Here is a 54,964-nt window from a genome sequence, read left to right on the forward strand (position 1 = left end):
CCGGCGCCGGTGATGACCACCCGGCCCTGGTCGGCCCCGCCTCCGAACTGCAGGCCGAGCACGAACACCAGCAGCATCGGGAAGATCAGCATGAAGAAGATGTTCGACCGGTCCCGCACGAAGCGGCGCAGTTCGGTTCCGGCGATGGCCAGCACGGCCCTCACAGTTCCGCCCCCCGGTCCGGCAGTAGTCGCGAGGCAACCGCGGCGATCACGGCGAAGCCCACCATGGTGGCCAACGGCACGCCAAGATCAGAGAACTGCCCGCCGCCGGCGACGATCCCCAGCCCGCGCGTGAACGCCCCGATCGGGTTCAGTTCCAGCAATGTGCCGGCGATCCCGCCCGAGGCGATCTGGAAGAAGGCGCCGCCGAACATGCCGAGCACGACGGCGAGGATCGCCTGGGTGACGCCGGCTTGCTCTGCGGTGCGGGCCAGCCGGGCGACGACGAACATCAGCGACGTGGCCGCGGCCACCACCGCGAGCACCAATACGGCCACCAGCGGGACCGAGCCGAAGGAGACATCGAACATCCACCCGCCCACCGTGAGGAGCACCCCCGTGGCCCCGACGCCCAGCACGTACGCCGAGATCGCCTTGCCCGCCACGATCACTCCGGGCCGCATCGGCATAGACCGCAGCCGCACCAGGGTGCCCTGCTCGCGCTCGTTGATCAGTGACAGCACCCCGAAGCCCACCGTGAACAGCAGGAACAGCCCCGCCTGCCCCGCCACCATGGTGCCGCCACCGTCGAGTTGTTCACTGGCGGTGCGTCCCTCGATGGTGGTGACCGCTTCGGGCGCCTGGGCCACCGACTGGGCCACCATCGCCAACTCCTCATCCGACAGGCCCAGTTCGGCCCCGGCCCGGGTGGCCGTCGTCACCGAGGTGAACCGCTCGGCCACCGCCTGGGTCACCGAGATGACGATGTTGGTCTGCAGTCCGGCGGCCTCGCCCTCGATCACCTCCACAGTCGCCTGGTCGCCCTCGGCCACCGAGGCTGCGTCGCCGCCGTCGACGACGATGCCCAGGTCCGCGCTGCCATCGCGCACCAGCGGGCGTACCTGATCGGCACCGACCTCATCGACATTGATCTCGAAGGCGTCCACCCGCCCCAGGGTGGCGATCACCGCCCGGGCCAGGTCGTCGTCGGCGGCCGCCGTGATCGCCACGGCGGTCGGCTCGAACTCGATGTCCTCGGCGCCGGAGAAGACCAGGTTCATCACGAACATCAACGCGATCGGCACCACGAGGCCGAAGATGAGCACCGACTTGTCCCGGACGCGCTGGCGCAGATCCGCCGCCGCCAGAGTGAGCAGTTGGCTCATGTCAGTCCCGCAGCGCCTTGCCGGTCAGGTGCAGGAACACCGATTCCAGGTTCGGCCGGGAGATTCCCACATCGTCCAGTTCCATCCCGGCCCTGCCGGCGGCGGTGACCACCGAGGCCACCGCGGTGGGGGCATCGCGCACGTGCAGGACCAGGTCGCGACCGTCGGCCACCACCTGCTCCACGGCCGGTAATGAGAGCAACTGCTCAGCCGCGGCGGCCACCGCGCCGGTGCCGACCAACCGGATCTCGTCGAGTTCGCCGATGAGACGGATCAGTTCGCTTCGGGTGCCCTCGGCCTGGACCTTCCCGGCGTCGATGATGGCGATCCGGTCGCACAGCCGCTCGGCCTCCTCCATGTAGTGGGTGGTGTAGAGCACCGCCATGCCCTCGGTGGACAGCGCCTCCACCGATTCCAGGATCGCGTTGCGCGACTGCGGGTCCACCCCCACCGTCGGTTCGTCCAGGATCAACAACGAGGGCCGGTGCAGCAGACCGATGCCGATGTTCAGGCGGCGTTTCATCCCGCCGGAGAACTTCTTGGTGGCCTCTTTGGCGCGGTCGGCCAGCCCGATCAGGTCCAACACCTCATCGATCCGTCCACGCAGGTCCTTGCCGCCCATGCCCTGCAGACGGCCGAAGAAGGACAGGTTCTCCCGGGCGTTGAGTTCGGGGTAGATGGCCAGGTCCTGGGGCACCAGGCCCAGGTGGGCCTTGGGGGCCACCCGGTTCGGGCCCATCACCTTCCCGGCGATGCGCACCTGCCCGGCGTCGGCGCGGATCAGCCCGGCGGCCATCGAGATCGTAGTGGTCTTCCCGGCCCCGTTGGGCCCGAGCAGCCCGTAGGTCTCCCCGGGGTCGATGTGGAAACTCACCCCGTCCACGGCGGTGAGGTCGCCGAACCGGCGCACCAGGCCCTCGGCCTGCAACACCGGGCCTGCGATGGACGCGGCGCTACGCACGGCGGTGGTCTGAGTCATGACGGCTCCTCGTCCTGGCAACGTCCTGCGGTTCAGCTGGGACGGCCAATGCCCAGCCTGCCACGGGCGCGTCCCCGTATGGACGGGATTACCCTGGACAGTGCGCTGAACGCCCGTTTAGGCTACTGACCGTGCGATCAACCCGCTGGCGCGCTCTCGTCGCATCGCGCTTGCCTTGCACGGGGGCCAGCGCCCCGCCGCCTTCGTCCATCGATCCCGGGAGACCCCCGATGAACCCAGCCATCGAGATCCGCAACCTGGTCAAGACGTTCGGCCCGACCCGGGCCCTGGACGGGGTGGACCTGACCGTCCAACCCGGGCAGGTGCACGGCTTCCTCGGCCCCAACGGCGCCGGCAAATCCACCACCATCCGGGTCCTGCTGGGCCTGCTGCGCCCCGATTCCGGCACCGCCACGGTGCTGGGCGGGGACGCCTGGTCCGACGCGGTGACCCTGCATCACCGGTTGGCCTACGTGCCCGGCGATGTCTCGCTGTGGCCGAACCTGACCGGCGGAGAGGCGATCGACCTGTTCGCCCGCCTGCGCGGCACGGCCGACCGGCACCGCCGCGATGACCTGATCGAACGTTTCGACCTGGACCCCACCAAGAAGGGCCGCACCTACTCCAAGGGCAACCGGCAGAAGGTCGCGATCGTGGCCGCCCTGGCCGCCGACGTGGAACTGCTGGTGCTGGATGAGCCCACCTCCGGTCTGGACCCGCTGATGGAGGCCGTCTTCGCCGAGGTCATCGCCGAGGAGAACGCCAGGGGCCGGACCGTGCTGCTGTCCAGCCACACCCTGGCCCAGGTGGAGAAGCTCTGCGAGCACATCTCCATCATCCGCTCCGGGCGGATCGTGGAGTCCGGATCCCTGGCGCAGATGCGTCACCTGATGCGCACCACCGTTGATGTGGTCACCGCAGGCCCGGTGGACCTCAGCGGGGTGGCGGGCGTGCACGACCTGGCCGACGACGACGAGGGCGCGTTGCGTATGGACGTCGACACCGAGCACCTCGATGAGGTGATCGGACACCTGCACGCCGCCGGGATCCGGTCCCTGCAGGCGCACCCCCCGACTCTGGAGCAGTTGTTCATGCGCCACTACGGCAGCGCGGAGGCCGGCGTCGAGGGGGCCGCAGACGACGCCGCAACCGCACGCACCGGCGCGGGAACCGGCACCACCGGCGACCTCAAGGCTGCGGACCGATGAGCGCCGCGACCGCTACCCGTCCTGCCCCGTCCGCCCCGCCGACGCCGGCGCGCACCGGGGAACTGCGCGGCCTGGGAACCCTGGTGCGATTCGCGCTCCGCCGTGACCGAATGCGCCTTCCGATGTGGATCCTCGGCATCCTGCTGGCCACCGTGGGCACCGCCGTGAGTTTCCCGGCCTCCTACCCCGACGCCGAGGCCCGCGCCGGCGCGCTGCTGACCATCGACAATCCCGGCACCACCGCCCTGATCGGCGCAGTGTACGGCGACGGCGACTACACCTACGGCATCATCACCGGCCACAACCTGCTGGTGCTGATCTCCGCGATCGTGGCGCTGATGTCGATCTTCACCCTGGTACGACACACCCGCGCCGAGGAGGAGTCCGAACGGCTCGAACTGGTCCGCTCGGGCCCGGTGGGCCGCTTCGCTCCCGCCGCGGCGGCGATGATCGTGGTGATCGGGACGAACCTGATGCTGGCCCTGGCGCTCGCGCTCGGCCTGGGATCGCTGGGGATCGAGACGGTGACCTGGGCGGGCTCGTTCGTGTTCGGTGCCGCAGCGGGATCGGTGGGCCTGGTCTTCGCCGGGATCGCCGCCGTGACCGCGCAAGTGACGGAGAACGCCCGCACCGCGTCCTCGGCCGCGGGGCTGGTGCTGGCTGCGGCCTACGTGGTGCGGGCCCTGGGCGATGTGAGCAACGAGACGCTCTCCTGGTTCTCCCCGCTGGGCTGGGCCCAGGCCACCGAGCCCTACTACGCCGATGACTGGGCGCCGCTGCTCCTCCCGGTGGGAGCCGCCGTCGTCCTGCTCGTCATGGCGGTGGCGCTGAACCGCCGCCGTGACGTGGGCGCGGGCGTACTGGGAAGCCGTCCCGGGCCGGCGCGCGCCGGGGCCGGGCTGCGCGGTCCGTTCGGGCTGGCGTGGCGGTCCAACCGCGGCACCCTGATCGGCTGGACCGTGGGCCTGGGCGTCTTCGGACTGCTGTACGGCCCGGTGCTGTCGGAGGCCTCGACCTACCTCGATGACCTGCCGATCATGGCCGAGTTCATGCCGGACATCGACGCCTCGGGTGAGGAACTCTTCGCCGCGATGGTGCTCCTGGTGGGCGCGATCCTCTGCGCGGTCCCGCCGTTGCAGGTGGTGTTGCGGCTGCGCGGTGAGGAGACGGCCGGCCGGGTCGGGCCGTTGCTGACCACGCCACTGCCGCGGTGGCGCTGGCTCGGAGCCAACCTGATCCTGGCGGTGCTCGGCGGGGCGTGGCTGCTGGCGGTGCTGGGGTTCAGCATCGGCCTGGGTGCCGGGTACTCGATGGAGGACTACTCCTGGGTGGGCACCAGCACCATCGCGGCGGTCTCCTACCTGCCGGCGGTCGCCGTCGCCATCGGTCTTGGTGCGCTGCTGTTGGGGTGGGCGCCGCGGGCCGCGGCGTGGTCCTGGGCGCTGGTGGGCTTCGCGGTGGTGGTGGCCTACTTCGGTGGCATCCTTGACCTGCCGCAGTGGCTGATGAACGGCTCCCCGTTCGAGCACGTGCCCGAACAGCCCGCGTTCGACTTCGACGGCCGGCCGCTGGGCTGGCTCAGCCTGGTGGCGGTGGCGTTGTCGGGTGCGTCGCTGGTGGGCATCCGTCGCCGCGACGTCCAGGAAGCCTGACCCTCCCCGGCCCCCGGTGCCCGGTCGGTTACGCAACCGGTGTGGGGGTATCTGCCCGCTCACGCTTGGTATCGGCGCGGGCCTCGGGCGCCGTCCGGCACTCCTCGACGAACCGCAGGGCCCCACCGATCGCACCACCGAGTGCGCTCAACGCGATGAACAGGAGGGCGAGCGCCTCATCCGGTGTGAATCCGGCGTGACCCCAGTCGTCCGGGCCGATCAGCAGCGCGTTGACGAGGCCGGTGAGCGCATCCGTGAAGACCACAGCGGTGCCGACGAAACCCAGAGCCAGCCATCGGCGGCGCAGTCGGTCTCCACGGCTCAGTTCAGCCAGGGCCAGGCACGCACCGATCGCGAATGCACCCAACAGGGTGAGCATCACGCGCTGCCCGGTGGACGGGTCGGGGAACCTGCCACCACCGGTGACGGCCCACCCCCAGTTCAAGATGGCATAGCCCAGCCCGGCCGGGATGAAGATCCAGCCCAGCAGGTTCTGTAGCGGACGGGTGTGACCGGCGCCGTCGTGGGCGCGGCCACCGGAGAGCAGCATCTGCCAGCGCTCACGCGCGTAGAACACCAGGCCCGTGCCGAGCAGGACCGCTTGCAGGACGAAGCCGCCGTAGACCACGGCGAACACCCAAGGCTGCAGGACGTCATCGACCAACGGGCTACCTCCTCCTGAGAGCAGTTGGACGGCCGAGCCGAGGACGAAGCCCCCGGCGACCGGCGCGAGCAGGCCGGCTGCGATCCACAGCGGGAAGGCGATCAAGAACGCGGGGATGCGCCGGCCCACCGGATGGACCAGCAGGATCGCGATGGCGACGGCCACCATGTCCAGCAAGCCTGTGGCGGTGTTGGCCGCGATCGTGGTTCCAGCGAAGTCGGAGCTGTTCGCCCCGATCCCCCAGCCCGAGACCCAGGCGATCTTGAGCAGGATGTAGGGCAGGCAGGCAAGGATCGTCGCGAGGCAGATGCGCTTCCGGAACCGGGCGAGTCGCACCGGGTCGGTGGTCAGACGGGGCCGCGCAGTCGTAGTCGTGGTCATGTGACCCAGCGTGAGGGCAGGGAGGGTCCGCAGGCCTCCCCCGTCGTGGGGAGGCCGTTCCCCCGCACGGGTGGTTCTGGACCGGCAGCCCCGGGCATGACCAGAGCCGGACGGATGGGCTGGTGGGTCCCATCCGCCCGGCCTGGCGGGGTCTGGCTCGGGGGCGTCGCCGTGAGGTTCGACCCCGGGTCGTGGTGGGTTAGGCCGCCTGGGGCGTCTTGACCACGGGCTGCTTGGCGGCTGGAGCCGTCGGGCCGGCCGCGGCGCGGCGCTTCTTGCGCAGCAGCCGCATCGCGTTGACGATCACCACCAGCACCGAGGCCTCGTGGACCAGCATCCCGATCGCCATCGTCACACCGCCGGTGAAGACACCCACCATCAGCGCGGCCACCGTGGCCAGGGCGATCACAATGTTCTGACGCATCACCCGCACGGTGCTCTTGGCCAGGCCGATCGCCTCCGGCAGCCGGGACAGCCGGTCACCCATCAGGGCGATGTCGGCGGTCTCGATGGCGACGCCGGTTCCGGCCGCCCCCATCGCCACACCGATGTCGGCGGTGGCCAGGGCGGGAGCGTCGTTGACGCCGTCGCCCACCATCGCCACGGTGTAGCCCTGCTTCTGCAGGTCGGCCACCGCTTGGAGCTTCTGCTCCGGTAGCAACCCGGCGCGCACCTCATCGATCCCGGTGGCCTGACCGATGGCCTGGGCCACCAGCGGGGCGTCCCCGGTGAGCATCACCACCTTCTTCACACCGGCGGCGTGCAGGTCGGCCACCATCTGCGCGGCCTCGGCACGGACCGTGTCGGCCACCGCGACCACACCGAGAACGGCGTCGTCCACGGCCACGATCATCGGCGTGCGGCCCTGGGCGGCCAGGTCCTCGGCAGCGTCCTCGGCACCCACGGTGTCAGCCACGCCGTACTGGGTCAGCAGGGCGGCGTTACCGATGAGCACCCTGCGGCCGTGGGTGGTCGCGGTGATGCCCTTGCCGGGCACTGGCTCGGTGTGCTCGGGCAGGCCCGGGGTGGACAGTCCCTCGGCAGCGGCAGCCTCCAGGACCGGACGGGCCAGGGGGTGCTCGGAGCCGGCCTCGGCCCGAGCGGCCCAGGTCAGCACCTCGTCGCGGGTGGAACTCGGGTCGAGCACCACCACGTCGGTCAGTTCGGGGCGACCTTCGGTGAGGGTGCCGGTCTTGTCCAGCGCCACCGCGTCGATCTTGGCCGAGTTCTCCAGGTACTCCCCACCCTTGATGAGGACGCCGTCGCGGGCCCCGCGGCCGATGCCGGCCACGATCGTGACGGGGATGGAGATGACCAGCGCACCGGGGCAGGCGACCACCAGCAGGGTCAGCGCCAGCACCACGTTGCCGGTCAGCAGGCCCACCGCGAGCGCCAGCACCATGATCGCCGGGGTGTAGTAGGTGGAGAAGCGGTCCATGAAAGCCGCGGTCTTGGCCTTGGCGTCCTGGGCCTCCTCCACCCGGTGGATGATCCGGGCCAGGGTGGTGTCGGCACCGATGCCGGTGGCGCGCACCTGCAGGAAACCGCCACGGGAGATGGTGCCGGCGAAGACCTGGTCTCCGTGCGCCTTCTCGGCCGGGATGGACTCACCGGTGATGGAGGCTTCGTCCAAGGCGCCGTTGCCGGCGATCACCTCACCGTCGACGGGCACCTTGGCACCGTTCTTGACCAGCACGGTCTCGCCCTCGAGCACCTCGTGGGCCGGGACCTCCACCTGCTGCCCGTCGCGCATCACCACGGCCACGTCCGGGGCCACGGCGACCAGTTCGGCCAGCGCCGAGCGGGTCTTGTTCATCGTGCGCGCCTCCAGGGCGTGCCCGATGGCGAACAGGAAGGTCACCGCGGCGGCCTCCCAGTACTCGCCGATGATCACCGCACCGGTGGCGGCGATGGAGACCAGCAGGTCGATGCTGATGTTCTTGACCATCAGCGCCCGCACGGCCTTGGCGGCGATCGGTACCCCGGCGACCACCGCAGCGGCCACCATGAGCAGATCGCCCACACCGTCCAGGCCCATGGCCCGGGAGGTGAAGAACGACATCAGAATGAGCAGACCGGACACCGTGGGAACCATCCACGGCCCGTTCCACCACTTGCGAATCATGGTCATCGTCGTGTCCTTTACAGTCGCTGCCCCGCCCATTTCCTGAGGCCTGATAAGAACGTACGGAAACGGCGCGCAAACGACCTTGACCCCGGTCAAGTCCGGCCCGGGCATGCTGATAGCCGACGACGACGCCCCCGGGCCCGCCGGGGCGTATCGAAGGTGCGCGGTAGCGTCAGCGCACCCGACGCACCTGCCCCCCGGTGGAGCGCACCAGGTCCGCGAAGGTGATCGAGAGCATGGTGAAGTCGTCACCACCGCCCGCCCACAACTGCTCGTGGGTGGCGAGGTCCTCATCGATCACGGTCCGCACCGGCGCCGGGTGGCCGAAGGGCGCGACCCCGCCGACCTGCTGGCCGGTGTGGGCCAGCACGAAGTCGGGACCGGCCCGGCGCACCTTGGCATAACCCAGGTCAGTTGCCACCTTGGCGACATCAACGCGGTGGGCGCCGCTGGCGATCACGAGCAGCGGTTCGCCGTCGGCCTCGAAGATGAGGGAGTTCGCGATCTGGGCAACCGTGCACCCCAGCGCCTGAGCAGCCGCCGCAGCGGTGGGCACGTGCTCGTCCAGGCGGACCAGGTCGAACCGCACGCCGGCGCCTTCGGCGGCGGCTCGTACCCGCAGGACCGGGTCGGACTCACCGCCGCGTCGTGGGTCGGTGCCGGGTTCGGTTCCGGTGGCGGGTTCGGTGTTCATCGCTCGATGCTAGCGGCCGCACCGCAGCCACTCGGAGGCGTCGCACCCATCACCCCGGGCGGCCTACCTAGCCGGTCCCTGCACGCACCGGCGCCCCCCGGCCCCGCCGCACCGCCCCGGGTGTCTGGCCGGTGCTTCGGGTGAAGGCACGCGTGAATGCGGCGGCCGAGCCGTACCCGGATTCCGCGGCGACCTGGCTGACGCTGGCCGTGCCCTCGCGCAGTCGCGCGTGCGCGAGGTTCATCCGCCACCGGGTCAGGTAGCCCATCGGCGGCTCCCCCACCCGTTCGGTGAATTCGGCCGAGAACACCGAGCGCGACATCCTGGCCTCCCGTGCCAGCGCGGCGAGTGTCCATGCGCGTCCCGGGTCGCGGTGGATGGAGACCAGGGCCCGGCCCAGGTGCTCATCCTGCAGCGCGCTGAGCCACCCGCGGTGCGCGGCCGGGTCGCGGGCGAGCCAGGTGCGGATCGCCTGCACCACCACGATGTCGGCCAAGCGGGTGGTCACCGCCTCACCGCCGGGGCGCAGGTCGGCCAGTTCGGTTGCCATCATCCGCACGATCTCGTGCACCGGCGCGGCCTGTGGGTCGATGCCGGCCTGGATGTGCAATACGGCAGGCAGGTGGCGCAGCAGTTCCCGGGCGGCGGGTTCGTCGAACCCGACGATGCCGCACAGCAGCAGCGACGACGACCCGGCGCCCCCGTAGGTCAGCACCGAGTAGTGCTCGCTGAGGTAGCGCTGCGGGAGCAGGTCCACCCAGCCGGCGGGGCCTGCCCCGGGACTGCTGGCGATGGTGTGCCCGCGCGCGTGCGGAACCACCGCGAGGTCACCGGGCCGCAACGCGATGTCCTCCTCCCCCGGAACCTGCAGCACCGCCGAGCCGGCTGTGAGCACGTGAAAGCTCAGGGTGTCGGCGAACGCGGGCACCTCCAGTGCCCACGGCTCACGCAACTCGTTGCGGCAGTAGAAGGTCCCGCGCATCCGCAGCAGGTGCAGCGCATCGCCCAAGGGGTCCGAGGGTGCCCAGGAGGGGGAATCGACCATGGTGCGATCGTCGCACGAGTGAGTCCGATCGTCCTGCTTCTCCGGACGAACAGTCAAGGATTGCGGCACTTCGGCTATTTCTCATCCGGCTCGTAGTTCATAACGTGATCATGCAATCAACTCAGCGCACAGAAGGGCACACCATGTACGTGATCTCAGGAGCCACCGGACGGGTCGGATCGGCCATCGCAGACCGCTTGCTCGAGAACGGCTCACCCGTGCGGGTCCTCGTCCGGCGCCCGGCCTCAGCCCAACACTGGGTGGATCGAGGCGCGGAAGCCGTCCTCGTCGACCTGGCCGACCAGGCCGGACTCACGGGGGCGCTACAGGGTGCCGCCGGGTTCTTCACCTTGCTGCCGTTCAATCCGATGACGACGGACTTCCGGGGCTACATGACGGCCCTGATCTCCTCGATCACCGAGGCGGTGGTCGACGCCCGCGTCCCGCATGTGGCACTGCTGTCCTCGGTCGGGGCTCACCTGCCCGAGGGCACCGGACCGATCGCGCCGTTGCATCACCTCGAGAACGCACTGCGCTCGACGACGGCGACCGTCACCGCGGTGCGCCCGGTGCACTTCCAGGAGAAGATCACCGACGTCCTCGATGCCGCCCGGGAGCAGGGCATCTACCCGGTCTTCGCCGGGTCCGCCGACGTGCCGGTGCCGATGGTGGCCACCCGAGATGTCGGCGCCGTCCTGGCCGAGGCGCTGCTGTCGCCCCCGCGGCGCAGCGAGACCATCGCCCTCACCGGTCCCGCCTACCGCGAGCGGGAGATCGCCGAGATCCTTGCCAGGCTGCTCGATCGCGAGTTGGAGGTGATGACACTGCCCAGGGCTGCGTGGAAGGACACGATCCTGGCCGCGGGCGTCTCGGCCGAAGCCGCCCAGATGCTGGTCGAGCTGCACGAGGCCGGCGACACCGGTCGTCTCGTCCCGCACGGAGACCGCACGGTGCACGGCACAACCGGGATCGAGCAGACGCTCGCCGGGCTCGTCGCGGTGCCCATCTGATGAGCGTGACCCGAAAGTAGGCGCCCCCCGGCCCCCGGCCGCCCGGCCGCCGGTGAGGTGGTGCGGCTGCGCTCGCTGCTGCGCTCTTCTTCGACCGGCCGGGCCCGCTAGGGACGGACGGTTGCAATGCGGCAGCAGACCGTCCGGAATCGTTTCTAGTGTGGTGGAGAACGGAAGGAGTGGCCATGGAACCGTTCCTCAATGCCGCACTGGGAGTGCACGTCGTCCGCGCCCCGCAGGATCCGCCGGAGTGGGACCTGATCCATCCGAGGGATCGCACCAATGTCGCGAACCGCCGCATCGGACGACCTCGGCGTGGTGACGTGCCCGGCTGAGGCGCGTAGCCCCCCGTGGGTGGATGCCGGCACCTCGGACGAGTTGAGAATCGGTTCGGCTGTCAGCTTAGCCAGGCTTAGCCAAGCCATCTAGGATACGCGGCATGCAGGTCAACGTGCATGAGGCGAAGTCTCAACTTTCACGACTGATCGAGGCCGTTCTGGCGGGCGAGTCGGTCACGATCGCCCGCGCGGGTAAGCCGGTGGTGGACCTCATCGTACACCGGGGCCCAGACGTCACCATCGGGGTTGCGGGATGGGAAGGCTTCCGGGCCGACCCTGCTGTCTTCGATGGCTCCGACGCCCAGATCGCGGATCACTTCTACGGCGAGCCCGCGCCCGACGGCGAGCCCGCGCCGTGAACGGTGTGCTGCTGGACACCAATGCGCTCCTGTGGGTGCTCGCGGGCGACCCGCAACTCGGCACCGGTGCGAGGGCGCACCTCACCACCTCGACTTCGCCCCGCTTCTCCTCGGCATCGGTGCTGGAGATCACCATCAAACAGATGCTAGGCCGCCTCGAGGTACCGGGTGAGGTCGCAGGCGCTGCCGCAGCGGCCGGTCTGGTCGAGCTCCCGTTCCGCTCCCACCATGCCTCCGGTTTGGAGGAGTTCCCCGATCTGGCCAGGCACGACCCGTTCGATCGCATGCTCTTGTCCCAGGCCCGGCACGAGGACCTGCTCCTGCTGACCTCTGACCGCCAACTGCTGGAACTCGGTATCGATCGGGTCATCGACGCCCGCCGCTGACCCGCGGCCCCTCGGCGCTCCCTCCGCGCTCCCTCCGCGCTCCCGCGGGAGCGTTCGCCCCCGTACCTCCGGGCGCTGCCGGTAGCCGTCGAAGGCACGGCCGCGGCTATTGCGTTGCCACCGGCCCGCTGAGCCCTGTTAGCGTCCGGGCCATGAGTGAGAACGCTCCCGTTCGCTGGACGCAAGCCACGGTCTATGCCGACATGTGGGTCGACCCCGACCAGGATCCCCGTGGCAACGTCGCGCCTGACGGCGAGTTGCCAACGCTGCTCTACTACCTCGGCCATTACCGCCTCACGCTGGGCATGAAGTGTGAGGGCCTCGACGCCGACCAGCTCGCGCGGCGATCGGTACCGCCGTCGACGCTGTCACTTCTCGGCCTGGTCCGACACATGGCCCGCGTGGAGCAGTCCTGGGGCTCCCGGGTCCTCGGTGGCGAGCCCGTGCAGCCGGTGTTTGCCGGTGACGGCGAGGATCCCGAGTTCGACGGCGCGATCCCCGACCGCACGGTCGTGACCGAGGCTTTCGCGCGATGGGAGGAGCAGATGGCAGGGACCGACGCCGCCATCGCCCGGTTCGACGATCTCGGCGAACGGGTACCGCTGCCGCGTCATGGTGGTCAACAGGTCGCTGTCCGGGACGTCCTGGTGCACCTGATCGAGGAGTACGCACGCCACTGCGGACACGCGGACCTGCTGCGCGAGTGCATCGACGGACGCGTCGGGCAGTGACGACCCACCATTGACGACCGCGGCTCCCAGCCGGTAGCCGCGCCCAGCGTCAGGGCCGTGGCGTGCGGCGGGCCGCCTCGCTGAGCAGGTCAACGACGCCGGCCCGATCCACATCGGCCGGGGTGTGGAACTTGATGTGGCGAGCCCTCTTCCCGGTCCCTTCCAGCAGACCCTCGGTGTCCTCCTCGGCGAGTTCGGCACCGCTTGCGAACATCAGGTTCACATGCCTGGTCTGCGGGGCGATGGCGGCGATCAGGTACTTGTAAGTGCCCGGCTTGAAGGTATAGCCGAGCAGTTTCGCTGCCGGGTCGGCCTCCTCGATGCCGTCCGGGACCGCGTTGACCACCAACATGCGCAACCGGTTCACGATCTCGCGAACCGGCGCCTCCAGGCCGTTCGTCACCTGCTCGACGCCCTCATCCATCTCCGCTCCTTTGCATTCCATGGTGGTCATCCGAGGCCCGGGCGATTGCCGCCAGGACAGGTCACTCGGGCCTACAAGGATTCGAGATGCCGGCCCGGCAGCCGCCTCACGGCGGAAGGCCGCTCGTAGCGGCGGAGTTTGGAGCCCGGGGGCTTACGCCGGGCCGGCACCAGGTGTAACCAACCATTCCCAGTGACTATTCCGGCACCGTGACCCGGCGGCCTGACTCTCACCCCACCCTCTCACCCCACCGCTGCGAAGGCCCGCACCGGGAACGTCGCCATGCCCCGCACCGCCGGCGGTGCCGCAGTGAACGTGAAGCCCTCGGGGGGCAGGGCGGACAGGCCGGTGAGGTGCTCCACCACCGGGATCCCGGCCGCCAGCAGCACCGTGTGGGCCGGGCGGGTGCCGACGCCGGTGTGGTCGATGTTGACCGAGTCGATGCCCACCAGCCGCGCACCGGCCCCGGCCAGGAAGTGCGCGCCGTCCTCGGTCAGGAACGGGTGCTCGGGGTCGCCGTAGGCCCCGGTTCCCCAGTGCCGGTCCCAGCCGGTGCGCAGCAGCACCGCCCGGTCGTGCACGTCCACCCCGTCGAAGGCCTCCGGTCCGATGGCTTCGCCACCGTCGACGACGACGCCGGGCACCATCGCGCACCGGTGCAGTGGCAGCGCGCTCAGGTCGTGCCCCTCCGGGTAGCGGTGGGCGGGGGTGTCCAGGTAGGTGCCGGTGTTGGCCACCATGTCGATGCGCCCGATGGCGAACTCGGTGCCCGGTTCGTACCGGTCGTGGGAGTCGGCGAACGTGAGGTACTCGGTGATCACCGGCCCCGGCAGGCCGGGGTAGGTGGTCATCCCCTCGGTCACCGTGTGGCTCAGGTCGATGAGTTCCATGCACGGATCATGCCAGGCCCGGCCCCAACCGGGCGCGGAGGTAGCGGCCGGTGTGGGTGTCGGTGCGGGCGAGATAAGGAACCGGGCCGGTGAACTGGACGCGACCGCCGTCGTGTCCACCCTCGGGACCAAGATCGATGACGTGGTCGGCTCCGGCCACGATGTCCAGATCGTGCTCGATCACGACGATGGTGCGGCCGTCGTCGACCATCTCGTGCAACAGCGCCAGCAGCCGGCTGGTGTCCTTGGCGTGCAGCCCGGTGGTGGGTTCGTCCAGCACGATGATGCCGGCGTCCTCGGTCAGTTCCCGGGAGAGTTTGAGCCGCTGCCGCTCCCCGCCGGACAGGGTGGTGAGGTTCTGCCCGAGCGCGAGGTAGCCCAGTCCCACCTGGTCGGCTCTCCGCAGGAGAACGGACAGTTTCCTGTCGTGGAAGAACTCCGCCGCGGTCTCCACCGTCATCTCGAAGACGTCGGCGATGGAACGCCCGCCCACGGTGTACTTCAGCACCCCGGCGCGGAACCGCCGCCCCTGACAGGTCTCGCACGTGGTCAGCACCGGGTCGGTGAAGCCCAGGTCCAGGAAGTTCACGCCGGTGCCCTCACACGCCCGGCAGCCGCCGTCGGAGTTCGGGGAGAACAGCGCCGCGGGTTGACCGGTGCGCTTGGCGAAGATGCGGCGGATCTCATCGAGCATCCCGGTCCAGGACGCGGGGGTGGAGCGGCGTGAGCCGCGGATCGGTGCCTGGTCGATGAGGACGGCGTCCGGGGCGGCGACCGGCAGGTGCCCGTGGATGAGGCTCGACTTTCCCGACCCGGCAACTCCGGTCACCACGGTCAGGACGCCGAGAGGGATCTCGACCGTGACGTCCTTGAGGTTGTGGCTGGCGGCGTTCTCGATCCGGACGAAACCCGTGGGCTCGCGTGGCTCCCGGGGCCGCGCCGCCGGCGATCGCAGTGCACTCCCGGTGGGGGTGTCGGCGCGGCGCAGGTCCTCGAAGGAGCCCTGGAAGATCAATTCGCCGCCGTGCACCCCCGCCCCCGGCCCGATCTCGACCACCTGATCGGCAATCTCCATCACCTGCCGGTCGTGCTCGACGACCACGACGGTGTTCCCCTTGTCCCGGAGCACCTGCAGCATCTGCGCCAACCGATGCACGTCGCGGGTGTGCAGTCCGACGGTGGGTTCGTCGAACACGTAGAGCATGTCGTTCAGGGTGCTGCCCAGGTGACGCACCATTTTGACCCGCTGCGCCTCCCCTCCGGACAGCGTCGCCGTCGCCCGGTCCAGACTCAGGTACCCCAGACCAAGGCTGGTCAGGCGTTCCAACTGGGTCACGACGTCGTCCAGCAGGGCATCGAGCGGCCCCAGGTCCCACCCGCGCAGTTGCCCGGCCAGGTCACCGACCTGCATGGCGTACCCCTGGGGCAGCGTGAGTCCCTCGATCCCGGCGCTGCGGGCCGCCTCGTTGAGCCGGGTCCCGTCGCACTCCGTGCAGGGCCCGAGCGTGACCAGTCGCTCGTAGGCCTTCTTCGCCTCGCCCTTGAGGGTGGCGGGGTCCTTGGCCAGTTGGATCCGGTGGAACCGCACCAGCACGCCCTCGTAGTCCCCGGGCAGGTCGTGGGCGCCGGTCGGTTCCACCTCACCGGCCGCGGCCTCCAGCAACAGGTGCATCTCGCGCATCGAGTACTGCTCGAGCGGAACGTCGACGTCGAACAGGCCCGAGTCGGCATAGCGCCGCCAGGTCAGCGTGCCGGGCCGGTAGTCGGGGTGGGCGAAAGGTCCCTCCCGCAGGGACGCGGAGGTGTCGATGAAGGCATCGACGTCGAGGATCTTCTCCACGCCCAGACCGTGGCACCGCAGGCACATTCCGGCCGGGTCGTTGAAGGAGAAGGCGTTGGCGTGACCGATCGACGGCGTGGCACCGCGGGCGTAGAGCAGCCGCAGGCCGTCCCCGATGTCGGTGATGGTGGCCACGGTCGAGCGGGGCCCGCCGTGCAGGCGCCGCTGGTCGATGACGATCGCGGCCGAGAGGTTCTCGATGCGGTCGGCATCGGGCCGGCCGTAGGAGGGCAGGTAGTTCTGGGCGTAGGCGCTGAAGGTGGCGTTGATCTGACGCTGCGCCTCGGCGGCGATGGTGTCGAAGACCAGGGATGACTTGCCCGACCCGGAGACGCCGACGACGACGATCAGGGACTTCTTACGCAGGTCGAGGCTGATGTCCCTGAGGTTGTTCTGGCGGACGCCGCCCAGGCGGATGGTGCCGGTGGTCATGGTGCTCCTGTGATCGGGGGACGTGGTGACGGGGAGATGACTCATGTAGTGCCGGACCGGAAGCCGCGGGCGGCCAGGGGCAGGAAGACGGCGGTCAACACCACCGGCCACACGATGGCCAGGAGCGAGGAGGCCCGTCCGGTGATGACCTGGCCGGGCCAGGTGGCCGAGCCCACCAGGTCGCGCACCGTGGTGGCGGCGGCTGAGACGGGGTTGACCTCGGCGAGGACGCCCAACCACGTGGGCATGGTGCTCGGATCGACGAACACGCTCGACAGCAGCGCCACCGGCCAGACCAGAATCTGGACATAGGCCACCGACTCCACCGACCTCGCGCTGTACCCGATGTGGATACCCACCCACAACAGCGCGAACCGGAGCAGCAGTAGGATCCCCGCTGCCACTAGGACGGCGGCGAGGGTGGCCTCTGGGCGCCACCCGATGGCCAACCCGAACACGACCATCACCACCAGACCGATGAGCGAACTGAGCATGTCCGCCAGGCACCGGCCCAGCACGATGGCCGCCGAGTTGATCGGGAAGGTGCGGAACCGATCGTTGATTCCCCGGGAGGCGTCCACCGCCGCGGCCAGGGTGGTGGTTTCCAGCCCGAAGAGCATGGTCACCGCCAGCATCCCCGGCATCAGGAAGTCCAGGTACGCCACGCCGTCGGGCATCTGCAGCGCCCCGCCGAACAGGCCGAGGAACATCAGCGCCACGAACACCGGGAAGAGCCAGGTGATCGCCACCGTCGCCGCTTGGGACTTCCAGCCAGCGATGATTCGCCGGGCCAGGATCAGCGAGGACCGGAGCACCCCCGGTGGTGAGGGCGCGATCGTGGACACCTCGGATGGGCTGGACACGGCGGTCACCGGCCGGTCTCCCTCACGGTTGCCTCGCTACCGGTCGCGGCTCCGCCGTCAGTCGCGGCCCGGCCATAGGTCGCGACCCCGCCATCAGTCACGGCCCGGCCATCAGTCATCGACAGGAACACCTCGTCCAGGGAGGGCTTGCGCAGCGCCACCTCGACCGGATGAACGTCTTCCTCGGCGAGCTGCCGGACGCAGTCGAGGACGATGTCACGGGCCGTGGTGTGCAGTTCGGTAACGAGGTCCGCCCCGGGCTCGGCGCGGGCGTCGAACCTGGCCAGGATCGGCCGGGCGCGCTCGGCCTGCTCGGGGCCGGCGAACCGGAGCCGGAGCACCGAGTGGCCCAGGCTGTCCTTGAGGTCGTCTGCGCTTCCCTCGGCGACCACCGCCCCGCGAGCCAACAGGACGATGTGGTCGGCCAGCGCGTCCGCCTCCTCCAGGTACTGGGTGGTCAGCAGCACCGTGGTCCCGTGACCGACGAGCCGGCGCAGCGCGTCCCGCACATCGCGCCGGGCCGCGGGATCCAGGCCGGTGGTCGGCTCGTCCACGAAGAGGACCGCCGGACGCACGATCATGCCCGCCGCCACGTCCAGGCGGCGCCTCATCCCGCCCGAGAAGGTGCGCACCGGCCGGTCCTTGGCCTCGAGCAGCCCGAACTCCTCCAGCAACGCCCGCGCCCGGGTGGCGGCGTGGGGTTTGTTCAGGCCGCGCAACCGCCCGAACAGGATTAGGTTCTGGGTCGGGCTCAACTGCTCGTCCACGGCGGCTTCCTGGCCGACCAGGGCGATGCGTTCCCGCACCTTCGACGCCTCGGTGCGCACGTCGAAGCCGGCCACCCGGGCCCGGCCGCGGTCGAACCGCAACAGCGTCGACAGCCCGCGCACCGCGGTCGTCTTCCCGGCGCCGTTGTGGCCGAGCAGCGCGAGCACCTGGCCCGGATACACCTGCAGACTCAGGTCTCGTAGGCCGGCCTCATCGCTGCCGGCATCCTCCTGCGTCTCGGCCCGCTCTCGCGCCTTGGCCCGGAACACCTTGCCCACCCGCTGGGCATCGATCGTCGCGTTCATCCACTCCCTCTCACCGCATGTACGCTATACCGTACATCGTACGAACACGTAAGGTAGAGGGAATTATTCCCTCTGGCAAGGTGGTATCCGCATGGCCGAGCGCACCGGGGCGGGAGATCCCCTGCGCGTGATCCCGTTGCTGTGGCGCCGAGGCGTCAAGACCGGACGCAGCGGCCTGACCCTGGAGGCGATCGTCGACGGCGCCGTGGCTCTCGCCGACACGACCGGGGTCGATCAGTTGTCCATGCGCAAACTCGCCGAGCGGCTCGGCGTCGGTGCGATGACGCTGTACTCCCACGTGCCGGGCAAGGCGGAACTGATCGACCTCATGGTGGACCGGGTGTTCACCGACGTCACCTACCCAGCCCCAACCACCGACCCGGGCCGGTGGCGCGGTGGACTGGAGAAGGTGGCCGAGAGGAACTGGGAACTGCTGGGCCGCCATCGGTGGCTCATCCACGTCGACACCGCCCGCCCCCCACTGGGCCCGGGCACCATCGCCAAGTACGACGCCGAACTGCAGCCGCTCGTGGACACCGGGTTGACCGACGTCCAGATCGACCAGGCGCTGACCCTCATCCTGGAGCATGTGCGATCCAGCGCCCGGTTGGCCTTCGCGACCGCGGCCCCGCCGACGGCCACGGCCGGTGACGGCGCCGCCGACTCACGGGAAGCCTCCGATCTCGAGTGGTGGCACCAGGCCGGTCCCGTCCTCGCCGGGCTCCTGGATACCGGCGACTACCCCTACGCCGCGCGCATCGGGAACGCCGCGGGGCAGGAGTACAACGCACCCGGCGACCCGCACCGGGCCTATCTGTTCGGACTCCAGACCATCCTGGACGGCATCGAAGCGCTCATCGCCCGGCAGCGGGACGAGCGCGACGCCGGTCAGGCGGGGTGACCCCGACGGCGGACCAGGGGCTTGGGCGCATGGGTTACGCCGTCATCGGCCGCGAGGGTGACGGCTGCGGTCAGCGCACCACTGCCCTGCGCACCAGGAGCGCCATGGCCTGTGGATCGTCGCTGTCGAGCACCAGGTCACCCTGGCCCTCACCGCCGCCCTCCCAGTGGAACTCGATGCCGGGGTTGTGCACATCGGAACCGTCGGCGAGGAAGAGGTGCGGGCTGCCCTGCACCGACTCATCGCGACCGCGGTAGTCGCGCATCATCTGCCCGCGGGCCCGGCCGTCGTCGAGCGCGGCGGCCAGCGCATCGGCATCGACCGACTCACACTTCTCGGCCACGGCGAGGATCTCGTGCAGCATGCTGACCGCGCGGCTGCGCGCGAACAACGCCTTGCGCAACGCCATGTCGAGTTCCTCGGCCGCCGCCAGGCTCTGGGTCTTGGCGGCGTGCACCGCCTCGTTGGTCAGCAGTGTGGTGATGGGCCACTGGGATGCGTCCCGCCTCCAGGCCCGGAAGCCGAAATCGGGGACCATGTCGGTGAAGGTGGGGATCTCGGCGTCGACCAGACCCTTCGGCAGCGGCATGGAGTTGACGTCCTCCAGGAGGAAGAGCCGGTGGTCCACCCGGACGTGCTCATCCAGGCCCGCTTCGGCGCGGGCTGCGTAGAAGCGGTGCAACTGCACGGTGGCCCACCCGCACGCCACGTCGGTGTAGAGAACCACCGTGCCGGGCTCGACGTGGACAGTCATGACACGTTCCTTCCCTCGCGGCTGCTTGCCCTTGGCAGTGTGCCCCGCCCGGTGCGGGTCGGCATCCGCACGGTCCAGCGTACGCGGGACTGCTGCCCTCAGGCCGACGCCGGGAGGCCGGTGAGCCAGTCGCGCACCGCCCCGGCGATGGCGTCCTGGTCCTTCTTCAGGCTGTGGTCCCCGGCCACCGTCACTACGGTGCGCTCGGGCGCAGCCGGGGGCATCCCGAACCGGTCCCGCTCGCCCTGCACCACCAGCACCGGCACCCCGGCGCTCTCCAGTTCCGGCAGCCGGGAGGGACGGTCCTTGGGCGGCTGCAACGGGAACGCCAGGCACAACGCCCCGATCGCGCCGAGGTCGGTGGCGGTGCGGCAGGCCACCCGGGCCCCGGAGGACCGGCCGCCGACGACGACGGGCAACCCTGCGAAGGCACCGTTGCGCAGGTGCATGGCGACCTGGGTCCACGCGGTGTCGAGTTGCCGGGCCGGTGCCGGGGCGCGCCGCCCCGCGACCCGGTAGGGCTGTTCGACCAGGGCCACGTGCCAGCCCAGGTCGCCGGCCACACCGGTGGCGGTGAGCAGGTCCGGGGCGCCGACTCCCCCACCGGCGCCGTGGCCGAGCATGAGCAGGCCCCGGGGCTGGTGCGGCGTGGGGCGCAGGAGCACACGGGCCGGACCGCCGTCGGTGTCGATCAGCAGTTCCTGCTCGCGAACCGCATCGGCTTGATCCGTCATGGCTCGATTCTAGGGAGGCCGCGTGCCGGGCACGGCGGGGGGCCTACTGTTGCCGGCTGGCCATCTCGTTGACCCACAGCGGCACGTACGGCGAGACGCACCCCGGTGGGGTCGGGTAGTCCTTGAGCACTTCCAGCCGCTCGCCGATCTCGATCGCGCGCTCGCGGTGCCCGGGGTGGTGGATCCCGATATGACCCAGGCAGGTGTTCATCGCCCACTGCAACCGCTCGGGCGCATCCTTCATCTGCGCCTCGATCAGGTCCAGCAGGCCGGGTAGGTCGAGGTCCTCGGGCGCTTTCACCACCTTCTCGCTGGTGAGCGCCCAGCCGGCGCTGGCGACCACGGGGTCGGGGTCGGCGAACCAGATCTGACGGAGTTCCTCGGCGTGCCGGCTCTTCTTGACCAGGTAGTTGACCAGCCAGTCCTGCACCTTGGGTACGCGTGCCTGGCGCAGCATGGTGTCGAGTTCATCGCGGGTCAGATCCTCGGGTCGCACGATCAGCAGCGCGACCAGCCGGGCGGCGGCGTCCTCACTGGCCCACAACTCCCGGGCCAGGTCCACCTGCCCGCGCAGCGGTTTGGCCACGCCACGCAGTTTGGTCAGGTTCACCCCGTGCTCGTCGCCGTGCTTGGCGTTCACCTCACGGATCCTGGGGTCCTCGAGTTCGGCCAGTTCGGCCATCACCTCGGCCGCCGTGACAGAAGTCGCTACCTGCTGCGCCATGGGACCTCCTGCGCTCTTGCTGGACTGGGAAACAGCCTACTCCGCGCGGTCCTCACCCTGGCTGGGTTGCACTTCGCTGCCCTCGGGCGCCACCGGGCGGTCCTCGCCCGGGCTGGGCGGCACCTCGCCGGCAGCGCCCTGGCTGGTTGGCACCTCGTGGCTGATCCGGAACCGGCGCAGCGGGCCGTTGACGGCGGCGAGGATCGCGATGCCGGCCACCACGGCCAGCCCCCCGGAGGCGGTGGCGAAGGCGGCGCCGGTGAACCCGGCCACCAGGCCACCGCGGAAGTTGCCCAGTTCGGGTCCGGCCACCCCGATCACGTGCTCGACGGAGGTCACCCGCCCGCGGTGGCTGTCCGGGGTGGCCAGTTGCACGGCGGCGCCGCGGGAGACCACCGAGACGGTGTCGGCGGCACCGGCCACCACCAGGGCGGCCAGCGCCAGCCACAACGGACCGACCAGCCCGAATACGGCGATTGCCGCGCCCCAGACACCCGCCGCCCACAACTGCACCACGCCGGGCCGGTCGGAGCGGGTGAAGGTGCCCGAGACCAGGCCCGCCAGGACGCCGCCGGCCCCGATGGCGGTGAGGAACAGCCCCAGGGTCTCGGGGTCACCCCCGAAGCGTTCCTCGTTGATCATCGGGAACAGCGCGATCGGCATCGCGAGCAACGTGGCCACCAGGTCGGTGGCGTAGAGCCCTCGGAGTACCGGCCTGCGTGCGATGAAACGCATCCCGTCCACGACGGCGTGCACGCCGCGTCCGCTGCCGCCACCGGTAGGTGGCATCGCCGGCAGGCGCATGACCGCGTACAGGGCGACCAGATAGGCCATCGCCAGCACAAGGTAGGGCGGGGCCAGGCCCCATTGCCCCAGGATCACCCCGGCCGCGGCCGGGCCGATGAGTGCGGCGAACTGGAAACTCAGGTGCTGCAGCGCGATTCCCGCGGCGACCAGGTCCCGCGCCAACAGGCGCACCGGGAAGGTCCGCATCGCAGGGGCGCCCAGAGCGCCGGCGCCGGCCTGGACGGCCACCAGCAGCAACAACAGCGGCAGGGAGTCCAGGTCCGCGAGCGCCTGCCCGGCCAGGCCCAGCGCGGTGAGCATCTGGACCACCATCGCCGTCCGCACCAGGTTGCGCCGGTCCACAGCATCGGCCAGCACCCCGCCGAACAGGCCGAACACCACCTGCGGGACCGCCCGGGTCAGACCGACCACGCCGGTCCAGATCGGGCTCTCGGTCATCACCCACACCTGGTAGAGCACCGCGACGAGGGTCATGTTGCCCGCCACCGCGGACAACGAGGTCCCGAGCCACAACCGCCGGAAGGGTGCGCTCACCCGCAGGGGGCGAAGATTGACCAGGCGATGTAGCACGCGCGCCACCGTAGCCGCTCACCCTGGTGGTTGCGCCAAGCCTTTCTCCCGGCAACACCGTTCCCCCGGGCCCGATCTCACTCGGTGGACATCCCCGGCGCACCCGAGTCCTTCGTCCGAGGGCTGCGTAACCTCCCTGAGGGCACGGCCGATCCCCGGCTGTGGCCCGCGCCCCGAATTGTCTACCGAACGGAGCCATCATGACCGCCACCGCCACCCGAGCCACCGAGCCCGAGATCGCCAGCATCGGCGTCGCCGGCAGTTGGCAGGCCGGCACCCACACCCGGGTGGCCGCCCGCGGCTTCACCCTCGACGTGGACGAGCCGCCCGCGCTGGGCGGGGCCGACGTCGGGGCGAACCCGATCGAGTACGTCCTCACCGGGCTGTCGGGGTGCCTGAGCGTGGTGGTGCAGGTGGTGGCCGCCGAACTGGGCATCACCGTCAGCGGCATCGAGTCCACCGCCAACGGAGACCTGGACCTTCGCGGCTTCCGGGGGACCGCCGAGGTGTCCCCGCACTTCCAGAGCGTGGACGTGCAGGTGCACCTGACCACCACCGCCACCGCCGATGAGGTGGCCGAGCTGCGCCGTCAGGTCACCGCCCGCTGCCCGGTGCTGAACCTGATCACCGACGCCGGCGTTGACGTGCGCGAGACCTGGCACGTCAACTGACCCCCTGAACCCAGAGCGCCCGTTCCGGGCTGGCTACTCCTCCAGCACGCTCGGCAGGCCGAACCTGCCGAACAACTCCGGGGTGAAGTGCACGGTCACGTGCGCCACGCCGGCATCGGTGATGCTGAGTTGCTGCAGCTGGAAGGCGCGGAGCGCGCCGTCGGCGGAGCGTATGTACTGCGCCAGCACGGGCTGACCGTTGGCCGATGTCGGCACCATCCGGATGTCTCCGGCACGCTCGGCCGGGCACCAGGTGCCGATCAACGTGCCGACCTGCTCGGCGCCGGAGTACCAGCCCGGGAACGGGGGCATCTCCCACACCACGTCCGCGGCGAGCAGGTTCACGATCGCGGGAATGTCGTAGGCCTCGAAGGCCGCCATGTAAGCCTCCAGCAGCGCCCGGCGGCGCTCGCCGTCGGGCAGCTGCGGAGCCTCGTCGGGGTCGAGCCGGGCCAGTTTCGCCCGGGCTCGCTGCAGGGTGGAGTTCACCCCGGCCACCGTCATGTCCAGCGCCTCGGCCACCTCCCGGGCGTGCCACGCCAGCACCTCCCGCAACAGCAGCACCGCGCGCTGGCGGGCGTTGAGGTGTTGCAGCGCGGCCACGAAAGCCAGCCGGACGCTGTCTGCGCTGATAGCCCGGGTGGCGGGGTCATCGAGACCGGAACCCCAGAGCACCTCATCGGGCATCGGCTCCACCCACGAGACACCGGTCTGCGGATGCGGTTCGTCCGCGGCATTGGCCGCCGGAGCCCCCAGACCGGTGGGCAGGGGGCGGCGGGGCCGGCCCTTCAGGTGGGTCAAGCAGGCGTTGGTGGCGATCCGGAACATCCAGGTGCGCAGCGAGGAGCGGTTCTCGAAGCCGTGGTAGGACCGCCAGGCACGCAGGTAGGTCTCCTGGACCAGGTCCTCGGCGTCATGCACCGATCCGGTCATCCGGTAACAGTGCGCCAGGATCTCCCGGCGCATCGGCTCCAGCAGGGCGGCGACGTCAGGGACGTCGGGCCCGGCTTCGCGGGTGCCGGCGTCAACGGCGGAGGGCATGACAGTACCGTAGAACTGCAGGCGGGGCGGTGTCACCCCCGCCGGCGACGGCGGAAGCCGGCGGTAACCACTGGCGGAGAGGGGTGTCACGGGCTGACGCAGAACTCGTTGCCCTCCGGGTCGGTCATCACGTGCCAGGAGTGCGGACCCTGGCTGTTGGTCTCGAGGTAGCGCGCTCCCCGCGCCACCAAGTCATCGCGGATGCTGTCGATGTCCCCGCCCGAGGTGATGACGTCCACGTGCCAGCGCAGTTTGCCGACCTTGGGCTCGGGAACCTCCTGGAACACGATCCGCTGCCGGTCCAGTTGACCGGCTTCGGCTTCGGGGCAGATCGCGGCCGCCCCGCGCCAGACCCGTTCGCCGCGGAACATCTGCGTGTCGGCGTCGGTGGCGAAGCCTTGGTCGATCATCGACTGCACGAAGTCGGGATCGGTGGGCTCGACCTGCCACCCCACCAGGGTCTGCGCCCACCAGTGGGCCTGGGCGTGGGCGTCGCGGCAGTCGACGTTGATCTGGATTCGGTAGGGGCCGGGCATCGGTGCCTCCTTATTCGATTGCGTCGGCGCGGCAGTCCCGGTTCGGGACACCGGCTCAAGGGGCCACCATTGTGGCGGCCACCTCTGACACCGGCCCGCCCCGGGGCCTGGCGATCCTCGATATCCTGGTTCGGTCTTTGCCCCGCCCTCACCCACCAGTGCGGCGCCACAGTCTCGGAGGATGCGTGTCCAGGCCCCACCCCGCGGCCGGAGCCACCGAGCTGCCCGGCCACCGCGACCACGGCCCCACCGCGAGCCCGACCGGCGACCAGGAGCGCGTGAGCCGCACCGGGATCCTGCGCCGCACGATCCTTGCCATCACCGCCCTGTGGGTCGCGGTGATGCTGGTGTGGTCGGTGCTGCTGCCGACCTACCGCTCACCCGATGAGGTCGGGCACGTCTCCAACGGCTACGCCCTGCTGGAGAACGGGGAGTGGCCGGGATACCAGGAACTGGAGCTCCTCACCTGGGTGGTGCAGGCACGCCCACCCGAGCACGCCGGCTACCAGGCACTGACCACCGACACCACCGACCTGGCTCCCTCCTTCGCTGACCTGCGCGAGCAGAACCTCGGCAGCCCCTGGTCCGGGGAGATCAGCACCACCGGGCAGCACCCGCCGGGCTACCACGCACTCCTCGCCGGCGCCCTCGCGGTACTCCCGGCCGATGTTCCCGCCCACGTCACCGTCTGGTGGCTGCGGCTGGGCAACGTCGCCCTGCTCGCACCACTGCCCTTGCTGCTCGCCCTCGGTGCCCGCCGGCTGCGCGCACCCCCGGCGGCGGTGGTCGCAGCCGCTGCATGCCCCCTGCTCATCCCCCAACTCGGCACCCTCGGGGCCGCGGTCAGCAACGACAACCTCATGATCCTCACCGCCACCGCGGCCACGATCCTGGCCGTGCACGCCGCGACCGGTGACATGCGGCGCCGTATCGCGGTCGGTGCCGGGGTGGTGCTCGCCGCCGCGCTGTTCACCAAGGCCTTCGCGCTCCTGCTGGTGCCGCTGATCGGCCTGGCCTATCTCCTCGGTGGATGGCGAGCGGGCGCCCTCACCCAAGCGTTCCGACGGCTCGGCCTCATCGCCGCACTCGCCGCCACCACCGGGTGGTGGTGGGTCGCCAACCTGTTCCGGTACGGGACCGTGCAGCCCGCCGGTCACTACCCCCCGCGCCCCGAGGGCCCGCTCGACCCGCTCCAGACGCTGCCGGACTTCCTCCTCGAGATCGTGATCCGGGTGCCGGGTCGCTTCTTCTCCTCCCTGGCCATCCAGATCGGACAGCAGCCACCCCCGTTTCCCTACTGGATGACCACGGGCCTGTTCGCGCTGCTGCTCCTGCTCGCCGTCGTCGTGCTCGTCCGCACCGCCTCCTTCGGGATGCGGCGCGCCGACACCGCCTTACTGCTGCTGCCGTTCGCGGCATCCTTGGCCGCGATGATCTCCGGGGTCTGGCCGCTGCACCTGCAGACCGGCCTGATGGTGGGACTGCAGGGGCGGTACCTGTACACCGGGCTCGCCGGGCTGGTGCTCGTGGTGGTGCTCGGCGTCGCCGCGACACTGCCGCGCAGGGCGCGTTGGGCGGTTCCCGGGGTGATCCTCGCCGGAGGCGGGCTGTACACGCTGGTGAGCATGCGCAAGGTCGCCGGTTTCCACTGGGCCGAACGGGACTCCGCGCTCGGGGACGCGATGGAGGCGCTGCGGGCCTGGGCTCCTGCCCCCGATGCGGTGCTGTGGCTCGTCGCGCTCGCCGCGGCTGGGGCTGCGGTGTGGGTCGTCGCCTCGACGGTGACGACGGCGCGCCGCGACCTCGCTGCCGCCGCCCCGGTCAGGGCGTAACAGGTTCGTATGGGTGCCCGGCCTCACGTGGCGGACGACGACGGCGAGGGGAGAGTGGGACGTCGTGCACCCTGACGTGGCGCCCGGGCAGGCGCCCCGGCGTGCTCGCAGCCGGATGCCCCGCGCGGTGGTGGTGCTCACCGCGGTCTGGGTGGCGTCCCTGCTGCTGTGGTCGGTGCTGCTGCCCACCTTCCGCTCCGCCGATGAGAGCTGGCACGTCTCGGCCGCCTACTACCAGCTCGAGACCGGGGACTGGCCCGGCTTCCAGCAGATGCCCGAGTTGTTGTGGGTGATCGAGGCCACCCCGCCCGGTCACGGCGACTATGAGCCGCTGCCGGCCCAGGGCCCGCCCGGGGCCGACGCCTCGTTCACCGAGCGGCGCGATGAGACCGTGGCCACCTCAGAGCCTGCGACCAACCGGGCCGGGCAGCACCCGCCGCTGTACTACGGGCTGCTCGGGATGGTGATCGAGGTGGCGCCGTCACAGGTGCCGGCCGCCCAGACCGTCTGGACGCTGCGCCTGGTCAGCGTGGCGCTGCTCGGCCCGCTGCCCCTGCTGCTGGCCCACGGGGCGCGGCGCCTGGGCGGCAACCGGCCGGTGACGATCATCGCCGCGGCGCTACCGCTGACGGTGCCGCAACTCGGCGCCCTGGGCGGGGCGGTGAACAACGACAACCTCCTCATCGCCGCGGCCGCCGCCACCACGGCGGGAGTCACCCACACCCTCTCCGGGGATCTGCGCTACCGGATCGCGGCGCTGACCGGGCTGGCGCTCGCGGTCGCGCTGCTGTCCAAGGCGTTCGCGCTGGTGCTGGTGCCGTTCGTGGTGCTCGCCTATCTGGTCGCCGGCCGGTGGTTCGGGCGGTTCGGCGCTGCCCTGCGCGGGCTCGCCCTCGCCGGTGCGGTGGCCGCGCTCGGCGGGTGGTGGTGGGTGGTCAACCTGCTGCGGTACGGCACCGTGCAGCCGGCCGGGCACTCCCAGCCGCGCCCCGACGGTCCCCTTGGCATCGCCGAAGCACTGCCCGGGTATGCCGCCGAGGCGGCAACGCTGATCCCGATGAGGTTCTGGGCGACCCTGTCGATCAAACGCGGTGACCTGCCGCCCCCGTTTCCCTACGCCTTGACCATCACCTTGTTCGTGGTCCTCGTCGCGGCACTGGTGGCCATCCCGTTGCTCGCCCGCCGGTTCCCGGGCCTGCGCGCCCTGGACGCGGTGGTGCTGGTGGTGCCGTTCTTCGCCTCCCTGGCGTTGGTGCTCGCGGGCACCTTCGGGCTGTACCGGGAGACGGGCCTGGCGGCGGGGCTGCAGGGCCGCTACCTGTATGTGGGCCTGGCGGGGGCGTTCGTCGTGCTGGCCCTGGCTGCGGGGTGGCTGCCCCGTCGTTATCGGCGGTTCGTGCCGATCCTGGTCACCCTGGGTGCCCTGGTGTTCCTGACGGTGAGCATGCGCAAGGTGCTCGGCTTCCACTGGGCCACTCGGGACTCCACGATGGCCGACGGCGTCGCGGCCCTGCGGGCGTGGAGTCCGGTGCCGGATGTGCTGCTGGCGCTGATCGCGCTGGTGGGGGTGGTCGCGGCGCTCTGGGCGCTCATCGAGGTGTGGCCGGGGCGACTGCGCGAGGCCTCGGGCGCGCCCGAGGCGACCGCCGCCGTCGAGCACCACACGACGGACGGCGACCAGTAGCAGCCACCGGTCACCCCCGGGCGACCTCCTCGATCACCGCGATCTGCTCCACGGCCTTGGCCCGCACCCCGGGCAGCGCCCCCGCGATCTCCGCCGCGACCTGCTCGCGCCGCTGCAGCAAGTCGGCGAGCATCTCCCGGAACCGCGCCTCAGTGGCGTCGGCATGGGCGACGGCCAGGCCGGCCTGGCCGAACATCTCCAGCACCTCGCGGTACTTGTGGCTCCACCCGATCACCAAGGTGGGCACGCCCATCGCCAACGCCGAGACCATCGCGTGGAACCGGGAGGCGACGAACACCTCGCAGAGCGAGATCAGATACCGCAACGCCTGCGAACTCAACTCGACGTCGACGAACAGCACCTTCTCCGGCGCGGCGACGCGGCCATGGATCGCCCGGCACAGCGGCAGGTCGTTGTTGTGCGTCTTGGTGGTCTGCGCCCGGGCGCTGTGCGCGACCAGGAACACCGGCCGGCCGAGATCCTGCGTGATGTGGTCGATCTGGGCGACCACCTCACCGATGTAGTCCTGCCCGCGCGCGGCGGCGCCGGTGTGCAGCACCGCGCTCGGGGAGAGGCCGACGACGTCGCCACCGTCGAAGAAGGCCGTGTCGACGTGCCGGCGTGCCTGGGCGATGTCGTCCTGGCCCACGTCGAGCGCGAACGCCAGGTCCGCGCCTTCATGGACGTTGCGAAGCCCGGCGTCGAGGAGATGCTGGTGGGTCACCGCCCCGCGGGAGATGATCGCCGCCACCCGCGGGAGCATGGCCCGGGCGGCCAGGCGGTTCAGCGGCTCGGCGAAGGGCCCCATCGCCTGCGCCACCTTGACCACCGGGGTGCCCAGGAACAGCGCCGGCAGGATGCTCGCCACGTTGTAGATCAGGTACTTGCCGCGCCCGTCCACGAACGTGATGCCGCCTTCGTCCAGGAGCACGTCGGCTCCGGCCAGCACCCCGATCTCCGGCACCGCCCGCTCGATCACCCGTCGCACCGGGGGCAGCAGCCGGTGCGCCAGCGCGGCACCGTTCAGCAGCACCCCCAGGCGCACCGGGCTCGCGTCAAGCACGCGCACGTTCCGGTAGGGGTTCAACCGGGCATCGGAGGTGGGGTACATGCTCAGCAGCGCGAACCGGGCGCGAGGGTCGGCGGCGGTCAGGTGCTGCACGGAACTCTCCAACATCGCCGCCGCGCCCTTGTTGCCCGAGAACGCCGAGCCGATGATCGCGATCTTCATAGTCTGGCCACTTTCATGTCGTGGGGGCTGCCCTGGCTGCGGTGAACCGGAGCGCGCCGTAGATCGCCGCGACCAGGGCGTCCCCGAGGGTGGCGAGCAGCCGCGCCGCCAGGGCGAGCACGATGGCCTGTTCCACCGGTAGGTAGGCCACGGCGAGCAGCACGAACACCGACTCGCGCACCCCGATCCCGCTCGGCACGAACACCGCGAGGATGCCGGCGGCACCGGCGAAGATGTAGGCGCTGGCCAGCGGGATGTAGGCCGAGGCGGGCACCTCGAACATCGAGATCGCGATCAGCACCAGCCCGGTGCCGTTGACGATCCGGGGGATCAGGTACATCAACTGGTACTTCAGGGCTGACGGCGAGGTGAGGAAGTGCTCGTCGGGCACCTGCCGCTTGAGTACCCGGCGCGCGACCTGGTTGGTGCCCCAGCGCAGCACCGGCCGGCTGGTCAGCACCAGCAGCGGGAGCACCGAGGCGGCGGTGAGCAGCACGATGCCGCCGTCGCCGCCGGCCAGGTCCAGGGCGCCCAGGAACAGCAGGATCAGGCCGGTGGGCACGATCGAGCCGATGATCAGGAACGCGTTCTCGTAGAAGAAGGACAGCGTGGCCAGGGACTTCGGCACGCCCCGCGAGTGCGCCCAGGTCAGTTTGTTCACCACCGAGCCCACCTGGCCGGGAATGTACTTCAGCAGCCAGGACAGGCAGTGCACCCGGATCGCCTCGGCCACGCGGACGGTGATGCCGCCCAGGTGGGCGATCATCCGGCCCCACAGCACCCCGGAGAGCACCACGGCCAGCGCGAACAACACCAGCGCGCCGGCGATCCACGCATCGGGGCGCAGGTCGAGGCTGCCCAGGGCGTCGGCGTTGGCGATCAGGGCGCGGGTGAACAGCGCGGCCACCACGGTCACGATCGCCACGGTGAGGATCCACCGCAGCGCCCGGCGCCGCCCGGGCGTCAGGAGTTGCTCACCGCGCACTGTTGGTCATCGCGCACTGTTGAAACGGCGCAGAACGTCGAGGGATTTCTTCGGCGAGGAGGCCACCAGCGCGTCGCGATCGGCGTACCCGACGGCGATCAGGCAGATGACCCGCTCATGGGGCGCTAGGCCCAGGGTCTTCGCCATCTTCATCTCCAGCGGCTCGAAGTCGGGCCAGTTGATCACCGATGAGCTCAGGCCCAGGGTCTCCAGGGCGTACAGGAACCCCATCGTGGCCAGTGCACTGTCGATGTAGATAGCGTGCCGGTCCCGCGGGGAGAAGTAGTTGTCCAGGTTGCCCTTGACCACGATCACCGTGGGGATCTGGTGGTGGTACCCGGCCGTGCCGAACGGGATCGAGGCGACCTTGCGCACCATCTCGGGCTCGTCGAACACCAGGAACTCATACGGGAGCCGGTTGCACGCCGTCGGGGACTCCCGGCCCACCAGCAGGGCCTTGTCGATCAGGTCCCGCGGCACCGGGCGCTGGTCGAACCACCGGATCGAGCGGCGCTGCTTGGCCAGGGCGAGGAGCTGGTCATAGGTGATGTCGCTGGGTTTGATGTCGCGCTGCGGATAGGGGCGCATCGGCACCCCGTTCGTCTCGCCGTCGGGCACGGGGATCGCCGCGAACTGCGACCGGGCCCGATCCACCCCCGGGTCCCCGTCCGGGACGATCTCGAAGTACTCGGTGAGGACCTCGCGCGCCCAGAGCAGTTCGTCGCGCTCGATCGAACGGTCGCCGGCCTGCCCGGCGACCGCGACGCGGTAGTAGTCCACGGTCTCGCCGATGTAGTCCCGGGCGAACACCGGACGGCGGGGCTGCATCGACATCCCCTTCTCCAGGCGGTGGATATTGCGCCGCAGTTCCACGTGGGTGGGCCGGGAGGTGCTCAGCGCCCGGAAGTAGGCGCGCCGCCCGGACAGCACCGCGTACTGCTCCCGGTTGAAGGTGAGCAGCCCGGGCACCGAGTAAGCCGTCGCGGGCAGACGGTGGGAGCCGAACAGGTTGAGCGTGGCCCGGGTGCCGCCCTCGTAGACCTTGCGCACCGCCGGGACGGCGAGCAGGTTCTTGGCCACGCGCTTGAGTGTGGTGATCATCGCGCTCCCCTGAGCCTGTGCGGCACGGCCGACGACGACGCAGCCCCGTTCGCGCTCGCCCCACCCCGGTCTGTGCTGCCCTGCTCTACGCTGCCCGCACTTTCGTCGTCGTGCTTCTGCGTGGGCGGGTACTGCATGACCTTGAGGCGCTCCAGGGTCTCCTCCAGCAGCACCCGGTTGGTGCGCTGCAGGTCGGCGATCACGAGCAGCGCGAAGGAGAGCAACCCCCCGATGAGCATCGCGGTCCCGAAGATCAGTGACTGTACGTGTCCGGCGCCGTTTCCCTGCAGCCAGAACACGGCGAATCGCACGAACGGTATCGCCGCGAGGATCAGCAGCAGCGTGCCCAGGGCGCCCAGGATGTAGTGCGGTTTGTGCATCAGATAGGAGCGCACGATCGCCGAGCCCGAGCGAGCCATGTGCTGGCCGATGTGGCTGAACAGGCGTGATTCGCGGGCTTTCGGATTGGTCTGGACCGGCATCGAGGCGATCCGCAGCCGCTTGTTCCCGGCCTGGATGATGGTCTCCATGCAGTAGGAGAAGGTGGTGACCACGTTCAGGCGCAGCAAGGCGACTTTGGAGTAGGCCCGGAAGCCGCTGGCCGCATCGGGCAGGTCGGTGCCTGCGGCCTTGTTCACCACCGCGGAGCCGACCCGTTGCATGAGTTTCTTGAAGGGCGAGAAGTGCGGGGTGGTGGCGGTCTGGCGGTCGGCGATGACGATGTCGGCGCTGCCGTTGACGAGGGGTTGCACCAGGTCGGCGATGCGGTCCTGCGGGTACTGGTTGTCGCCGTCGGTGTTCACCACGATGTCCGCGCCGTGGGCCAGGGCGTAGTCGACACCGTCGCGGAACGAACGCGCCAGACCCATGGTGCCCACGTGGCTGACCACGTGCTTGACCCCGTGGGCGCGCGCCACTTCGACGGTCCGGTCGGTGGAGCCGTCATCGATGATGAGGATCTCGATGGACTCGATTCCCGGGATCCGGGTGGGGATGGATGCCAGCACCATGGGCAGCGTCTGCTCTTCATTCAGACACGGCACTTGCACGAATAGTTTCATCTGTCTCTCACTGACTGGGCGGCTCGTGCCCCGTGTTCCCGCGCGACTACGGCCCCTCCCACCATAACCGGTGCGGTTGCCGAGCCCACGGCCGCCCGTCCAGCCACGCCCGGGACTGCCCGCGGACGCTCAGCCCGCCACGCCCTGTACCGCCTGCGGACGCTCAGCCCGCCAGGGCGTCGATGCGGGCCACCTCGTCGGCGGTCAGGGAGAAACCGAAAATGTCGGCGTTGGCGCGGATCCGCCGCGGCGTGACCGACTTGGGGATCACCACGATGTCGTGGTGCAGGTGCCAGCGCAGCACCACCTGGGCGGGGGTGACATCGTGGGCATCGGCGATGGCGCCCAGGGTCTGGTCCTCCAGGTCGCTGCTGCGGAACGGGCTGTACCCCTCCACGACGACGCCGCGCTCGGCGGACTCGGCCAGGAACACCGGGTCGTGCACCGACGGCGCCCACCGCACCTGGTTGACCGCCGGGGCGACTCCGGTGGCCTCGATCAACTCATCGACCTCTTCGATGCTGTAGTTGCTCACGCCCACAGCCCGGGCGAGCCCCTCCTCGCGGGCGGCGAGCAGTTGCTCCCAGATGCCGGGGCCACCCTCCTCAGGTGGTGAATGGATCAGGTAGAGGTCCACGCTCGGTACGTTCAGGACGGCCAGACTGTCATCCAGCGCCTCGCGGGCCCGGGCGGCGTCGGCGGGCAACAGCTTCGTGGTGATGAAGACGTCCTCGCGGGGCAGCCCCGAGTCCACCAGCGCCTGCCCGACCTCAGCCTCGTTGCGGTACATCGCGGCGGTGTCCAGGTGCCGGTACCCCGCACCCAGGGCGGTGGCCACGGCGCGGCGGCACTGCTCGCCACTGATCTGCCACGTCCCGAAACCCAGCATCGGCATCTTCACGCCGTCCGGGAGGTGGGCGGCCGGCTCGTGCAGTGGGTTCGACGATCGCATGTTCTCGACGCTAACGCCGTTGCCGCCGGTCCGCACCCGCCGGAAGACGCTCGGCGGGTACCACTGGTAGGCCTCGGAGGTGTGGATTCGGCTCGGGTACCGGCCGGCCGGCTTCTTACGCGACTTCTCCTGTGTCCGGGTGCGGCACCCAGCGGTAGATCCGCGCGCACGCCAGGGCGAGCCAGAGCCAGCCGGCGGTCACGGCCAGCCACAGCAGCGCCACCCCGGCCGGGGTGGTGGCCAGCGCCGCCCCGCCGACGAACCCGGCCACGATCAGCACCGCGAGGCCGATCGCCGGCCACCGGGGTCCGGGGACCGAGTCCGCGCGCATCCAGGCCGCATACGCCAGCGCCGCCGCGGCCAGGGCGAGGAACCCCAGAGCCCCGAACACCAGGTGCAAGATCCCCCCGGTGGAAGCGGTGGCCTCTGCGGCGTCCGGCGGGAACCCGGCCATCGGGTCCGGCCGGAAGATCGCGCTCAGGATGAGGCCAGCACCGTAAACGGCCACCAGGGCGGAGATCGCGAGCCCGCGCCCGCTGCGGATCGCCCGGAAGATGCCGTAGGCGGCCGCGAGCACCATCAGCCCGCTCAGCACCAGGTTGGCCCGCTGCATCCACCCGCCCTCACCCAGGGTGAGCAGCGAGAGTGCGTGGGCGCTCAGGTCGAAGCCGGGGCGGGTCAGCGCCAGCACCAGGCCGACGATGAGGTAGAACGGCCCGGCCACCACGCCCCAGCCGAGCAGGCTGCGGGTGATCGCGGCGTCGCGGTTCAGTGTGGGTGCGGTATCGGCCATCGTCTCACCTCTTACACTGATGAGTGTAAAAGATGGGAGCCGAACATGGAAGACCCCCGGGTGCTGCGCTCACGAGCCCGCATCATCGACGCGGCCCGGCACTGCTTCGCCGAGCAGGGCTACCGGGACACCAGCGTCGCTGACGTCGCCGCCCGGGCCGGCATCACCAAGCGCACCATCTACAACCTGTACGAGGACAAGGAAGCCCTGTTCCGCACCGCACTCGAGGCCTCGATCGCGATCGCCGAGACCTTCATCGCCGATCTGGTGACCGAGATCGAGAACGTGGCCGAGGCGACCCCGGACCTGCCGCACCTGGCGGTGCGCCTGGCCCAGGACGTGCTGATCGGGCAGGTGACCGACCTGCGCCGGCTGGTGGCCACCGAGTCCGCGGAGTTCCCCGACCTGGCCCAGCAGTACCGCACCAGAGCCCCGGAGGCGGTCCTCACCGCCCTCGCGGCCGCCTTCGCTGAACTCACCGAGCGCGGCCAGTTGGCCGCCGAGGACCCGGACCTGGCCGCCGAGCACTTCGCGTTCCTGGTGATGGGCGCGGACCTGGACCGCCGGATGCTGGGCGCCCCGCCGATGTCACGGGCCCGGGTGCGGCGCAAGGCCCTGGCCGGGGCGCAGACCTTCCTGCGCGCCTACGGCACCCAGTCATAGATGGCCACCGCCGCCGCGGTCCGGGCCTCGGCCAGAGGGGTCAGTCGCTAGGAGACTGCTGAAGAATGCGTGTCCCTGCCCGGTGGGTGGGTCCGGGTGGGGAACGCTTGGTGTATGCAGGGGAGATCGCGGGATCAGCGGGATCTGTTCGACGCGGAGTCGATGGCCGGGGATCTTCTCGAGCCGGGAAGCGTGTTCGCGTTCCTGGCCGAGCACCGGCTGACTCTGTTTCCGGAGGCGATGTTCGCTGACCTGTTCCGGTCTGCGCGGGGTCGCCCGTCGGTGCCGGCGGATGTGGTGGCCGCGGTGCTGGTGTTGCAGGCCCTGCACGGGTTGTCAGACCGGGAGGCTACCGAGGCGGTGACCTTCGATCTGCGGTGGAAGGCGGCCTGCGGGCTGGGTGTGCAGTCGCCGGCGTTCCATCCCACGACGTTGACGTATTGGCGCCGCCGCCTGGCTCAGTCACAGCGGCCGAACCGGATCTTTGAGGCGGTCAACGCGGTGGTGATGGAGACCGGGGTGCTGCGGGGCAAGAACCGGCGGGCGCTGGACTCCACGGTGCTGGAGGACGCGGTGGCCACTCAGGACACCGTCACCCAGTTGATCGCCGCGATCCGCCGGGTGGCCCGGGATGTCACCGGTGGCAAGGAGCTGGTCGCGCAGTACTGCACCGGCCACGACTACTCCTCGCCGGGCAAGCCGCGTATCGCCTGGGACGATCCGGCCGCCCGTGAGGAGCTCGTCTCAGCCCTGGTCACCGACGCTCTGGTGCTGCTGGACCACATCGATGTCGATGGGTTGGAGGAGGACGAGGCCCAGGTCGTGGCGCTGTTGGCGGTGGTCGCCGGGCAGGACGTGGAGCCGGCCGAGGGTTCTGATGGCACCGACGGTCGCTGGCGCATCGCTCGCAAGGTGGCCTACGACCGGGTGATCTCCACCGTCGATCCGGAGACCCGCCACGCGCACAAGACCGTTCATCAGCGCCGTGACGGGTTCAAGGCTCATGTCGTGGTCGAGCCGACCACCGGGTTGTTCACCGCCACGAGGCTGACCAAGGCCGCGGGACCGGAGTCGGCTGACGGGACCGTGGGGACGGACCTGCTGGCCACCGACAGCACACTGACGCCCCACCAGTCGGAGCACGCGAAGGACGCCGGGACCGTCGGGGATGCGGCGCACGCCACGGCGAGGCAGGAGCCGCCTGCCAGGCAGGTCCCGGTGGAGGTCCTGGCCGACTCCGCCTACGGCACCGGCGACGCGCTGGCCGCCCTGGAGCAGGCAGGGCACACCGCGATCATCAAGCCCTGGCCGCTGCGCCCGGCCGTCCCGGGCGGGTTCACTCTGGAGGACTTCACCGTCGATGAGGCCGCCGGCACCGTCACCTGCCCAGGTGGGCTCACACGCAGCATCAGTCCCAAGCGCAAGGTCACCTTCGGCGCCGGCTGCCGCGGCTGCCCGCTACGCGATCGTTGCACCACCGCAACAAGCGGGCGCAAGCTCACCCTCCACCCCCATGACGGGCTGCAACGCGCGCACCGCGCCCGGGCCCAGCAGCCCACCTTCCAGGAGACCTACCGCAGTCAGCGGCCGATGGTCGAGCGCTCCATCGCCTGGCTCACCCGCGGTAACCGCAAGGTCCGCTACCGCGGGATCACCAAGAACGACCACTGGCTCGCCCGCCGCGCCGCAGCCATCAACCTCAAGCGGCTGCTCACGCTAGGGCTGCAGCGCACCGGCGGAATCTGGGTGATGGCCACCGCCTGAGCACGGCGGCCATCACCCTGGCCTCGGGCCTGATTGACGAGCAGAATCGGACCCGGCGGGCGGGTCGACCTCGTTGTCCAGCCAAGCGCTGTGACTTACCAGAGCCGCTCTGACGTCCAAAGTGATGGCGGCCCGCCCGTCCCGCTCAGATCGCGAGCCACAACAGCGCCTTCTTCAGCACCCTCCTAGCGCTGCGCCGCCCGGTAACGCGACGGTGGCACCCCGATCACCTGAGTGAAGGCGCGGGTGAAGTGGGCGTGGTCGGCGAACCCCAGGGAGGCCGCGAGCGCCGAGAGGTCCTCGCCCGCACCGGCGTCCAGGGCGGCCACGGCGTCCTGCAGCCGGTGGCGGCGCAGCACCCAGAGGGGGGAGGCGCCCACGTACCGGGTGAACAACCGTTGCAGGGTGCGCACCGAGACGTGCACGTGCTCGGCGATCGGTGCCAGCGTCACGTGCTCGCGCTCGCGCATCAACTCCACCGCCGCCCGCACCACCGGATACCCCGAATCGGCGCGCACCTGCTCGGCCCGGTGCGCCCAGTAGGTGCTCAGGAAGGTGCCGGCGATGTCGCGGCGAGCCTCGTCGTCGTCGGCTTCCAGGACCTGTGCGGTGAACCCGGCGACGGCGGGCCCGAAGACCTCCTCGGCGCCGACGACGGCGTCGGTCAAGTCCCGTACGTCCCGGTCCAGCAGGGCGGCCAGGCCGCCGGGGTGGAAGGCGATGCCGGCCACCCGCCCGGCCACGGGCAGGTCGACGGTGAAGACCTTGGTGACCAGGCCGTGCACGAGCGCGGCCGGGACGGTGCGGTGGTGCAGGATTCCGCCCTCGGCGGCCTCGACGGTCAGGTGGGTGACCGGGTGGGACAGTACCTGCTGGCGGAAGGGCGCGGGTTCCTCGTGGCGCCAGGTGACCCACCAGTAGTAGGCCACCACCTGATCCAGGGGCGCGGGCACGCTCAGGCGGCCGGTGTCGAACACCCGGGCGCCGGCCTTCGGCCACAGCACCGCGCCCTGGCGGCCGGCGTGGGCGGCAGGAGGTTGTCGCGGATCTTCAAGCCCCACATGCGTCACTGTAGGGAGGCTGGAGCCCATGAGCACGCACTATCTGCCCGACGGATTCACCACCCTCAGCCCTCTGATCGTGGTCACCCCGGCGAGCGCCGCGATCGACTTCTACGCGGCCGTGTTCGGCGCCGAGGTCGCGACCCGGATGGACGGCCCGGACGGGTCGGTCTGGCACTGTGAACTGAACATGGGCCACGGCCGGATGACCGTGATGGATCCGAACGGCCAGTTCAACACGGTCGCCAACAACCCAGCGGATGACGACGTCAGCTTCAGCCTGGCGATCTACCTTCCCGACGTCGATGCGGTGCTGCTGGCGGCCCGCGAGCGCGGGGCGCGGGTGCGGGAGGAGGCGGCCGACTTCGAGGTGACCGGGGACCGGTTCGCCTCCATCCAGGACCCGTTCGGGGTGCGTTGGACGATCATGACCCGGATGCAGGAGCGCACCGATGCCCAGATCCAGGAGGGGCTGGACGCCTGGGCGGCGTCGCTGGCCACGACACCGACCGCTGGGTGATAGACGTGCGAGCACGCTGCCCGCGCTGTCGGCCTCTTGACCGACGTAGCAGCGCGGGCCGCCAAGGCAGCGCAGAGTATTGCGGTGCTGACACCAGGAGCGCACACTGCAACCGTGGCTGAGATGGTCGCGGTGCCAATTGAGCACGGGTCGCTGGAGGCGGAGGTGTTCGGCACCGGCACGCCGTCCGTGCTGGTGATCCAAACGGCGTTACACGCCGATGAACTGGCACCGCTGAGCAGGGCGCTGGCAGCACACACGCCGGGCGCGGTGATCCATTGCCATCGGCGCGGCTACGCCGGGAGCAGCCCGGCGGTCCCGGGGGCGACTATGGCCGAGTTGGCCGACGACGTCCGCGGGCTCATCGGTGCGCTCGGCCTGGCACCGGTGCACCTGGTGGGCGTGAGTTTCAGCAGCGCGATCGCCCTGACCCTCGCCGCGGTCTCCCCCCGGGACGTGCACACCCTGACGGTGGTTGAAACACCCCCTATCCAGGGCCCCACCGTGTCCCAGTTCCGCACCGACGCCGCCGGGTTCGTGAGCCTGTTCGAGGCGCAGGGCGCAGCGGCGGCGCTGGCGGAGTTCCTTTCCATGTTGGCCGGCCCGGACTGGCGGGAGTGGTGTGAGGCCGACATGCCCGGGTCGGTGGCCGCGATGGAGCGCGACGCCGTAACGTTCTTCACCTCGGATATGCCGGCCCTGCTGCACTGGGAGCCCGAGCGCAGTGACCTCAGCCGGATCCGGTGCCCGGTGCTCTGTGTGGGTGGCCAGTCAACCAGTCCCTGGTTCCGCGAAGCCCGCCAGGTGTTGCAACGCTGGCTCCCCCAGTCCGACCACGCCGTGGTCCCTGGGGCGGGTCATGTGGTTGCGACCACCCATACCGAGGCTCTGGCCGAGTTGGTCAGCGACTTCATTCGCCAGCATCCAGCCACGCCAACGCCCGCTGGCGCTGACCGGACTCGAACAGTTCCACCGTCACGCCCGGGATGAGCGCGCCTCCGGCCTTGGACAGCGCCCGGACCACGCCGCCGTCGGTGAGCACCGCCACCCGCTCGAACCTGGACAGATCTCCCAGGCGGGAGAGGGCGAGTTTCACGTCCTCCTTCACCCCACTGGGGCTCAGGCCCTCCATCCGGCTCAGGTCGGCGAGCATGCGTAGGCGCGGATGCTGGTCCAGCGCCGCGTGGATCTGCGGGGCGAGGTGCTCGTAGTCCTCCTCGGTGACTGTGCTCGAGGCTGTCACCTCGATCAGGCCCTCGGGCGTGGTGTGCATCTGCATCATGGTGGCCTCCAGTCGTCTGGGGTGATCGTCAGCGGCCCTTGTGGTGGTCATGCCACTGTCGCCGAACACCGCGGGTGCTGCCAGTGGGGGCGCAGCGCCAACCGCCGAGCAGCGGGGTCAGTCGTCGACGATGAGGATGCCGTTGACGGTGAAGGTCGTGGTGCCGGAGGAGTTGGCGGTCGTGGGCTGCCACGTCTGGGAACATTCGACGTCGATCACGGCGTGGTCCTCATCGTTCAGGTGGCCGGTGAGCGTGGTGCTGCGGTCCGGGGGGAAGTAGATGTCATGGCCCGCGGTCACGTGGTGGAACGGTCGGCCGGTGTGGCAGGTCAGCGGCCAGTGCTCGACCTCCGTGTGGGTGGTTGTCTCCCGTCTGGGGTGGTGGATGACGGTGGTGACGGTCACCGGTAGGCTCCCGTGCAACTGCATACCGCTGTCGTCTACCTCTGCGGTGAGGTAGCCGCCGTCCTCGGTCTCCCCCCACATGCCACCTAGGGTGGCCTGGCCCTCGAACCGCTGCTCGACCACATGGTCTTCGCACCCTAGGTAGGGAGAGCAGCGTTCGCTTCGGAACGACCCGTGCACCGACCACAACGAGCCCGCGCCCGAGTACCGCGTGACGCCGTCGTCATGGCTGGGCGGCCGCAGATCGTCCTCGTCGAACCCGGGTATGGGGGGTAGGGGGGCGGGCGCGCCGCCGTCCTGGGTCTGTTCGAGGTGAACCTGGAGGGCACCGTTCCAGTGCACCTCCGCGTGGATGGTGACCGGTGTCGCGGTGGGTGGGTCGTCGTACTGACCCTCCATCTCCAGGAGCAGTTCCCCCGCAGGCGGGTCGCAGTGCAGATCGTGGATCCGCTCGACGGTGGCCTCACCCGACAGGGCCGCGCCGGGGTCGGTGTGCGAGTTGGACACGATGAGCATGAGGATCCCGGCGACGCAGAACTCGCTGCCGTCCGGTGTGAGGCTGACCGTGCGCCGGCTGTATCTGCCACGCTCGTCGCGCACGATCGCTTCCATCTTGGGGGTGCCCTCGTCCTCAAGTTCGACGGTCACGCGCACCCCGGCCGTTTCCTCGCGCGAGCCCTCGGGGTAGATGATGTGGTACTCATACCCCAGTCCGGGGACGCCGGTGTGGTCGATGGTCAGTGCGTCCTCGCCAAGGTCGTGGTCGGGCATCGGGGGCAGCACGTCATCTGGGAAATTGGGGTCCAGGTGCACGAACCGGGTGCCGATGGGGTTGCCCGCTGGGTTGGCGTTGACCATTCGCATCACGAAATCCGGGAACCTGGTCGCGACCGGCACCTGGGCGTCGATTGCCGCCAGCACGTCCTCGTGCCCGCCGCCGGTTCCCGACAAGTCCTGCCAGGTGTTGAAGATGGACTGAGCCCCGGCTTCCTGTTCCATGAACATCGCCCAGAGGGCGGTGGCGTAGGGCTTGTCCGGATGGGTCTCGGCAACCAGCGAGCCGTCCTCCCTCTGCATCCTGTGCAGGTGCCGCAGGTGCTCATCCCCGAAGTCCCCGGGCAGGTAGTACCGCTCCGCCCAGGTTGCGGTGCCCTCGATTAACCAGCGTTCATCGAGGTGGTCGTGGTGGGCGAACTGGAGCACGTGGAAGACCTCGTGCACCACCACACGGGCCAGTTCCGAATCCGGACCGGTTCCGTGGTCCTCCAGGACGCCGGCGTCGATCAGGACGTAGCCGCTGGAGGCGGTACGCCCAGCCGGACGGGTCGGGACGGCCAAGCCCCCGGCGCCACTCTCGATCCTGCTCACCTCGCCTCGGCGTTCCGGGCCGAGCCAGCCCGCATCGAGCAGGTAGATGTCGACCTTGTCATCGGAGTCCGGATGCGGATCATCAGCGGGCCTGTCCGGCTTCGGGGGACCCATGCCCTCCGGAACGGGTTTGGTCATTTCCGGCACGGTGCCATCGACGATCCCGATGACGGCCTCCAACGCCTCCTCGGCTCCCACCGTGCCCGCACCGCGGTCGGCGCAGATCCAGACCCGGATCGGGACCTGGTCGCTGGCCCGGGTCTCCCAGTCGCCCGGGCACTGCCGGCCACCTGACTCGTTGTTCTCGGGGGCGTTCACCTGGGTCCACGTCAGCGCAGCCTGCTGCCACCCCCGGCCCTCCGCGCCCTCGGCGCCGGCCTCAGCGTCTGAGTCCTCGCCGTCCTGGTTGTCGCTGTCGTTCTGGCTGTCGCCTGCCCCGTCCGGGCTGTGGCTGAACGCGCTCTGCGGGTCGGTGGGGCGCAGCAGATACGGGCCCACGGCCTCGGCTACCTCGGCAGGCAGGGTGTCCAACTCCCGGACCGCTTGGTTCAGCGCCGCGGAATCGTGGGAGGCGGACTCCCCGCGGTACTCCCGCGGCAGGCGCGGGTCGTTGAACTGACCCCACACCCGGTACATCAGTCCGGTGGGCTCATCCAGTTGTCCGGCCGCCACGGCGGCCTGGACCAGGGTGGTCGTGGTGGTGGTTGGCGGGTCGTCGTCCGGCGCGTCCGGGGAAGGCAGCAACCCGTCCTCGTCCTCGACGGGAGCCGCGGTGATCCCCTCATCCGGGGACGCGTCCGGTGCTGGGGAGGCGTCCGGTGCCGGGGAGGTGCACCCGGCCGCCACCAGCGCCAGCAGCCCTGCCAGCAACGCCGCGTATCGAAGTCGCGCGAACCTCATGATCCCCTTCGGCCAGTTCGTCGAACCTGAACGCTACCGGCGGGCGGTGCTGTTCGGAGGCGGAACCGGGGGGTGAGTATGGGCGGGCTTAGCGCCGAGGCGGCTGGGCGCGGAGCTGGACCGCCCCATCTATTCACTCGTTGCTTCTTGAACCGTTCCGCCCTGCTCGACAAGGAGCCTCTCCGAGATTGCGCCGCGAAGAACGCCTTCGAGTCTGCCTCTGACATTGGAACCGAGGCGAGCCACACCGAAGATGCGGGCAGTTTCTCGCAACGCGTCCTCACGACTCATGCCGTGCGCACCCCTGACAGCATCAATCATCGCGTTGCGAAGTTCCGGGGCCCAAGAGGATCATCTCTCAGTCGAATATTCTCCTTCAGGCCAGTGGATACAGGACCGTGTCAACGACCGCTCTCGCGCGAGCGCACAGGCGTACCGAAATTCCCAACGAGGTCGCACACCTTTGGCGGCGATCGAAACGAGCGTTCAGGGCCACTCCTAAGAATCGGCCTCAATACGCTAGCGATGCGGATCTGAGGTGGCATTGCCTCGGCGCGTCGCCTGCTTTCGATGCCGTTTCTACGGACGCCGCGCCCCGCCGTCTCCCTTGGGTTGGTGCCGGGCTGGAGGTTCGGGTCGGGCGCATGCAGGCAGGTGGTTTCGAGTTCCTCGACGATCGGGTTCCCGCCGGGGCGGCGTTGACGCGGGGCCGCTCGGCCCAGTCCGCACCAACGGTTCCGGCCACATCCGGTGAGCCCCGGTAGCTGCGGATTGACAAGGCGGCGCGACAGTTCTAGGTCAAGTTCACCTTCCGGACTGATCGCGATGGATCAGCACATGCGGATGAGTTACCACCTAGTGCGATCATGGGGTGATGAGCCGGGGCTCCGCAGCAGAAGCCGCGCTGGCCGGGGTGGCCGCGGGGGCGGTGACCCTCGGCGTGGCGGAGGTCGGCGCCGCCCTGCTCACCCGCACCGGCGCCGCGAGGTCCACCCCGTCACCGCTGCTGGCTGTGGCCGACACGACCGTCGATCACTCCCCGGCGTGGCTGCGCGACTTCGCCATCGCCACCTTCGGCACCGCGGACAAGACCGTGCTGCTGGTCGGGATGGGCGTGGTGCTGGCCGTGGTCTGCGCCGGCATCGGGCGTCTTGCGGCCAGCCGGATGACGACGGCGATGCTCACCTTCGTGGTGGTGGGCGCGGTGGGGACGACGACGGTGCTCACCCGTCCTGGGGCGCAGGTGGGCGACGTCGTACCCACCGCGGTCGCCGTCGTCGTCGGCCTGTTCGTGCTGAACGGGCTCAGCCGGCCGCGCCCGCAACGGCAGGCCGGGGTGGAGCAGCCGGCCACGAGCACCGACCGGCGTTCGGTGCTGGTCTGGGGCGCCTCGCTGACGGTACTGGGGACGCTGGGTATCGTGGCCGGCCGGGCGCTGCAGGGCGCCGGTCAGGTGGTGCGCGCCGCACGGGAGATGTTCACCGTGCCGGCCGTGGCCGAGCCGGTGGTGATTCCGGCACAGGTCGATCCGGGTGTGGAGGGACTCTCGCCCTGGCGAACCCCGAACGACGCCTTCTACCGGATCGATACCGCGCTAGCGGTGCCGCAGGTGGACCCGGGCACGTGGCGGCTGCGGGTGCACGGCCTGGTGGAACGGGAGGTGGAGATCGACTTCGATCACTTACTGGCCCAGGAGATGGTGGAGGCGGCCGTGACACTGACGTGCGTGTCTAACCCGGTCGGTGGGGACCTGGTCGGTAACGCGGTATGGACCGGGTGGCCGGTGCGCGAGCTCCTCGCCCGGGCCGAGCCGGACCCGGATGCGGACATGGTGCTGTCCACCAGCGCCGACGGGTGGAGCGCCGGCACTCCGCTGAACGTCCTCACCGACGAGCGCAACGCCCTGCTGGCGGTGGCGATGAACGGGCGGCCGCTGCCGGCCCAGCACGGATTCCCGGTGCGGCTGGTGGTGCCCGGGCTGTACGGGTACGTGTCGGCAACCAAGTGGGTGACAGATCTGAAGGCACCCGGTTCGCCGACGACGAGGGGTACTGGAGCCCGCGAGGTTGGTCCGAGCGCGGGCCGATCAAGACCGCATCGCGCATCGACGTCCCGGCCGGCGAGCGCGTGCAGGCCGGGGCGACGGTGATCGCCGGGGTGGCCTGGGCCCAGCACCGCGGCATCAGCGCAGTCGAGGTCCGGATCGACAACGAGCCTTGGCAGCAGGCCACCCTGGCCGCCGAGCCCAGCGTGGATGCCTGGCGGATGTGGCACCTGGACTGGGAGGCCACACCCGGTGAGCACGTGATCGTCGTACGCGCCACCGACGGCAGCGGGGCCACCCAGACCGAACGCGCCATGCCACCGGTGCCCGACGGCGCCACCGGGTGGCACTCGGTGCAGGTCGAGGTCATATAACTGCGCCAAAGCAGCGGCTGGATTACCGCCGGGCGCACGTGGCCACGCAAGAGCAGGTGCGTGCCGTCGTCCTGGTCTTCCTCCCGCTCGGCCGCCCGCAGCCAACGGGCGCGCGCAACGAGCCGCTGCCATCATCGGGCCCATGGATCGACGCCGCACCACACCCCGTCCCCACGGCACGTTATGACCATCTGCGCCTTCTGCCGCATCGCCGACCACACCGAGCCGGCGAACCTGGTGCTGGACACCGAGGACGCGTTGGCCTTCCTGGACATACACCCGCTGTTCAAGGGCCACGTGCTGGTGATCCCGCGCGAGCACCACGTGACGTTGCCGGACCTGCCCCCGGCGCAGGTGGGACCGTTCTTCGCCGCGGTGCAGCGCGTGTCCGCCGCGCTGCCCGAGGCGCTAGGGGCACATGGGACGTTCGTGGCGATGAACAACGTCGTCAGCCAGAGTGTGGCCCACCTGCACTCCCACGTGATCCCGCGCCGCCGCAAGGACGGCCTGCGCGGGTTCTTCTGGCCCCGCCAGCGCTACGACGACGACGAGGCCACCGAGTACGCCAAGCGGATCCGGTCGGCGCTCGGTTGAAGCCTGCGGTTGAAGCCTGCGGTTGAGGCCGACGTCGGCGCCGGCCCACATGCAGTGCGGACCGAGCACGGCCACAATGAACCATGAGCGATCACACGTACCGAGTAACCGAGATCGTCGGCTCCTCCCCCGAAGGTGTCGACCCCGCGATTCGTAACGGCCTGGCCCGGGCGAGCAAGACGTTGCGCAACCTCGACTGGTTCGAGGTCACCCAGATCCGCGGCCACGTCGAGGACGGCCAGATCGGGCACTTCCAGGTCGGCCTGAAGGTCGGCTTCCGCCTCGACGACGAGTAAACCCCCCACGATCCCGCAGGCACACGGTGCCCGGAGGAGCCTGGGCACAGGTGCGGGCGCCCGGCCTCCCGCCCCTCACTCTTCTAGCAACCGCCTCGGCCCCGGCCCGCGACGGCCGTAGACGTCCTCGGGGTTCGCTAGCCCGCACCGGTCGATGGACAGGCACCCGCACCCGACGCAGTCGGTGAAGTCATCGCGCAACTGCTGCAGTTGGTGGATGCGCTCGTCCAACTCCGTTCGCCAGCGCCCCGAGAGCCGCTGCCAGTCCGCTCGCGTGGGTGTCCGCCCGGCGGGCAGTTCGTCGAGGGCCTCCCGCACCTGCGCCAACGGAACGCCCACCCGCTGGGCGATGCGGATCAGCGCCACCCGGCGCAGGGTGTCGCGCCGGTACCGGCGCTGGTTGCCCGCGGTCCGAGTGCTGGTGATCAGGCCTTTGCGTTCGTAGAAGTGCAGCGCTGAGGCCGGTGTCCCACTGCGGGCGGCCAACTCCCCGATGCTGAGTTCGTTGCGGTTCCACGCGGGCGCTGTGGTCATGATCGCTCCAGAATCCCGTTGACCTCAACCATGGTTGAGGGTACACAGTAGTGGCTTCAGCGCGGCCCGGTCCCGCCCAGCGGCGCAACCCCTCCCGCGCCCGCACGATCCCCCCGCACGATCCCGACCCAAGGGGAGCACCCCATGAGCATGGAGTCCACCGCGTGGCACTCGATGTACACCGCCATGCACGCCCAGAACGACCGACGGCCATTCTCCCGCGCCACCCTGGCCCGGATCGCCGCATTCGCCGTCCCGCACCGGCGCCGGATCGTCTGGTTCACCCTGGTCAGCGTCCTGACCGCAGCGATGACCGTGGCCACGCCCCTGCTGGCGGGGCGCGTCATCGACGCGATCACCCACAACGCCGAGGTGCGCGTCGTCGTCGTCCTCGCTGTGCTGATCGGGCTCATCGCGCTCGCCGAGGCCGGGTTCGGACTGATCCAGCACTGGCTGTCGGCCAACATCGGTGAAGGGCTGATCCTGGACCTACGCACCTCGGTCTATGACCACGTGCAGACGATGCCGGTGGCGTTCTTCAGCCGCACCCGCACCGGTGCGCTGGTGAGCCGGTTGAACAACGACGTGATCGGAGCCCAACGCGCGTTCTCCGACACCCTCTCCGGGGTGGTCAGCAACGTCGTCACCCTGGTGCTGGCGCTGATCGCGATGGTCTCACTGTCCTGGCAGATCACGGTGATGACGTTGCTGCTGCTGCCGGTGTTCGTGCTCCCGGCCCGGCGGATGGGTGCGCGGCTGGCCCGGCTGCGACGCGAGGCCGCGAACCACAATTCGACCATGAGCACCCAGATGACCGAGCGGTTCTCCGCCGCCGGCGCCACCCTGATCAAGTTGTTCGGGCACCCGGAACGCGAGTCGGTCGAGTTCGCCTCCCGGGCCGCGCGGGTCCGTGACATCGGGGTCCGTTCAGCGATGGTTCAGGAGGTCTTCTTCATCGCCCTGACCCTGGTCTCGGCCCTGGCGCTGGCGCTGGTCTACGGACTGGGCGGGTTCTTCGCCCTGGCCGGGGAGTTGGAGGCCGGCGCGGTCGTGGCCCTGGCGCTGTTGCTGACCCGGCTGTACGCGCCGCTGACGGCCCTGGCCAACACCCGGGTGGAGGTGATGAACGCGATGGTCAGTTTCGAGCGGGTCTTCGAGGTGCTCGACCTGCGACCCCTCATCAGGCAGAAGCCCGACGCCGTGGCGCTGCCGGATGGGCCGTTGTCGGTCGAGTTCGACGATGTCTCCTTCGCCTACCCCTCGGCCGAGCAGGTCTCACTGGCCTCCCTGGAGGAGGTCGCCACCCTGGACCCGCGGGCCGGCGCCACGGTGCTGCACCAGGTGAACCTGCGGGCCGAGCCCGGGCAGACCGTGGCGCTGGTGGGCTCCACCGGCGCGGGAAAGTCCACCATCGCCTCCCTCATCCCGCGGCTGTTCGACGTCGACTCCGGCGCCGTACGCATCGGCGGGCTGGACGTGCGCGATGCCACCACCGACTCCCTGCGCGATGCCATCGGGATGGTCACCCAGGACGGGCACCTGTTCCACGACACCGTGCGGGCCAACGTCGCGCGGGCCCGGCCGGAGGCGTCCGACGACGAGGTCTGGGCCGTACTGCACCGGGCGCGGCTGGGTGAGCTGGTCGCCTCGCTGCCCGACGGCCTGGACACCGTGGTCGGTGAGCGCGGGTACCGCCTCTCCGGCGGGGAGCGCCAGCGGCTGACGATCGCGCGGATGCTGCTCGCCCAGCCGCGGGTGGTGATCCTGGACGAGGCCACGGCCCACCTGGACTCCACCTCCGAGGCTGCCGTGCAGGCCGCGCTCACCGAGGCCCTGGCCGGGCGCACCGCCATCGTGATCGCGCACCGCCTGTCCACCATCCAGGCGGCGGACACGATCCTGGTGGTCGAGGACGGCCGGATCGTGGAGTCCGGCGGCCATGCCGCGCTGCTCGTCGCCGAGGGCCGGTACGCCGAGTTGTACCGCACGCAGTTCTCCCGGGGCGAGGAAGTACCGGCGGCGCTCTGAGCGGGCAGGCACCGACCGCACCCATGAGCCGTGAGCCGGCATCGATACGCTGACTCGATGGCGAACGTGGCGGGCATCCTGCTGGCGGCCGGGGCCGGGCGGCGGATGGGCCGGCCGAAGGCGCTGATGCGCTCGGTCGATGGCACGCCTTGGCTCACCGCCGCCGTCCGGGCACTGCACGACGGCGGCTGCTCGCCCGTCGTCGTCGTCCTCGGTGCCGCAGCAGAGGAGGCGCGGGCGTTGCTGAACGGCCTGGACGTGCAGGCACTCGAGGCCAGTGACTGGGCGACCGGGATGGGCGCCGCCTTGCGCACCGGCCTGGCGATGCTGGCCGAGGGGGCCGGGCGCCCCGACCGGGATGGGTATGGCGACGATCCGGCGCCGGCCGCCGCGGATGCGGCGCTGATCCACCTGGTGGACCTGCCCGACGTGGGGCCCGACGTCGTCGCGCGGGTGATCGCCCGCTCCGCGCCCGACGTGCTGGCCCGCGCGGACTACGGCCACGGCCCGGCGCATCCGGTGCTCATCGGCCGCGAGCACTGGCCCGGGGTGATCGCGAGCGCCCAGGGAGACCGTGGCGCCCGGGACTACCTCCGGGGCCGCGACGTGCTAGCCGTGGACTGCTCGGACCGGGCCACCGGCCGCGACATCGACACCCCCGCGGACCTGTAGCCCGCGCGGCACCCCGCGCCGCCACCCCGGACCACCCCCTCGCGCCGCCACCCCGCACCGCCACCGCGCGCCACCGGCCACCGGCCCGCCCGCCGCAACCGTCCGATTGGATAGTTCCGGCGATCCCATCGCATCCCCACTCGCTGCAACCATCCAATTGGATAGTTCCAGCGAACCCACCGCATCACCACCCGCCGCAACCATCCAATTGGGCGGTTGCGGCGGGGTGATGTAGCGGCGCGGCTGGCGCGGCACGGTGGTGCGGCGCGCGGAGCAGGGTGGTGCGGCGGGCGCGCCGCGACGGGGTGGCGCGGCGCGACGGGGTGGCGCGACGACGGGGTGATGTAGCGGCGCGACGGGGTGGTGCGGCGCGCGGCGTGGCGGGGGTGGTGCGGCGGGCGAGCCGCCGGCTCAGGCGGTCGGCTTCGGCGGGCGGTACCCGGTGGGCTCATCACCCAGGTCCACGATCGCGGCCACCGGGCCGCCGCCGTCGGGCCCCTGGTGGGCGGCGGAGACGGACACGAACACCGCCGGGTCACCGGTCACCGAGGCGGTCACCCCACCCACGGCGGCCTTGATCTGGCGGTGCCAGTGCACATCGGAGTCGTCCATCATGGCGTTGCGGCGCCCGCGGACCTGCCCGTCGCCGGAGGTCTCGCACTTGAGGAACACGTTCACCAGGCGCCCGTCGATGTCATCGCGGTGGGGCTGGGCGGGCAACACCAGCCCGGCGTTGCGGATCGCATCCCAGATGCCGTCGGTGTCGATCGCGTCGCGCATCACCGCGTGGCCGATCTTGTACCGCCCACCCACACCGCGGGCGTTGCCGACCACCACGATCTGGGCCTGGTCCAGTTCCACCCCGGAGGAGCAGGAGGCCACCGCGGAGTACAGATCCCGGTTCTTCATTACATCGGCATCGGTGGGCATCTCGATCTCACCCAGGGCCACCGCGATCCCCAGCGCGGTGGTGCCGTTGGACAGGTCCATCGACCCCAGGGTGTCCTCGGTCCACACGGTCTCCCCGCGGGACTTGGCGTCGGCGATCGTGTGCATGGTCAGCAGCGGGGTCTTGGTCTGCACGTAGTGCACGTCGGCGGGGTCGGTGATGCCGGCGCGCTCCATGGCCACCTTCACACCGGCGGCGACCTTCTCGATCATCGGGGTGCGCCCGATCTCCTCGGGCAGCAGGGTCTCACTCATCGCGAAGCCGACCGAGACCCGGGGCTCGTCGGTCTGGATGGTCTCCTCGGCCGGCACGGTGGCGAAGATGGTGGCGTGCGGGGAGATGACACCGTCGGTCCCGCCGGACCACACGATCGGGATCTGCTTGACCTCCTCCTCGCTGCGGGTGCCCTTGGCCATCAGCACTTCGCGGAAGGCTCGGTCGGCGATGATGCGGGTGTAGTCGTTCACCCCACCGTTGCCCTCGGTCTTGCCGATGACGGCGATGACGCGGTCGGCCTGCATGGTGCCGGCGTCGATGAGTTCGGTGAGACCGGACGCGTCCGTGACGTTCTTGATGGGGACCTTACGGATCTCGATGGCTTCTGGCATGGCGTGGTGTCCGTTCCTTTCGGTGAACTGCTACGGGCGGGATTGGTGGGGTTCGGTGCGGACGGGGTGGGGTTCGGTGCGGACGGGTTGGGGTTCGGTGCGGGCGGGTTGGGGCGCGGCGGTGACCTGGGTGCCGGCCCTGCCCTCGACCGCCTCGACGATGTGGTCCAGGGAGGTGATCACGGACCGGCCGCCGCTGCGGGCGAAGCGCAGCGCGGCCTCGACCTTGGGCCCCATACTGCCTGCGGCGAAGTGACCCTCGGCGGCGATCGCGGTCAACTCCTCCACGTCGATGGCACCCAACGGCCGGGCCTGCGGGGTGCCGTACCCCACGATCGCGTGCTCCACGTCGGTGGCGATGAGTAACACGTCGGCATCGACCAGCGCGCCCAGCAGCGCGGCCGCGAGGTCCTTGTCGATCACGGCCTCGACCCCCAGGAGCGCGCCGCCGGCTTCCCGCACCACCGGGATACCGCCGCCCCCCGCGGCGACGGTGACGAAGCCGGCTCGCACCAGGCTCAGCACCGCCGGGGCGTCGAGGATCTCCCGCGGCTCGGGCGAGGCCACTACCCGGCGCCACCCCCGCTCACCCATGTCCTGCCAGTTCTGCCCCTCGGCGATGAAGCGCCGGGCCTCGGCCTCGGGCAGGAACCGGCCGATCGGTTTGGTCGGTGTGGTGAAGCCGGGATCGTCGGCGTCGACGAGGGCGCGGGTGACCACCGACGCGGAGCGCCGGTCGAGGCCGCGCCGCGCGAACGCCTCATCGAGACGCTTGGTCAGGGTGTAGCCGATCGTGCCCTGGGTCTGGGCGCCGCACCAGTCCAGCGGGACGATGGGCACCACATCGGCGGCCAGCTCGTTCTTCACCAGCAGGTTGCCCACCTGGGGTCCGTTGCCGTGGGTGATGACCACGTCCACGCCCCGGGCCACCAGATCGGCGATCCGTTCCGCCGCCGTGCCCAGGGCCGCTTCCTGAGCGGCGACCGTGGCCTCCCCGGTGGAGGAGGTCATCGCGTTGCCCCCGAGGGCGATCAGCGCGCGCACACGGCCTCCTCGTCGTCGGTCTGTGTGAGCAATCTACGCCCGCGACCGCCGCGGCTGTACAGCGACAGTAGCCGAGGTGCCCGGTACCCCTTGGCAAGAATTGACACCGTGGGAGTGCCGGTTCATGGCGCGTGCGCGTTGGTCCGCGGCCGCCTGGCCCGTGCCCGGGGCACAGGTCCGCACCGGTGGTGCCCCGGTGGCGCCGGTGGCCCCGGCGGAACCTAGTTGTACCCAGCCAGGACACCTAGTGGCCGTTGTTCAGGTGCCCCGCCAACCGGGCGTGGCGTTCGGAGCTGGCGTCGTTGAGCCCGGTGATGGTGACCGTTTTGCCCTTGTCGGCGTACTTGGTGGTGATGGCATCGAGGGTGGCCACGGTGGAGGCGTCCCAGATGTGGGACTGGGACAGGTCGATGACGACGTTCGCGGGGTCCCCGGTGTAGTCGAACTGGTAGATCAGGTCGTTGGAGGAGGCCCAGAGCAACTCGCCGATGACGGCGTAGACGCGGGTGTCCTCATCGGGGCGGTCCACTTCGATGACCTCGGTGAAGTGGGCCACCCGGTTGACGAACATCACCGCGGCCACCACCACCCCGGCCAGCACCCCGTAGGCCAGGTTGTGCGTGGCCACCGTGATCACCACGGTCGTGAGCATCACGGCGGTTTCGCTCTTGGGCATCCGGCGAAGCGTGTTGAGCCGGATGGAATGCCAGTCGAACGTCGCGACCGAGACCATGATCATCACGGCCACCAGGGCCGCCATCGGGATCTGCCCGATGACGTCGCCGAAGCCCACCACCAGGATCAGCAGGAAGACCCCGGCCAGGAAGGTGGAGATGCGCGTGCGGGCCCGGGAGGCCTTCACGTTGATCATCGTCTGGCCGATCATCGCGCACCCGCCCATGCCGCCGAAGAAGCCGGTGATGATGTTCGCCACGCCCTGCCCCCAGGTCTCCCGGGTCTTGTTGGAGTGGGTGTCGGTCACGTCGTCGACCAGTTTGGCCGTCATCAGCGACTCCATCACCCCCACCAGCGCCATCGCGACCGCGAACGGGCCGATGATCTGCAAGGTCTCCAGGTTCAGGGGCACATCGGGCAGGAACAACGACGGCAGCGAGTCCGGCAACTCACCCTGATCGCCCACGTTCGGGACCGCGAACGCGAAGGCGACGGTGACGGTGGTCAGCACCACGATCGCCACCAACGGCGCCGGCACCACCGCGGTGAGTTTCGGGAGGAACACCATGATCGCGATGCCCACGGCCACCATCACGTAGACCAGCCAGCTCACCCCGGTCAGGTACGGCAGTTGCGCCATGAAGATCAGGATCGCCAGGGCGTTGACGAACCCGACCATCACGCTGCGCGGGATGAACCGCATCAACCGGGCCACCCCGAGCACGGCGAAGAGCACCTGGATGATCCCGGCCAGGATCACCGTGGCGATCAGGTAGTCCATCCCGTGCTCGCGCATCACCGGGGCGATCACCAGCGCGATCGCGCCGGTGGCCGCCGAGATCATCGCCGGGCGCCCACCCAGGAACGCGATGGACACCGCCATCGTGAAGGAGGCGAACAGCCCCACCCGCGGGTCCACCCCGGCGATGATGGAGAAACTGATCGCCTCCGGAATCAGCGCCAGGGCCACCACCAGCCCGGCCAGCACCTCGGTGCGCAACCTGCGCGGGCTGCGCAGCGTACCGATCACCGAGGTGACGTCTTCGGTGCGCGCCTTGCGGCGCTGCATCGGGGTCCGCCGGGGCGGACGCGGGGCGCTCCGGCGGTCGGGCTGGGCAGCAGCAGGCGTGGACAAGGAGACTCCGGGGGTTCAGCGGCGGTACTCGCCGATGGTCACGATCACGGCGCGCCGTTGAGCGTCGAAGTGCCCAGGTGCTGGGCATCATCGACGGCACCTGCGCAGTCCGACCGAAACTCGACCCTAACGAGAGGGTAGAGTTTGTGTGACGTTCCTCGCCCCTCGGCGTGCCGGCCATCAATGGTGCTGCCGTCGCCATCGCTCGACCCGGTAGAGCGGGAGCACCAGCCGGTAGAGTCAGGCCACCGGAGAAGGAGGGCTATGGCTGCGCACATGCAGATCGGGGAGGTGGCTGAACGCACCGGCCTGTCCCAGCGCACCATCCGTTACTACGGCGAAGTCGGTCTGGTCACGCCCTCCAGCAGGACCGAAGGAGGCTTCCGGCTCTACACCGACAGCGACGTCTCCAAATTCGAACTGATCAAGAAGATGAAGCCGCTGGAGTACAGCCTCGAGGAGATGCGCGAGGTCCTCGACGTGATCGCCGAACTCGACGCCGAGCCCACCGCCTCCCGCCGCGCGGAGCTCACGAGCCAGCTCATCGCCCTCCGGGGGGCGGCCACCACACGGCGTGACGCACTCGCGGCCCAACTCGCCGCCGCCGAGTCGTTCATCACCCAACTGGACGAACGCTCCGCGCAGCCCTAGCCGACCCCACACGCGGGCGCCTCCCTGCGCCCGGTGGGCGAGCAGGGTTCGTCAGGGCCTGCCCCGGCCAAGGTGCGCTTGCGGTTCAGTGCGCGTCAGCGCGGCGGCGTCTGTTCCAACCAGGCCCGGATCGCCGCCTCATCACCGCCCAGCGCCGGCGGCGCGAGGTGCTCCCCCCGGCGGCGCTCCCCCTCGGCGTCGAACCAGCGCAGCGGCGGGCCGGGCAGTTGCACGGTACCGAGGTCGGGGTGCTCCACGTCGATGAGCAGGCCCTGGGAGCGGGTCTGGTCCCAGTCGTAGACCCGGTCCAGGGTGCGCACCTCCCCGGCGGGCACACCGGCGGCGTTGAGCCGCTCCATCAGTTCCGCCAACCCCAGGTCGGCGAACGCGGCGTTGACCAGGTCGATCACCACCTCCCGGTTCGCGACCCGGTCGGCATTCGTCGCCAACCGCGGATCGGAGGTGTCCAGGCCGAACTCGGCGGCGAACCGCTGCCACAACCCCTCACTGCCCACCGCGATCTGCACCATCCCCTCAGCGCAGGTGAACAGCCCGTACGGGGTGATCGAGGGGTGGTGGTTGCCCTGCGCCCGCGG

General features: G+C 70.3%; 54 protein-coding genes (2 of these 54 running past the window's edge). 22 read left to right on the top strand and 32 right to left on the bottom strand.

Annotated features, from left to right (window positions below; translation table 11 throughout):
* The 3 genes in view from ACO0LV_RS06440 to ACO0LV_RS06450 are tightly spaced (at most 1 nt apart) and all read right to left on the bottom strand, a layout consistent with a single transcriptional unit that may run on beyond the window.
* Positions 1 to 164 carry the 5' portion of an ABC transporter permease gene (locus ACO0LV_RS06440; RefSeq protein WP_424787053.1) on the bottom strand. Its footprint begins 1,003 nt before the window's first position, so the window shows 164 of its 1,167 coding nt (coding positions 1–164); its start codon is at positions 162 to 164; its stop codon lies off the left edge, out of view.
* Complete coding sequence (locus tag ACO0LV_RS06445) at positions 161 to 1,327, bottom strand: ABC transporter permease (protein WP_424787054.1); 1,167 nt, start codon at positions 1,325 to 1,327, stop codon at positions 161 to 163. Before ACO0LV_RS06445 ends, ACO0LV_RS06440 begins: the two co-directional genes overlap by 4 nt.
* A gap of 1 nt (position 1,328) precedes the next feature.
* Positions 1,329 to 2,306: an ABC transporter ATP-binding protein gene (locus tag ACO0LV_RS06450; RefSeq protein ID WP_424787055.1), complete on the bottom strand. Its 978-nt coding sequence runs from the start codon at positions 2,304 to 2,306 to the stop codon at positions 1,329 to 1,331.
* A 230-nt stretch (positions 2,307 to 2,536) separates the two neighbouring features.
* On the opposite strand from ACO0LV_RS06450, the gene ACO0LV_RS06455 reads away from it, so the two are divergent.
* Both ACO0LV_RS06455 and ACO0LV_RS06460 read left to right on the top strand, forming a co-directional pair.
* On the top strand, positions 2,537 to 3,514 hold the full coding sequence (locus ACO0LV_RS06455; protein ID WP_424787056.1) for an ATP-binding cassette domain-containing protein: 978 nt from the start codon (positions 2,537 to 2,539) through the stop codon (positions 3,512 to 3,514).
* On the top strand, positions 3,511 to 5,166 hold the full coding sequence (locus tag ACO0LV_RS06460) for an ABC transporter permease (RefSeq protein WP_424787057.1): 1,656 nt from the start codon (positions 3,511 to 3,513) through the stop codon (positions 5,164 to 5,166). Before ACO0LV_RS06455 ends, ACO0LV_RS06460 begins: the two co-directional genes overlap by 4 nt.
* A 28-nt stretch (positions 5,167 to 5,194) precedes the next feature.
* On the opposite strand, the gene ACO0LV_RS06465 is transcribed toward ACO0LV_RS06460, so the two are convergent.
* The 4 genes from ACO0LV_RS06465 to ACO0LV_RS06480 all read right to left on the bottom strand — a co-directional run bounded on the left by ACO0LV_RS06465 (position 5,195) and on the right by ACO0LV_RS06480 (position 10,078).
* Complete coding sequence (locus ACO0LV_RS06465; RefSeq protein WP_424787058.1) at positions 5,195 to 6,211, bottom strand: hypothetical protein; 1,017 nt, start codon at positions 6,209 to 6,211, stop codon at positions 5,195 to 5,197.
* 199 nt (positions 6,212 to 6,410) lie between these two features.
* A complete protein-coding gene (locus tag ACO0LV_RS06470) occupies positions 6,411 to 8,342 on the bottom strand; it encodes a heavy metal translocating P-type ATPase (RefSeq protein ID WP_424787059.1) in 1,932 nt (643 codons plus the stop codon).
* Between the two features lie 169 nt (positions 8,343 to 8,511).
* Positions 8,512 to 9,033: a YbaK/EbsC family protein gene (locus ACO0LV_RS06475; protein ID WP_424787060.1), complete on the bottom strand. Its 522-nt coding sequence runs from the start codon at positions 9,031 to 9,033 to the stop codon at positions 8,512 to 8,514.
* A 67-nt stretch (positions 9,034 to 9,100) separates the two neighbouring features.
* On the bottom strand, positions 9,101 to 10,078 hold the full coding sequence (locus tag ACO0LV_RS06480) for an AraC family transcriptional regulator (protein WP_424787061.1): 978 nt from the start codon (positions 10,076 to 10,078) through the stop codon (positions 9,101 to 9,103).
* Between the two features lie 110 nt (positions 10,079 to 10,188).
* Here ACO0LV_RS06480 and ACO0LV_RS06485 point away from each other — a divergent pair, with 110 nt between their 5' ends.
* From ACO0LV_RS06485 to ACO0LV_RS06505, 5 genes are all read left to right on the top strand, one after another.
* Complete coding sequence (locus ACO0LV_RS06485; protein WP_424787062.1) at positions 10,189 to 11,088, top strand: NmrA family NAD(P)-binding protein; 900 nt, start codon at positions 10,189 to 10,191, stop codon at positions 11,086 to 11,088.
* A gap of 185 nt (positions 11,089 to 11,273) precedes the next feature.
* Positions 11,274 to 11,423 (top strand): hypothetical protein, encoded by a 150-nt coding sequence (locus ACO0LV_RS06490; RefSeq protein WP_424787063.1) that lies wholly within the window; start codon positions 11,274 to 11,276, stop codon positions 11,421 to 11,423.
* Positions 11,424 to 11,527: 104 nt separating this feature from the next.
* Positions 11,528 to 11,785, top strand: a complete 258-nt coding sequence (locus ACO0LV_RS06495; protein WP_424787064.1) for a type II toxin-antitoxin system Phd/YefM family antitoxin — start codon at positions 11,528 to 11,530, stop codon at positions 11,783 to 11,785.
* Complete coding sequence (locus ACO0LV_RS06500; protein ID WP_424787065.1) at positions 11,782 to 12,171, top strand: type II toxin-antitoxin system VapC family toxin; 390 nt, start codon at positions 11,782 to 11,784, stop codon at positions 12,169 to 12,171. The genes ACO0LV_RS06495 and ACO0LV_RS06500 overlap by 4 nt, the downstream gene beginning before the upstream one ends.
* Before the next feature lie 152 nt (positions 12,172 to 12,323).
* On the top strand, positions 12,324 to 12,902 hold the full coding sequence (locus tag ACO0LV_RS06505) for a DinB family protein (RefSeq protein WP_424787066.1): 579 nt from the start codon (positions 12,324 to 12,326) through the stop codon (positions 12,900 to 12,902).
* A 49-nt stretch (positions 12,903 to 12,951) separates the two neighbouring features.
* Here ACO0LV_RS06505 and ACO0LV_RS06510 read toward each other — a convergent pair whose 3' ends face one another.
* The 5 genes from ACO0LV_RS06510 to ACO0LV_RS06530 all read right to left on the bottom strand — a co-directional run bounded on the left by ACO0LV_RS06510 (position 12,952) and on the right by ACO0LV_RS06530 (position 18,424).
* The gene (locus ACO0LV_RS06510; protein WP_424787067.1) at positions 12,952 to 13,326 is read right to left on the bottom strand and encodes a DUF1801 domain-containing protein; all 375 of its coding nucleotides are present in this window, start codon (positions 13,324 to 13,326) and stop codon (positions 12,952 to 12,954) included.
* A gap of 242 nt (positions 13,327 to 13,568) precedes the next feature.
* Positions 13,569 to 14,216: a cyclase family protein gene (locus tag ACO0LV_RS06515; RefSeq protein WP_424787068.1), complete on the bottom strand. Its 648-nt coding sequence runs from the start codon at positions 14,214 to 14,216 to the stop codon at positions 13,569 to 13,571.
* A gap of 7 nt (positions 14,217 to 14,223) precedes the next feature.
* Complete coding sequence (locus ACO0LV_RS06520; protein ID WP_424787069.1) at positions 14,224 to 16,488, bottom strand: ATP-binding cassette domain-containing protein; 2,265 nt, start codon at positions 16,486 to 16,488, stop codon at positions 14,224 to 14,226.
* Positions 16,489 to 16,529: 41 nt separating this feature from the next.
* Positions 16,530 to 17,351: an ABC transporter permease gene (locus ACO0LV_RS06525; protein ID WP_424787070.1), complete on the bottom strand. Its 822-nt coding sequence runs from the start codon at positions 17,349 to 17,351 to the stop codon at positions 16,530 to 16,532.
* A gap of 5 nt (positions 17,352 to 17,356) precedes the next feature.
* Positions 17,357 to 18,424, bottom strand: a complete 1,068-nt coding sequence (locus tag ACO0LV_RS06530) for an ATP-binding cassette domain-containing protein (protein WP_424787071.1) — start codon at positions 18,422 to 18,424, stop codon at positions 17,357 to 17,359.
* Between the two features lie 91 nt (positions 18,425 to 18,515).
* On the opposite strand from ACO0LV_RS06530, the gene ACO0LV_RS06535 reads away from it, so the two are divergent.
* Positions 18,516 to 19,325, top strand: coding sequence for a TetR/AcrR family transcriptional regulator (locus ACO0LV_RS06535; protein WP_424787072.1), 810 nt, complete (start codon positions 18,516 to 18,518; stop codon positions 19,323 to 19,325).
* A gap of 70 nt (positions 19,326 to 19,395) precedes the next feature.
* Here ACO0LV_RS06535 and ACO0LV_RS06540 read toward each other — a convergent pair whose 3' ends face one another.
* The 4 genes from ACO0LV_RS06540 to ACO0LV_RS06555 all read right to left on the bottom strand — a co-directional run bounded on the left by ACO0LV_RS06540 (position 19,396) and on the right by ACO0LV_RS06555 (position 22,923).
* Entirely contained in the window at positions 19,396 to 20,079 is a 684-nt protein-coding gene (locus ACO0LV_RS06540) for a DsbA family oxidoreductase (protein WP_424787073.1), read from the bottom strand.
* Between the two features lie 98 nt (positions 20,080 to 20,177).
* Positions 20,178 to 20,813 carry an alpha/beta family hydrolase gene (locus ACO0LV_RS06545; RefSeq protein WP_424787074.1) on the bottom strand — a complete coding sequence of 212 codons (636 nt, stop codon included), beginning with the start codon at positions 20,811 to 20,813 and terminating at the stop codon, positions 20,178 to 20,180.
* Between the two features lie 43 nt (positions 20,814 to 20,856).
* Positions 20,857 to 21,537, bottom strand: a complete 681-nt coding sequence (locus ACO0LV_RS06550; protein ID WP_424787075.1) for a DNA alkylation repair protein — start codon at positions 21,535 to 21,537, stop codon at positions 20,857 to 20,859.
* 36 nt (positions 21,538 to 21,573) lie between these two features.
* Positions 21,574 to 22,923: an MFS transporter gene (locus tag ACO0LV_RS06555; RefSeq protein WP_424787076.1), complete on the bottom strand. Its 1,350-nt coding sequence runs from the start codon at positions 22,921 to 22,923 to the stop codon at positions 21,574 to 21,576.
* 191 nt (positions 22,924 to 23,114) lie between these two features.
* Between ACO0LV_RS06555 and ACO0LV_RS06560 the strand changes: the two genes are divergently transcribed.
* Positions 23,115 to 23,585: an OsmC family protein gene (locus ACO0LV_RS06560; RefSeq protein WP_424787077.1), complete on the top strand. Its 471-nt coding sequence runs from the start codon at positions 23,115 to 23,117 to the stop codon at positions 23,583 to 23,585.
* 33 nt (positions 23,586 to 23,618) lie between these two features.
* Here ACO0LV_RS06560 and ACO0LV_RS06565 read toward each other — a convergent pair whose 3' ends face one another.
* Together ACO0LV_RS06565 and ACO0LV_RS06570 are read right to left on the bottom strand one after the other, a co-directional pair.
* Positions 23,619 to 24,626 (bottom strand): sigma-70 family RNA polymerase sigma factor, encoded by a 1,008-nt coding sequence (locus ACO0LV_RS06565; protein ID WP_424787078.1) that lies wholly within the window; start codon positions 24,624 to 24,626, stop codon positions 23,619 to 23,621.
* A gap of 86 nt (positions 24,627 to 24,712) precedes the next feature.
* A complete protein-coding gene (locus ACO0LV_RS06570) occupies positions 24,713 to 25,162 on the bottom strand; it encodes a VOC family protein (protein WP_424787079.1) in 450 nt (149 codons plus the stop codon).
* A gap of 185 nt (positions 25,163 to 25,347) precedes the next feature.
* Between ACO0LV_RS06570 and ACO0LV_RS06575 the strand changes: the two genes are divergently transcribed.
* Positions 25,348 to 26,994: a glycosyltransferase family 39 protein gene (locus tag ACO0LV_RS06575; RefSeq protein ID WP_424787080.1), complete on the top strand. Its 1,647-nt coding sequence runs from the start codon at positions 25,348 to 25,350 to the stop codon at positions 26,992 to 26,994.
* A 64-nt stretch (positions 26,995 to 27,058) separates the two neighbouring features.
* Positions 27,059 to 28,678 carry a phospholipid carrier-dependent glycosyltransferase gene (locus tag ACO0LV_RS06580; RefSeq protein WP_424787081.1) on the top strand — a complete coding sequence of 540 codons (1,620 nt, stop codon included), beginning with the start codon at positions 27,059 to 27,061 and terminating at the stop codon, positions 28,676 to 28,678.
* A 10-nt stretch (positions 28,679 to 28,688) separates the two neighbouring features.
* On the opposite strand, the gene ACO0LV_RS06585 is transcribed toward ACO0LV_RS06580, so the two are convergent.
* The 6 genes from ACO0LV_RS06585 to ACO0LV_RS06610 form a co-directional block, all read right to left on the bottom strand.
* A complete protein-coding gene (locus ACO0LV_RS06585; protein ID WP_424787082.1) occupies positions 28,689 to 29,909 on the bottom strand; it encodes a polysaccharide pyruvyl transferase family protein in 1,221 nt (406 codons plus the stop codon).
* Positions 29,910 to 29,922: 13 nt separating this feature from the next.
* A complete protein-coding gene (locus tag ACO0LV_RS06590) occupies positions 29,923 to 30,894 on the bottom strand; it encodes a lysylphosphatidylglycerol synthase domain-containing protein (RefSeq protein ID WP_424787083.1) in 972 nt (323 codons plus the stop codon).
* A 6-nt stretch (positions 30,895 to 30,900) separates the two neighbouring features.
* Positions 30,901 to 31,995 carry a nitroreductase family protein gene (locus ACO0LV_RS06595; protein ID WP_424787084.1) on the bottom strand — a complete coding sequence of 365 codons (1,095 nt, stop codon included), beginning with the start codon at positions 31,993 to 31,995 and terminating at the stop codon, positions 30,901 to 30,903.
* Positions 31,992 to 33,056: a glycosyltransferase family 2 protein gene (locus tag ACO0LV_RS06600; RefSeq protein WP_424787085.1), complete on the bottom strand. Its 1,065-nt coding sequence runs from the start codon at positions 33,054 to 33,056 to the stop codon at positions 31,992 to 31,994. Before ACO0LV_RS06600 ends, ACO0LV_RS06595 begins: the two co-directional genes overlap by 4 nt.
* Before the next feature lie 163 nt (positions 33,057 to 33,219).
* Positions 33,220 to 34,008, bottom strand: coding sequence for an aldo/keto reductase (locus tag ACO0LV_RS06605; RefSeq protein WP_424787086.1), 789 nt, complete (start codon positions 34,006 to 34,008; stop codon positions 33,220 to 33,222).
* Between the two features lie 115 nt (positions 34,009 to 34,123).
* Positions 34,124 to 34,801 (bottom strand): DUF998 domain-containing protein, encoded by a 678-nt coding sequence (locus tag ACO0LV_RS06610; RefSeq protein ID WP_424787087.1) that lies wholly within the window; start codon positions 34,799 to 34,801, stop codon positions 34,124 to 34,126.
* A gap of 45 nt (positions 34,802 to 34,846) precedes the next feature.
* Here ACO0LV_RS06610 and ACO0LV_RS06615 point away from each other — a divergent pair, with 45 nt between their 5' ends.
* Both ACO0LV_RS06615 and ACO0LV_RS06620 read left to right on the top strand, forming a co-directional pair.
* Positions 34,847 to 35,464 carry a TetR/AcrR family transcriptional regulator gene (locus tag ACO0LV_RS06615; RefSeq protein WP_424787088.1) on the top strand — a complete coding sequence of 206 codons (618 nt, stop codon included), beginning with the start codon at positions 34,847 to 34,849 and terminating at the stop codon, positions 35,462 to 35,464.
* Positions 35,465 to 35,578: 114 nt separating this feature from the next.
* Positions 35,579 to 37,228, top strand: coding sequence for a transposase (locus tag ACO0LV_RS06620; RefSeq protein WP_424787089.1), 1,650 nt, complete (start codon positions 35,579 to 35,581; stop codon positions 37,226 to 37,228).
* A 185-nt stretch (positions 37,229 to 37,413) separates the two neighbouring features.
* Here ACO0LV_RS06620 and ACO0LV_RS06625 read toward each other — a convergent pair whose 3' ends face one another.
* Complete coding sequence (locus ACO0LV_RS06625; RefSeq protein WP_424787090.1) at positions 37,414 to 38,289, bottom strand: AraC family transcriptional regulator; 876 nt, start codon at positions 38,287 to 38,289, stop codon at positions 37,414 to 37,416.
* Positions 38,290 to 38,317: 28 nt separating this feature from the next.
* On the opposite strand from ACO0LV_RS06625, the gene ACO0LV_RS06630 reads away from it, so the two are divergent.
* Positions 38,318 to 38,809 (top strand): VOC family protein, encoded by a 492-nt coding sequence (locus ACO0LV_RS06630; protein WP_424787091.1) that lies wholly within the window; start codon positions 38,318 to 38,320, stop codon positions 38,807 to 38,809.
* A 123-nt stretch (positions 38,810 to 38,932) separates the two neighbouring features.
* On the top strand, positions 38,933 to 39,799 hold the full coding sequence (locus ACO0LV_RS06635; protein ID WP_424787307.1) for an alpha/beta fold hydrolase: 867 nt from the start codon (positions 38,933 to 38,935) through the stop codon (positions 39,797 to 39,799).
* On the opposite strand, the gene ACO0LV_RS06640 is transcribed toward ACO0LV_RS06635, so the two are convergent.
* Together ACO0LV_RS06640 and ACO0LV_RS06645 are read right to left on the bottom strand one after the other, a co-directional pair.
* Positions 39,720 to 40,142, bottom strand: a complete 423-nt coding sequence (locus ACO0LV_RS06640; RefSeq protein WP_424787092.1) for an STAS/SEC14 domain-containing protein — start codon at positions 40,140 to 40,142, stop codon at positions 39,720 to 39,722. The genes ACO0LV_RS06635 and ACO0LV_RS06640 overlap by 80 nt on opposite strands.
* 66 nt (positions 40,143 to 40,208) lie before the next feature.
* Positions 40,209 to 42,764, bottom strand: coding sequence for a hypothetical protein (locus tag ACO0LV_RS06645; RefSeq protein WP_424787093.1), 2,556 nt, complete (start codon positions 42,762 to 42,764; stop codon positions 40,209 to 40,211).
* Positions 42,765 to 43,638: 874 nt separating this feature from the next.
* Between ACO0LV_RS06645 and ACO0LV_RS06650 the strand changes: the two genes are divergently transcribed.
* The 4 genes from ACO0LV_RS06650 (at position 43,639) to ACO0LV_RS06665 (ending at position 46,072) form a co-directional block, all read left to right on the top strand.
* Positions 43,639 to 44,913, top strand: a complete 1,275-nt coding sequence (locus ACO0LV_RS06650) for a molybdopterin-dependent oxidoreductase (protein ID WP_424787094.1) — start codon at positions 43,639 to 43,641, stop codon at positions 44,911 to 44,913.
* Positions 44,892 to 45,182, top strand: coding sequence for a hypothetical protein (locus ACO0LV_RS06655; RefSeq protein ID WP_424787095.1), 291 nt, complete (start codon positions 44,892 to 44,894; stop codon positions 45,180 to 45,182). Before ACO0LV_RS06650 ends, ACO0LV_RS06655 begins: the two co-directional genes overlap by 22 nt.
* Before the next feature lie 183 nt (positions 45,183 to 45,365).
* Positions 45,366 to 45,776 carry an HIT family protein gene (locus ACO0LV_RS06660; RefSeq protein ID WP_424787096.1) on the top strand — a complete coding sequence of 137 codons (411 nt, stop codon included), beginning with the start codon at positions 45,366 to 45,368 and terminating at the stop codon, positions 45,774 to 45,776.
* An 83-nt stretch (positions 45,777 to 45,859) separates the two neighbouring features.
* On the top strand, positions 45,860 to 46,072 hold the full coding sequence (locus ACO0LV_RS06665; protein WP_424787097.1) for a dodecin: 213 nt from the start codon (positions 45,860 to 45,862) through the stop codon (positions 46,070 to 46,072).
* Positions 46,073 to 46,147: 75 nt separating this feature from the next.
* Here the strand turns inward: ACO0LV_RS06665 and soxR are convergent, their stop codons facing one another.
* A complete protein-coding gene (gene soxR, locus ACO0LV_RS06670; protein ID WP_424787098.1) occupies positions 46,148 to 46,606 on the bottom strand; it encodes a redox-sensitive transcriptional activator SoxR in 459 nt (152 codons plus the stop codon).
* Between the two features lie 144 nt (positions 46,607 to 46,750).
* On the opposite strand from soxR, the gene ACO0LV_RS06675 reads away from it, so the two are divergent.
* On the top strand, positions 46,751 to 48,634 hold the full coding sequence (locus ACO0LV_RS06675; protein ID WP_424787099.1) for an ABC transporter ATP-binding protein: 1,884 nt from the start codon (positions 46,751 to 46,753) through the stop codon (positions 48,632 to 48,634).
* A gap of 57 nt (positions 48,635 to 48,691) precedes the next feature.
* Complete coding sequence (locus ACO0LV_RS06680; RefSeq protein ID WP_424787100.1) at positions 48,692 to 49,306, top strand: nucleotidyltransferase family protein; 615 nt, start codon at positions 48,692 to 48,694, stop codon at positions 49,304 to 49,306.
* Positions 49,307 to 49,717: 411 nt separating this feature from the next.
* On the opposite strand, the gene ACO0LV_RS06685 is transcribed toward ACO0LV_RS06680, so the two are convergent.
* From ACO0LV_RS06685 to ACO0LV_RS06695, 3 genes are all read right to left on the bottom strand, one after another.
* Positions 49,718 to 50,863 carry a ring-opening amidohydrolase gene (locus ACO0LV_RS06685; RefSeq protein ID WP_424787101.1) on the bottom strand — a complete coding sequence of 382 codons (1,146 nt, stop codon included), beginning with the start codon at positions 50,861 to 50,863 and terminating at the stop codon, positions 49,718 to 49,720.
* A gap of 30 nt (positions 50,864 to 50,893) precedes the next feature.
* A complete protein-coding gene (locus ACO0LV_RS06690) occupies positions 50,894 to 51,907 on the bottom strand; it encodes a carbamate kinase (RefSeq protein WP_424787102.1) in 1,014 nt (337 codons plus the stop codon).
* A gap of 244 nt (positions 51,908 to 52,151) precedes the next feature.
* Entirely contained in the window at positions 52,152 to 53,651 is a 1,500-nt protein-coding gene (locus tag ACO0LV_RS06695; protein WP_424787103.1) for a SulP family inorganic anion transporter, read from the bottom strand.
* A gap of 330 nt (positions 53,652 to 53,981) precedes the next feature.
* Between ACO0LV_RS06695 and ACO0LV_RS06700 the strand changes: the two genes are divergently transcribed.
* Entirely contained in the window at positions 53,982 to 54,368 is a 387-nt protein-coding gene (locus ACO0LV_RS06700) for a MerR family transcriptional regulator (RefSeq protein WP_424787104.1), read from the top strand.
* A 95-nt stretch (positions 54,369 to 54,463) separates the two neighbouring features.
* On the opposite strand, the gene ACO0LV_RS06705 is transcribed toward ACO0LV_RS06700, so the two are convergent.
* A protein-coding gene (locus ACO0LV_RS06705) for a CaiB/BaiF CoA transferase family protein (RefSeq protein WP_424787105.1) crosses the window boundary here: on the bottom strand, positions 54,464 to 54,964 show its 3' end. The gene runs 669 nt beyond the window's last position; 501 of the gene's 1,170 nt are visible here — the last part of the coding sequence; its start codon lies off the right edge, out of view; it ends in the stop codon at positions 54,464 to 54,466.

The organism is Pseudactinotalea sp. Z1739 (assembly GCF_049725055.1).
Lineage (GTDB): Bacteria > Actinomycetota > Actinomycetes > Actinomycetales > Beutenbergiaceae > CALKWS01.

What these genes read in the sequence shown, in the direction of transcription:
- ACO0LV_RS06455 (WP_424787056.1), top strand. Translation starts at nt 2,537, where the DNA reads ATGAACCCAGCCATCGAGATCCGCAACCTGGTCAAGACGTTCGGCCCG.
- ACO0LV_RS06540 (WP_424787073.1), bottom strand. Translation starts at nt 20,079, where the DNA reads ATGACTGTCCACGTCGAGCCCGGCACGGTGGTTCTCTACACCGACGTG.
- ACO0LV_RS06675 (WP_424787099.1), top strand. Translation starts at nt 46,751, where the DNA reads ATGAGCATGGAGTCCACCGCGTGGCACTCGATGTACACCGCCATGCAC.
- ACO0LV_RS06560 (WP_424787077.1), top strand. Translation starts at nt 23,115, where the DNA reads ATGACCGCCACCGCCACCCGAGCCACCGAGCCCGAGATCGCCAGCATC.
- ACO0LV_RS06485 (WP_424787062.1), top strand. Translation starts at nt 10,189, where the DNA reads ATGCAATCAACTCAGCGCACAGAAGGGCACACCATGTACGTGATCTCA.
- ACO0LV_RS06665 (WP_424787097.1), top strand. Translation starts at nt 45,860, where the DNA reads ATGAGCGATCACACGTACCGAGTAACCGAGATCGTCGGCTCCTCCCCC.
- ACO0LV_RS06450 (WP_424787055.1), bottom strand. Translation starts at nt 2,306, where the DNA reads ATGACTCAGACCACCGCCGTGCGTAGCGCCGCGTCCATCGCAGGCCCG.
- ACO0LV_RS06570 (WP_424787079.1), bottom strand. Translation starts at nt 25,162, where the DNA reads ATGCCCGGCCCCTACCGAATCCAGATCAACGTCGACTGCCGCGACGCC.
- ACO0LV_RS06465 (WP_424787058.1), bottom strand. Translation starts at nt 6,211, where the DNA reads ATGACCACGACTACGACTGCGCGGCCCCGTCTGACCACCGACCCGGTG.
- ACO0LV_RS06535 (WP_424787072.1), top strand. Translation starts at nt 18,516, where the DNA reads ATGGCCGAGCGCACCGGGGCGGGAGATCCCCTGCGCGTGATCCCGTTG.
- ACO0LV_RS06595 (WP_424787084.1), bottom strand. Translation starts at nt 31,995, where the DNA reads ATGATCACCACACTCAAGCGCGTGGCCAAGAACCTGCTCGCCGTCCCG.
- ACO0LV_RS06505 (WP_424787066.1), top strand. Translation starts at nt 12,324, where the DNA reads ATGAGTGAGAACGCTCCCGTTCGCTGGACGCAAGCCACGGTCTATGCC.
- ACO0LV_RS06650 (WP_424787094.1), top strand. Translation starts at nt 43,639, where the DNA reads ATGAGCCGGGGCTCCGCAGCAGAAGCCGCGCTGGCCGGGGTGGCCGCG.
- ACO0LV_RS06470 (WP_424787059.1), bottom strand. Translation starts at nt 8,342, where the DNA reads ATGACCATGATTCGCAAGTGGTGGAACGGGCCGTGGATGGTTCCCACG.
- ACO0LV_RS06695 (WP_424787103.1), bottom strand. Translation starts at nt 53,651, where the DNA reads ATGCAGCGCCGCAAGGCGCGCACCGAAGACGTCACCTCGGTGATCGGT.
- ACO0LV_RS06490 (WP_424787063.1), top strand. Translation starts at nt 11,274, where the DNA reads ATGGAACCGTTCCTCAATGCCGCACTGGGAGTGCACGTCGTCCGCGCC.
- ACO0LV_RS06610 (WP_424787087.1), bottom strand. Translation starts at nt 34,801, where the DNA reads ATGGCCGATACCGCACCCACACTGAACCGCGACGCCGCGATCACCCGC.
- ACO0LV_RS06515 (WP_424787068.1), bottom strand. Translation starts at nt 14,216, where the DNA reads ATGGAACTCATCGACCTGAGCCACACGGTGACCGAGGGGATGACCACC.
- ACO0LV_RS06630 (WP_424787091.1), top strand. Translation starts at nt 38,318, where the DNA reads ATGAGCACGCACTATCTGCCCGACGGATTCACCACCCTCAGCCCTCTG.
- ACO0LV_RS06550 (WP_424787075.1), bottom strand. Translation starts at nt 21,537, where the DNA reads ATGGCGCAGCAGGTAGCGACTTCTGTCACGGCGGCCGAGGTGATGGCC.
- ACO0LV_RS06585 (WP_424787082.1), bottom strand. Translation starts at nt 29,909, where the DNA reads ATGAAGATCGCGATCATCGGCTCGGCGTTCTCGGGCAACAAGGGCGCG.
- ACO0LV_RS06510 (WP_424787067.1), bottom strand. Translation starts at nt 13,326, where the DNA reads ATGGATGAGGGCGTCGAGCAGGTGACGAACGGCCTGGAGGCGCCGGTT.
- ACO0LV_RS06660 (WP_424787096.1), top strand. Translation starts at nt 45,366, where the DNA reads ATGACCATCTGCGCCTTCTGCCGCATCGCCGACCACACCGAGCCGGCG.
- ACO0LV_RS06615 (WP_424787088.1), top strand. Translation starts at nt 34,847, where the DNA reads ATGGAAGACCCCCGGGTGCTGCGCTCACGAGCCCGCATCATCGACGCG.
- ACO0LV_RS06700 (WP_424787104.1), top strand. Translation starts at nt 53,982, where the DNA reads ATGGCTGCGCACATGCAGATCGGGGAGGTGGCTGAACGCACCGGCCTG.
- ACO0LV_RS06520 (WP_424787069.1), bottom strand. Translation starts at nt 16,488, where the DNA reads ATGACCACCGGCACCATCCGCCTGGGCGGCGTCCGCCAGAACAACCTC.
- ACO0LV_RS06480 (WP_424787061.1), bottom strand. Translation starts at nt 10,078, where the DNA reads ATGGTCGATTCCCCCTCCTGGGCACCCTCGGACCCCTTGGGCGATGCG.
- ACO0LV_RS06685 (WP_424787101.1), bottom strand. Translation starts at nt 50,863, where the DNA reads ATGCCAGAAGCCATCGAGATCCGTAAGGTCCCCATCAAGAACGTCACG.
- ACO0LV_RS06620 (WP_424787089.1), top strand. Translation starts at nt 35,579, where the DNA reads ATGCAGGGGAGATCGCGGGATCAGCGGGATCTGTTCGACGCGGAGTCG.
- ACO0LV_RS06680 (WP_424787100.1), top strand. Translation starts at nt 48,692, where the DNA reads ATGGCGAACGTGGCGGGCATCCTGCTGGCGGCCGGGGCCGGGCGGCGG.
- soxR (WP_424787098.1), bottom strand. Translation starts at nt 46,606, where the DNA reads ATGACCACAGCGCCCGCGTGGAACCGCAACGAACTCAGCATCGGGGAG.
- ACO0LV_RS06460 (WP_424787057.1), top strand. Translation starts at nt 3,511, where the DNA reads ATGAGCGCCGCGACCGCTACCCGTCCTGCCCCGTCCGCCCCGCCGACG.
- ACO0LV_RS06640 (WP_424787092.1), bottom strand. Translation starts at nt 40,142, where the DNA reads ATGACCACCACAAGGGCCGCTGACGATCACCCCAGACGACTGGAGGCC.
- ACO0LV_RS06475 (WP_424787060.1), bottom strand. Translation starts at nt 9,033, where the DNA reads ATGAACACCGAACCCGCCACCGGAACCGAACCCGGCACCGACCCACGA.
- ACO0LV_RS06530 (WP_424787071.1), bottom strand. Translation starts at nt 18,424, where the DNA reads ATGAACGCGACGATCGATGCCCAGCGGGTGGGCAAGGTGTTCCGGGCC.
- ACO0LV_RS06495 (WP_424787064.1), top strand. Translation starts at nt 11,528, where the DNA reads ATGCAGGTCAACGTGCATGAGGCGAAGTCTCAACTTTCACGACTGATC.
- ACO0LV_RS06445 (WP_424787054.1), bottom strand. Translation starts at nt 1,327, where the DNA reads ATGAGCCAACTGCTCACTCTGGCGGCGGCGGATCTGCGCCAGCGCGTC.
- ACO0LV_RS06645 (WP_424787093.1), bottom strand. Translation starts at nt 42,764, where the DNA reads ATGAGGTTCGCGCGACTTCGATACGCGGCGTTGCTGGCAGGGCTGCTG.
- ACO0LV_RS06605 (WP_424787086.1), bottom strand. Translation starts at nt 34,008, where the DNA reads ATGCGATCGTCGAACCCACTGCACGAGCCGGCCGCCCACCTCCCGGAC.
- ACO0LV_RS06600 (WP_424787085.1), bottom strand. Translation starts at nt 33,056, where the DNA reads ATGAAACTATTCGTGCAAGTGCCGTGTCTGAATGAAGAGCAGACGCTG.
- ACO0LV_RS06635 (WP_424787307.1), top strand. Translation starts at nt 38,933, where the DNA reads ATGGTCGCGGTGCCAATTGAGCACGGGTCGCTGGAGGCGGAGGTGTTC.
- ACO0LV_RS06545 (WP_424787074.1), bottom strand. Translation starts at nt 20,813, where the DNA reads ATGACGGATCAAGCCGATGCGGTTCGCGAGCAGGAACTGCTGATCGAC.
- ACO0LV_RS06565 (WP_424787078.1), bottom strand. Translation starts at nt 24,626, where the DNA reads ATGCCCTCCGCCGTTGACGCCGGCACCCGCGAAGCCGGGCCCGACGTC.